General features: G+C 31.1%; 56 protein-coding genes, 3 tRNA genes and 1 pseudogene (1 of these 60 running past the window's edge). 25 read left to right on the forward strand and 35 right to left on the reverse strand.

Going from position 1 to position 57,671, the window contains the following annotated elements:
• Positions 1-151: 151 nt before the first annotated feature.
• A complete protein-coding gene (locus C8E03_RS19855) occupies positions 152-1,021 on the reverse strand; it encodes a LysR family transcriptional regulator (RefSeq protein ID WP_110291936.1) in 870 nt (289 codons plus the stop codon).
• A gap of 173 nt (positions 1,022-1,194) precedes the next feature.
• On the opposite strand from C8E03_RS19855, the gene C8E03_RS19860 reads away from it, so the two are divergent.
• Positions 1,195-1,782 (forward strand): chromate transporter, encoded by a 588-nt coding sequence (locus C8E03_RS19860; RefSeq protein WP_094377982.1) that lies wholly within the window; start codon positions 1,195-1,197, stop codon positions 1,780-1,782.
• Positions 1,779-2,333 (forward strand): chromate transporter, encoded by a 555-nt coding sequence (locus C8E03_RS19865; RefSeq protein ID WP_094377981.1) that lies wholly within the window; start codon positions 1,779-1,781, stop codon positions 2,331-2,333. The genes C8E03_RS19860 and C8E03_RS19865 overlap by 4 nt, the downstream gene beginning before the upstream one ends.
• Positions 2,334-2,434: 101 nt before the next feature.
• Here C8E03_RS19865 and C8E03_RS19870 read toward each other — a convergent pair whose 3' ends face one another.
• The 10 genes from C8E03_RS19870 to C8E03_RS19915 form a co-directional block, all read right to left on the reverse strand.
• Positions 2,435-3,229, reverse strand: a complete 795-nt coding sequence (locus C8E03_RS19870) for an alpha/beta hydrolase (RefSeq protein ID WP_110291937.1) — start codon at positions 3,227-3,229, stop codon at positions 2,435-2,437.
• A 128-nt stretch (positions 3,230-3,357) separates the two neighbouring features.
• A complete protein-coding gene (locus C8E03_RS19875; protein ID WP_094377979.1) occupies positions 3,358-4,524 on the reverse strand; it encodes a cation diffusion facilitator family transporter in 1,167 nt (388 codons plus the stop codon).
• 19 nt (positions 4,525-4,543) lie between these two features.
• Positions 4,544-5,521 (reverse strand): Gfo/Idh/MocA family protein, encoded by a 978-nt coding sequence (locus tag C8E03_RS19880; RefSeq protein WP_094377978.1) that lies wholly within the window; start codon positions 5,519-5,521, stop codon positions 4,544-4,546.
• Positions 5,522-5,623: 102 nt separating this feature from the next.
• The gene (locus C8E03_RS22290; protein WP_094377977.1) at positions 5,624-7,048 is read right to left on the reverse strand and encodes a 6-phospho-beta-glucosidase; all 1,425 of its coding nucleotides are present in this window, start codon (positions 7,046-7,048) and stop codon (positions 5,624-5,626) included.
• A gap of 12 nt (positions 7,049-7,060) precedes the next feature.
• Complete coding sequence (locus tag C8E03_RS22295; RefSeq protein WP_110291938.1) at positions 7,061-8,929, reverse strand: glucose PTS transporter subunit IIA; 1,869 nt, start codon at positions 8,927-8,929, stop codon at positions 7,061-7,063.
• 219 nt (positions 8,930-9,148) lie between these two features.
• On the reverse strand, positions 9,149-9,979 hold the full coding sequence (locus tag C8E03_RS19895; protein ID WP_094377975.1) for a PRD domain-containing protein: 831 nt from the start codon (positions 9,977-9,979) through the stop codon (positions 9,149-9,151).
• Positions 9,980-10,267: 288 nt separating this feature from the next.
• Positions 10,268-11,449: a DUF6179 domain-containing protein gene (locus tag C8E03_RS19900; RefSeq protein ID WP_110291939.1), complete on the reverse strand. Its 1,182-nt coding sequence runs from the start codon at positions 11,447-11,449 to the stop codon at positions 10,268-10,270.
• Positions 11,439-11,912 carry a DUF6323 family protein gene (locus tag C8E03_RS19905; RefSeq protein ID WP_094377973.1) on the reverse strand — a complete coding sequence of 158 codons (474 nt, stop codon included), beginning with the start codon at positions 11,910-11,912 and terminating at the stop codon, positions 11,439-11,441. Before C8E03_RS19905 ends, C8E03_RS19900 begins: the two co-directional genes overlap by 11 nt.
• 377 nt (positions 11,913-12,289) lie before the next feature.
• Positions 12,290-12,363: transfer RNA gene (locus C8E03_RS19910), tRNA-Pro, on the reverse strand.
• Positions 12,364-12,439: 76 nt separating this feature from the next.
• Positions 12,440-12,512 (reverse strand) — tRNA-Lys (locus C8E03_RS19915).
• Between the two features lie 211 nt (positions 12,513-12,723).
• On the opposite strand from C8E03_RS19915, the gene C8E03_RS19920 reads away from it, so the two are divergent.
• The gene (locus C8E03_RS19920) at positions 12,724-13,905 is read left to right on the forward strand and encodes an AI-2E family transporter (RefSeq protein WP_094377972.1); all 1,182 of its coding nucleotides are present in this window, start codon (positions 12,724-12,726) and stop codon (positions 13,903-13,905) included.
• Positions 13,906-13,986: 81 nt separating this feature from the next.
• On the opposite strand, the gene trxA is transcribed toward C8E03_RS19920, so the two are convergent.
• Genes trxA through trmB form a run of 3 tightly spaced genes read right to left on the reverse strand, consistent with a single transcriptional unit; the run spans position 13,987 to position 15,147 of the window.
• Positions 13,987-14,298, reverse strand: a complete 312-nt coding sequence (gene trxA / locus C8E03_RS19925) for a thioredoxin (protein ID WP_094377971.1) — start codon at positions 14,296-14,298, stop codon at positions 13,987-13,989.
• 22 nt (positions 14,299-14,320) lie between these two features.
• A complete protein-coding gene (locus C8E03_RS22140) occupies positions 14,321-14,482 on the reverse strand; it encodes a hypothetical protein (protein ID WP_170123080.1) in 162 nt (53 codons plus the stop codon).
• Positions 14,483-14,508: 26 nt separating this feature from the next.
• Positions 14,509-15,147: a tRNA (guanosine(46)-N7)-methyltransferase TrmB gene (gene trmB, locus C8E03_RS19930; RefSeq protein WP_110291940.1), complete on the reverse strand. Its 639-nt coding sequence runs from the start codon at positions 15,145-15,147 to the stop codon at positions 14,509-14,511.
• A gap of 297 nt (positions 15,148-15,444) precedes the next feature.
• Here trmB and C8E03_RS19935 point away from each other — a divergent pair, with 297 nt between their 5' ends.
• Genes C8E03_RS19935 through C8E03_RS19975 form a run of 9 tightly spaced genes read left to right on the forward strand, consistent with a single transcriptional unit; the run spans position 15,445 to position 23,905 of the window.
• Positions 15,445-15,756 (forward strand): hypothetical protein, encoded by a 312-nt coding sequence (locus C8E03_RS19935; protein WP_110291941.1) that lies wholly within the window; start codon positions 15,445-15,447, stop codon positions 15,754-15,756.
• A gap of 4 nt (positions 15,757-15,760) precedes the next feature.
• On the forward strand, positions 15,761-16,804 hold the full coding sequence (locus C8E03_RS19940) for a V0D/AC39 family V-type ATPase subunit (protein WP_110291942.1): 1,044 nt from the start codon (positions 15,761-15,763) through the stop codon (positions 16,802-16,804).
• A 17-nt stretch (positions 16,805-16,821) separates the two neighbouring features.
• The gene (locus C8E03_RS19945; RefSeq protein WP_094377967.1) at positions 16,822-18,753 is read left to right on the forward strand and encodes a V-type ATP synthase subunit I; all 1,932 of its coding nucleotides are present in this window, start codon (positions 16,822-16,824) and stop codon (positions 18,751-18,753) included.
• 27 nt (positions 18,754-18,780) lie between these two features.
• Positions 18,781-19,206 (forward strand): ATP synthase subunit C, encoded by a 426-nt coding sequence (locus tag C8E03_RS19950; protein ID WP_094377966.1) that lies wholly within the window; start codon positions 18,781-18,783, stop codon positions 19,204-19,206.
• A gap of 4 nt (positions 19,207-19,210) precedes the next feature.
• Positions 19,211-19,519: a V-type ATP synthase subunit F gene (locus tag C8E03_RS19955; protein WP_094377965.1), complete on the forward strand. Its 309-nt coding sequence runs from the start codon at positions 19,211-19,213 to the stop codon at positions 19,517-19,519.
• 12 nt (positions 19,520-19,531) lie between these two features.
• Positions 19,532-20,128, forward strand: coding sequence for a V-type ATP synthase subunit E (locus tag C8E03_RS19960; RefSeq protein WP_242993662.1), 597 nt, complete (start codon positions 19,532-19,534; stop codon positions 20,126-20,128).
• On the forward strand, positions 20,121-21,887 hold the full coding sequence (locus C8E03_RS19965) for a V-type ATP synthase subunit A (protein WP_094380124.1): 1,767 nt from the start codon (positions 20,121-20,123) through the stop codon (positions 21,885-21,887). The genes C8E03_RS19960 and C8E03_RS19965 overlap by 8 nt, the downstream gene beginning before the upstream one ends.
• 12 nt (positions 21,888-21,899) lie before the next feature.
• Complete coding sequence (locus C8E03_RS19970) at positions 21,900-23,276, forward strand: V-type ATP synthase subunit B (RefSeq protein WP_094380123.1); 1,377 nt, start codon at positions 21,900-21,902, stop codon at positions 23,274-23,276.
• Positions 23,277-23,287: 11 nt separating this feature from the next.
• A complete protein-coding gene (locus C8E03_RS19975) occupies positions 23,288-23,905 on the forward strand; it encodes a V-type ATP synthase subunit D (protein WP_094380121.1) in 618 nt (205 codons plus the stop codon).
• 74 nt (positions 23,906-23,979) lie between these two features.
• Here C8E03_RS19975 and C8E03_RS19980 read toward each other — a convergent pair whose 3' ends face one another.
• The 4 genes from C8E03_RS19980 to C8E03_RS19995 all read right to left on the reverse strand — a co-directional run bounded on the left by C8E03_RS19980 (position 23,980) and on the right by C8E03_RS19995 (position 27,674).
• Positions 23,980-24,789: a CheR family methyltransferase gene (locus C8E03_RS19980; RefSeq protein WP_094380119.1), complete on the reverse strand. Its 810-nt coding sequence runs from the start codon at positions 24,787-24,789 to the stop codon at positions 23,980-23,982.
• Positions 24,790-24,818: 29 nt separating this feature from the next.
• Positions 24,819-25,739, reverse strand: a complete 921-nt coding sequence (locus tag C8E03_RS19985) for an AEC family transporter (protein WP_094380118.1) — start codon at positions 25,737-25,739, stop codon at positions 24,819-24,821.
• Between the two features lie 259 nt (positions 25,740-25,998).
• Entirely contained in the window at positions 25,999-27,216 is a 1,218-nt protein-coding gene (locus C8E03_RS19990; RefSeq protein ID WP_094380116.1) for an ammonium transporter, read from the reverse strand.
• A 119-nt stretch (positions 27,217-27,335) separates the two neighbouring features.
• Positions 27,336-27,674: a P-II family nitrogen regulator gene (locus C8E03_RS19995; RefSeq protein WP_094380115.1), complete on the reverse strand. Its 339-nt coding sequence runs from the start codon at positions 27,672-27,674 to the stop codon at positions 27,336-27,338.
• 429 nt (positions 27,675-28,103) lie between these two features.
• Here C8E03_RS19995 and C8E03_RS20000 point away from each other — a divergent pair, with 429 nt between their 5' ends.
• On the forward strand, positions 28,104-29,534 hold the full coding sequence (locus C8E03_RS20000) for a D-alanyl-D-alanine carboxypeptidase family protein (protein WP_110291943.1): 1,431 nt from the start codon (positions 28,104-28,106) through the stop codon (positions 29,532-29,534).
• A gap of 108 nt (positions 29,535-29,642) precedes the next feature.
• Here C8E03_RS20000 and C8E03_RS20005 read toward each other — a convergent pair whose 3' ends face one another.
• The 9 genes from C8E03_RS20005 to C8E03_RS20045 all read right to left on the reverse strand — a co-directional run bounded on the left by C8E03_RS20005 (position 29,643) and on the right by C8E03_RS20045 (position 37,099).
• On the reverse strand, positions 29,643-30,605 hold the full coding sequence (locus C8E03_RS20005; protein WP_094380111.1) for a 3'-5' exonuclease: 963 nt from the start codon (positions 30,603-30,605) through the stop codon (positions 29,643-29,645).
• Positions 30,606-30,638: 33 nt separating this feature from the next.
• Positions 30,639-30,712 (reverse strand) — tRNA-Arg (locus tag C8E03_RS20010).
• A gap of 99 nt (positions 30,713-30,811) precedes the next feature.
• Positions 30,812-31,693: a DUF3881 family protein gene (locus C8E03_RS20015; RefSeq protein ID WP_094380109.1), complete on the reverse strand. Its 882-nt coding sequence runs from the start codon at positions 31,691-31,693 to the stop codon at positions 30,812-30,814.
• Between the two features lie 127 nt (positions 31,694-31,820).
• On the reverse strand, positions 31,821-32,879 hold the full coding sequence (locus C8E03_RS20020) for an HD-GYP domain-containing protein (protein WP_110291944.1): 1,059 nt from the start codon (positions 32,877-32,879) through the stop codon (positions 31,821-31,823).
• An 81-nt stretch (positions 32,880-32,960) separates the two neighbouring features.
• Positions 32,961-33,467, reverse strand: coding sequence for a DUF4446 family protein (locus C8E03_RS20025; RefSeq protein WP_110291945.1), 507 nt, complete (start codon positions 33,465-33,467; stop codon positions 32,961-32,963).
• Between the two features lie 68 nt (positions 33,468-33,535).
• Positions 33,536-34,432: a ParB/RepB/Spo0J family partition protein gene (locus C8E03_RS20030; RefSeq protein WP_110291946.1), complete on the reverse strand. Its 897-nt coding sequence runs from the start codon at positions 34,430-34,432 to the stop codon at positions 33,536-33,538.
• Positions 34,423-35,205: a ParA family protein gene (locus tag C8E03_RS20035; RefSeq protein WP_094379151.1), complete on the reverse strand. Its 783-nt coding sequence runs from the start codon at positions 35,203-35,205 to the stop codon at positions 34,423-34,425. The genes C8E03_RS20030 and C8E03_RS20035 overlap by 10 nt, the downstream gene beginning before the upstream one ends.
• Before the next feature lie 183 nt (positions 35,206-35,388).
• Positions 35,389-36,030, reverse strand: coding sequence for a response regulator (locus tag C8E03_RS20040; RefSeq protein WP_094379149.1), 642 nt, complete (start codon positions 36,028-36,030; stop codon positions 35,389-35,391).
• Entirely contained in the window at positions 36,020-37,099 is a 1,080-nt protein-coding gene (locus tag C8E03_RS20045) for a sensor histidine kinase (protein ID WP_094379147.1), read from the reverse strand. Before C8E03_RS20045 ends, C8E03_RS20040 begins: the two co-directional genes overlap by 11 nt.
• A gap of 211 nt (positions 37,100-37,310) precedes the next feature.
• Between C8E03_RS20045 and C8E03_RS20050 the strand changes: the two genes are divergently transcribed.
• On the forward strand, positions 37,311-38,264 hold the full coding sequence (locus C8E03_RS20050; RefSeq protein WP_094379145.1) for a hypothetical protein: 954 nt from the start codon (positions 37,311-37,313) through the stop codon (positions 38,262-38,264).
• 41 nt (positions 38,265-38,305) lie between these two features.
• Here the strand turns inward: C8E03_RS20050 and rsmG are convergent, their stop codons facing one another.
• From rsmG to rpmH, 8 genes are all read right to left on the reverse strand, one after another.
• Positions 38,306-39,031, reverse strand: a complete 726-nt coding sequence (gene rsmG, locus C8E03_RS20055) for a 16S rRNA (guanine(527)-N(7))-methyltransferase RsmG (protein WP_110291947.1) — start codon at positions 39,029-39,031, stop codon at positions 38,306-38,308.
• 10 nt (positions 39,032-39,041) lie between these two features.
• Positions 39,042-40,991 carry a tRNA uridine-5-carboxymethylaminomethyl(34) synthesis enzyme MnmG gene (mnmG, locus tag C8E03_RS20060; protein ID WP_408609931.1) on the reverse strand — a complete coding sequence of 650 codons (1,950 nt, stop codon included), beginning with the start codon at positions 40,989-40,991 and terminating at the stop codon, positions 39,042-39,044.
• Positions 40,957-42,333: a tRNA uridine-5-carboxymethylaminomethyl(34) synthesis GTPase MnmE gene (mnmE, locus tag C8E03_RS20065; RefSeq protein WP_110291949.1), complete on the reverse strand. Its 1,377-nt coding sequence runs from the start codon at positions 42,331-42,333 to the stop codon at positions 40,957-40,959. Before mnmE ends, mnmG begins: the two co-directional genes overlap by 35 nt.
• 79 nt (positions 42,334-42,412) lie before the next feature.
• The gene (gene jag / locus C8E03_RS20070) at positions 42,413-43,033 is read right to left on the reverse strand and encodes an RNA-binding cell elongation regulator Jag/EloR (protein ID WP_110291950.1); all 621 of its coding nucleotides are present in this window, start codon (positions 43,031-43,033) and stop codon (positions 42,413-42,415) included.
• Positions 43,034-43,046: 13 nt separating this feature from the next.
• Positions 43,047-44,294 carry a YidC/Oxa1 family membrane protein insertase gene (locus C8E03_RS20075; protein ID WP_110291951.1) on the reverse strand — a complete coding sequence of 416 codons (1,248 nt, stop codon included), beginning with the start codon at positions 44,292-44,294 and terminating at the stop codon, positions 43,047-43,049.
• 17 nt (positions 44,295-44,311) lie between these two features.
• Positions 44,312-44,524: a membrane protein insertion efficiency factor YidD gene (gene yidD / locus C8E03_RS20080; protein ID WP_110291952.1), complete on the reverse strand. Its 213-nt coding sequence runs from the start codon at positions 44,522-44,524 to the stop codon at positions 44,312-44,314.
• Between the two features lie 5 nt (positions 44,525-44,529).
• Entirely contained in the window at positions 44,530-44,868 is a 339-nt protein-coding gene (gene rnpA / locus C8E03_RS20085) for a ribonuclease P protein component (protein WP_094378924.1), read from the reverse strand.
• Positions 44,869-44,928: 60 nt separating this feature from the next.
• Entirely contained in the window at positions 44,929-45,063 is a 135-nt protein-coding gene (gene rpmH / locus C8E03_RS20090; RefSeq protein WP_094378920.1) for a 50S ribosomal protein L34, read from the reverse strand.
• Between the two features lie 529 nt (positions 45,064-45,592).
• On the opposite strand from rpmH, the gene dnaA reads away from it, so the two are divergent.
• From dnaA to C8E03_RS20145, 11 genes and pseudogenes are all read left to right on the forward strand, one after another.
• Complete coding sequence (dnaA, locus tag C8E03_RS20095; RefSeq protein WP_094378918.1) at positions 45,593-46,942, forward strand: chromosomal replication initiator protein DnaA; 1,350 nt, start codon at positions 45,593-45,595, stop codon at positions 46,940-46,942.
• 284 nt (positions 46,943-47,226) lie between these two features.
• Positions 47,227-48,339 carry a DNA polymerase III subunit beta gene (gene dnaN, locus C8E03_RS20100; protein ID WP_110291953.1) on the forward strand — a complete coding sequence of 371 codons (1,113 nt, stop codon included), beginning with the start codon at positions 47,227-47,229 and terminating at the stop codon, positions 48,337-48,339.
• 45 nt (positions 48,340-48,384) lie between these two features.
• Positions 48,385-48,591, forward strand: coding sequence for an RNA-binding S4 domain-containing protein (locus tag C8E03_RS20105; RefSeq protein WP_094378914.1), 207 nt, complete (start codon positions 48,385-48,387; stop codon positions 48,589-48,591).
• A 16-nt stretch (positions 48,592-48,607) separates the two neighbouring features.
• Positions 48,608-49,693 (forward strand): DNA replication/repair protein RecF, encoded by a 1,086-nt coding sequence (gene recF / locus C8E03_RS20110; RefSeq protein ID WP_094378912.1) that lies wholly within the window; start codon positions 48,608-48,610, stop codon positions 49,691-49,693.
• Positions 49,694-49,761: 68 nt separating this feature from the next.
• Complete coding sequence (gene gyrB / locus C8E03_RS20115; protein ID WP_094378910.1) at positions 49,762-51,678, forward strand: DNA topoisomerase (ATP-hydrolyzing) subunit B; 1,917 nt, start codon at positions 49,762-49,764, stop codon at positions 51,676-51,678.
• Positions 51,679-51,720: 42 nt separating this feature from the next.
• A complete protein-coding gene (gene gyrA, locus C8E03_RS20120; RefSeq protein WP_094378908.1) occupies positions 51,721-54,240 on the forward strand; it encodes a DNA gyrase subunit A in 2,520 nt (839 codons plus the stop codon).
• Between the two features lie 178 nt (positions 54,241-54,418).
• Positions 54,419-54,535: pseudogene (locus tag C8E03_RS20125) on the forward strand (MerR family DNA-binding transcriptional regulator); the annotation flags it as partial.
• 156 nt (positions 54,536-54,691) lie between these two features.
• The gene (locus C8E03_RS20130; protein WP_278321204.1) at positions 54,692-54,877 is read left to right on the forward strand and encodes a BMC domain-containing protein; all 186 of its coding nucleotides are present in this window, start codon (positions 54,692-54,694) and stop codon (positions 54,875-54,877) included.
• Between the two features lie 152 nt (positions 54,878-55,029).
• Positions 55,030-56,625 (forward strand): DUF6056 family protein, encoded by a 1,596-nt coding sequence (locus C8E03_RS20135; RefSeq protein WP_110291954.1) that lies wholly within the window; start codon positions 55,030-55,032, stop codon positions 56,623-56,625.
• A gap of 40 nt (positions 56,626-56,665) precedes the next feature.
• Entirely contained in the window at positions 56,666-57,511 is an 846-nt protein-coding gene (locus tag C8E03_RS20140) for a fumarate hydratase (protein WP_110291955.1), read from the forward strand.
• A gap of 51 nt (positions 57,512-57,562) precedes the next feature.
• Positions 57,563-57,671 carry the 5' portion of a Fe-S-containing hydro-lyase gene (locus C8E03_RS20145; RefSeq protein ID WP_110291956.1) on the forward strand. 428 nt of this gene lie beyond the right edge of the window, so the window shows 109 of its 537 coding nt (coding positions 1-109); its start codon is at positions 57,563-57,565; its stop codon lies off the right edge, out of view.

Raw genomic sequence — 57,671 nt, forward strand, 5'->3', positions numbered from 1 at the left:
AAAACATTACTCACTTTTTATGAGAATTATAAAAGGCCGTAATCCAGTAAATACAGTGGATTCCAGCCTTTTTTAACGTTACAACTGTCAAACATGAGATTATATAACAAAATAGAAAAAATGCAACAAAAATATTAAAGATTTATAACAGTTATTCTTTACACAAATCTATAAACTTTCTGATTGCATCTGTTAAAAATTTATTATTGTGCCATACAATATAGTGTTGCCGGGTAAAATCAGCATCAACGATATCTTTCGTGCTTATTATCCCATTCTCTATGTCAGCGTTTACTAACTGCTTCGGCAAGAAAGAAATCCCAATTCCATAGCTTACTGCACGTACAATCGCCTGTGTACTGGTGCTTTCCCACATAGGTGAAATCTGTAAATCCCGCATTTCAAAGTAGTTGTCTAAAAGTGCCCGACTTGTACTTCCTTTCTCTCTTAATAAAATGGGATAATCCATAATATCCTCTAACTTAATCTTCTGTTTTTCTAATAACGGATGCCTAGGTGGTGTAACTAATATAAGGTGATCCGTACCAACTTGTTCAGTATGTAACTCTTCACTCGCAACCCTGCCTTCAATCAGAGCAATGTCCAATTCATTATCTAGCAATTTTTTTTGTAAATTTACTCCATTCGTAATAATAACTTTAATACTTAGGTCTTCATACTGTTTTTGAAAACGGCTGACTAGTTGTGGAAGAAAGTAATTTCCTAAAGTAACGCTTGCACCAATACGGATAACACCAAACTTATCCCCATTTCTCATTTCCATTTCCATTGTATCAAAAACATCAATAATATGAAGTGACTTAGAATAGAATAAATGCGCACTTTCCGTTGCAAATAAACGTCGTCTAATGCGTTCAAAAAGACAAATTCCATAATAACTTTCAATTTCTTGAATTGCACGTGTTACTGCTGGCTGTGTCATATGGAGTAATTCTGCTGCTTTGGTAATATTCTGAGTACGATATACCTGTATAAAAATCTTCATATGCTTTATTGTCATAGTAATTCTCTTTCATACCAAAATTGTATTATATATATATAATAATAGCATTATATGTATATACTTTCAAGTGATACAATAAGTGAAAAGAGACCTTATAAAAAAGTTCAAATCAACAAACGTTTTTATAACGTTTTCTTTCTAGAGTGAATGAAAGGAATTGATATATAAATATGAAATCAGAAAAAAAACACAATAGTAAACTAACAACACTAACAAAATTGTTTTTAAGCACTTTGTATATTAGTGCCTTTACCTTTGGCGGTGGATTTGTCATTATCACTTTCATGAAGCGAAAATTTGTAGATGAACTGCATTGGATTGATGAGGAAGAAATGTTGAACTTAGCAGCTTTGGCACAATCTGCTCCTGGAGCAATTGCAGTGAATGCAGCTATTTTAGTAGGATGGCGTGTTGCAGGATTCTTAGGAATGATAGTTTCAATTATTGGCACTATATTACCGCCCATGATTATATTATCCGTTATTTCATTTTTCTATGCTGAATTTGCCACTAACTTATATGTCACATTTGCATTAAAAGGAATGCAGGCAGGTGTTGCAGCAGTCATTCTTGATGTTGTTTTTGGTCTTGGCTCAAATGTATTGAAAGAAAAATCTATTCTTAGTGTCACTATTTTGATTGCTGCCTTTATAGCCACTTACTTTTTGGACATCAACGTGATTTTCATTATTCTTGCCGCAATAATGGTTGGTATTATGAAAGAATTAATCTATCTTAGAAAGGAGCATACATTATGATTTATCTACAATTATTATTGAGTTTTATGCAGGTCGGACTTTTTAGTATAGGTGGTGGATATGCAGCAATACCGTTGATACAAAATCAAGTCGTTGATACGCATTCTTGGCTTACATTAAATGAATTTACCAATTTAATCACGATTGCAGAAATGACTCCAGGTCCTATCGCAGTAAATTCTGCAACCTTTGTCGGAATACGTGTCGCTGGATTTGGCGGTGCCGTTATTTCTACTTTTGGCTGTATTTTACCATCCTGTTTTATTGTTTCATTATTAGCTTTTATTTACTACAAATTTAAAGGGGTATCCACAATTCAAAGTGTACTATCCTCCCTAAGGCCTGCCGTAGTCGCATTGATAGCCGCCGCAGGACTGTCTATTCTACAATTAGTTTTGTTTAATGATGACTCAATTATGCTAAAAAACATAAACTGGATTGGGGCCGCAACGTTTTTAACTGCTTTTATAATATTAAGAAAATGGAAATGGAATCCAATTTTGGTAATGAGTCTTTGCGGAGTTTTCAGTCTGATTATTAATTTAATATAATGATTGCTGGTGCACAGGTTCCGTATCTGGATCATACGCCAATTTTATACTTTTACAGGATTGATCTCCAAACACAAGGATACGGTTAGATATTAAATATTCTAAATATTTTTTAAAATCCATTCTGCCGCCAGCCTAATCCAAGGCTGTATTTCTGTTACAACCTCACCTGTTTCCATCGTCCCCAAGGCAAGACCATGGTGTCCTTTTTCAAAAACGTGAAAAGAAAATGCTACCTTTGCTTTTCTCATTGCATTTACCAAGAGAAGTGAATTCTCAACAGGTACCGCCTGATCCTCAAAGGTATGCCATACAAATGACTTAGGCATTGTCTCATCTACCTGCTTTTCCAAAGACAGCAGCTCTCTCCAATTACAGTCTTTAACCCTATCACCAAGTAAATTTTTAAAACTGTCTTGATGGGCAAATTCCCCTGAGGTAATAACAGGATAAGATAATACCAATGCATTTGGTTTAATTTCTTCTTGATTCACTTTCAGCTCTCTTAAAACAAAATCCTTATTCCAAAAGGTTCCAAGACTGGCTGCTAGATGCCCTCCTGCCGAAAAACCAAGAACTACGATTTTTTCAGGATCAACATGCCATTTTTTTGCCGATTCCCGAACTAACTTCACACTTTTTGCTAATTGATTCAGAGAGGTTGGAAATTGAGCCGGTGCACAGCTATAATTTAATACACAGGCATGCAGACCGAAGCTGTTCATTTTCAGGGCAATTGGCTCACCTTCCTTAGATGCTGTACCAATATACCCTCCTCCTGGGCAGACAAGCACCAATGGTCTTGTTTTTTCCGGATCAATCGTATTGTCCACAATATAGGTTGTTAATTTAGCCTTAAATCCATTATCTTCTATTTCTATTGTATCATTTATCATATACTTGCTCCTTATTATATCTGCTTTCATTCGTTCGTTGATTTATCCTGCATTCTCTACCTTTATCACTTGATTCGTTTTTACATTCCTTCTATATATAACCAATATATTCCAATTAAATTAATTTACTATACGTACGATTTATCGATCTTAACAACAGGAATATAGTTTTCCCAAGAACTTATTATAATATCTTCAATCTGCTTTTTAACCTCTTCATCACTCAGTACAAATTCAAATGGTACAACCGCATCGAAAATTAAATTCGTATGAGTACTTCCCCTTACCATTCTAAAATCATGTATTGTAATATCTTCACCGATTACTCTAACTTTCTCTTCCACCGCTCTACGCATTTGAAATACCATCGTATCATCAATGGCAATCGGGTCCATGTGTATTACTGCTTCACAACCTAGTTTCCTATTAAGTTCCATTTCAATGCAGTCAATTGCATCATGCAGTTTAAAAATATCTTCATTACTTGGTACCTCACCATGCAAGGATATCATAAGACGTCCCGGACCATAATCATGAATAACTAAATCATGTATTCCTATTATCTCCTCATGTGCCAGCACCATTTCCTCTATTTGCTTTACCAGATTACAATCCGGAACCTGTCCAAGCAATGGCGAAAGTGTATCCTTAGCTGCATGATAGCCGGAATACAAAATAAATATTGCAACCAATATACCACTCCAGCCATCCATTTCAACATTGGTAAGCTTCATAACAATAACAGATAATAAAACCGCAAGAGTTGCCACAGAATCCGATAAGCTATCCGTAGCTGTTGCTTTCATCGCAGGCGAATCGATTTTATTACCTAATTTACTATTATAAAACGACATATAAAGCTTAACTACAATAGAGAATACTAATATAATAAATGTGACCGTACTTGTGTCAACCGGTGAAGGAGAAATTATTTTTGCAATAGATGATTTTGCTAATTCAAATCCAACTAGAATAATTGCCATTGATACAATAAAGCCCGACAAATACTCAATTCTTCCATGTCCAAAGGGATGCTTGGCATCTGGCTTTTTTCCTGAAAAATGAAAGCCAATTAATGTAATTACGCTAGAGCCTGCATCCGAAAGGTTATTAAAGGCATCCGCAGTAATTGCTATAGAACCGCTTATCACTCCGGCAAAATATTTCCCGATAAACAATAAAATGTTTAAAAAAATGCCTACCATGCTGCTAAGCATACCATATTCACGCCGGACTTTTGCATCTGCTATATTCTCCTTGTCCTTAATAAATATTCGAGCTAGTAATGAAATCATATAATTACTCCTTTACTGGTTACTCATCAACTGAAAATTTTAATCCCCATGAGGATCTAATACGATCCATGATATTTAGTACCTCTAAACTATCTCGATTGGTCAATACTTCGCTTTCAAGCCGGCCTTCTAGAATGCAGCGGTTTGTCTCTCTAATCTGATATTCAAACCCATTTATTTCAAATGGCATATCAATTTCATAAGATTTTCCCCCATATTGTTTGATATACATTTTTTCGGCTCTATGATAGTTTGGAAAATGAATGGAGCCTTTCGTTCCATAAATCACACTTTCTGTTGGAATTTCCATTCCTATGCAGGTGGTAATTGTTGCCGTTTTATCTCCAGGAAACTGAAAAATAACCGTACTAAATTCGTCAGTCCCATACTCATTCATAGTCACCTTTGATTCAAAGCTTTTAGGCTTTTCTTTCATTACCATCCAGACAAAGCCAATGTTGTAAATTCCTACATCCATTATAGCACCACCACCAAGTGAAAGCTCAAACTTTCTTTTTTTGCTCTTGCTAGTCATAAATCCATAATCTGCACGAATATGTTTTACTTCCCCAATCTCACCTCGTGCTACTATTTCAAGCATTTTTTTATGCAATGGCAAATGTTTAATCCAAAAAGCCTCCATAATAAATAATTTTTTCTCTTTTGCTATTTGATACAAACTTCTGGCATCTTTGGCATTTAACGTTAACGGCTTTTCACACAAGACATGCTTTCCATGATTTAAACACTGTACGCAATTTTCATAGTGCATGGAATTTGGAGTAGCGATATAGATGACATTTACTTCATTGTCCTTACAAAGCTCCTCATAGGAAGCATACCACTTAGCTGCATGAAATTTCTCAGCAAATTTTTTCGCATTTTCCTCATTTCTGGATGCAACTGCCGTTAAAACAACTTCATCTCCCATTTGAAGAAGAGTTTCTGCAAATTGATTCGCAATCGCACCCGTAGCCATAATTCCCCATTTTAGCATACACATTCTCCTATTCTATCAATCTATTAAAATATTATACATGAATATAATAAGAAAAAACAGGAAAAAAATTTTTATTTTCTTCCTGTTTTTTTCTATTATCTACAAATAGTCACCATTACTTTTTATAACCTGTTGATACCAGTAAAAGCTGTCCTTTTTCAAGCGCTTATAGCTTCCTTTTTCACTATCATCACGGTCTACGTAAATAAAGCCATATCGTTTTCTCATTTCTCCTGTAGTAAATGAAACCAAATCAATACAACCCCATACGGTATAGCCCAATAAATCCACGCCATCCTCTTCTACTGCTTTCTTCATTTCCGCAATATGCTCTTTTAAAAATTGTATACGATTGTTATCATGAACCTTGTTGCAATCCAAATTATCCTCATAGCCAAAACCATTTTCCACTATGAACAAAGGTATTTCATAACGGTCATAATACTGATTTAAAATATATCGAAGCCCCAATGGATCAATCGACCACCCCCAAGAGGTTGCAGCTAAATAAGGATTTTCAACTGCATCTGCATTTCCTGCCAAATCATTTCCCGTATGCGACATATCTGGATCTGTACTAACCGTATTACTTAAATAATAGCTAAATCCTAAATAATCCACACAGCCTTTTTCTATTATCTGTAAATCCTCTTGTGTTATGTCTAATTTGTATCCTCTTCGCTCCCAATCTTTTTGTATATAGGATGGGTAGTGTCCCCTAACCTGTACATCACTGAAATATAAATTTTTACGATCCTCTTTTTGTGCTAATAAGACATCCTCCGGGCGGCAAGAATATGCATAATTAGGTGTAGCTGCAATCATTGCACCAATTTTGAAATCTGCATTCATTTCATGCCCTTTCCTAACAGTGATTGCACTGGCAACAAATTGATAATGAGCCGCCTGATATACTGCTTTTAAACGATCTTCTCCTTCCTGAAACACAATACCTGAATTTGTATAGGCAAAAATTGTGTTGGTCAGAATCATCTGATTATTAATTTCATTAAAGGTCATCCAATATTTTACTTTATTCTTATAACGTTTCATCACTACCGTAGAAAAGTTCACAAAAAATTTAATTAATTTTCGATTTCTCCAGCCGCCATATTTCTCTACAAGATAATATGGCATTTCAAAATGCGAAAGGGTAATGATAGGTTCCATATTATACTGCTTTATTTCATCAAACAAATCATCATAGAATTTTAAACCTGCTTCATTTGGCTTTTCTTCATCTCCATTTGGAAAAATTCTACTCCAGGCTATGCTTGTTCGCAGACAACGAAATCCCATTTCAGCAAACAATTTAACATCTTCTTTATATAAATCATAAAATTTGATTCCGTCATGATTTGGATAGTACTTATCCATCTGTACACCTTTGGTAATTTCTCTTGGCTGGTCAACACTTCCATTCGTCATTACATCCGCAATACTTAACCCCTTTCCATCTGTTAAGTATGCTCCCTCTACTTGGTGAGCGGCTATTGCACCACCCCACAAAAAATTCTCTTTCATAAAATTCTCCTTTTAAACTACAACTTGATAAACTGTCTCACCTTTTGAAATCTGCTTTTTATCGTTTAAAATTATTTCATTACATTCATCTGCATTAGAAATCAGAATAGGAGAAGCTAATGAATAACCCATTTGGCCGATTCTCTCACGTTCAAAATGAATCAGCTTTTGTCCTGCTTTTACCATATCTCCAAATTGAACAAAGCATTCAAACCCATCCCCATTTAGCATCACTGTATTAATTCCAACGTGAACCAAAATATCGATTCCATCTTCCGTCGTAATTCCAACTGCATGCTTGGAATCAAATAAGGCTGTAATCTTACCGTCACACGGTGCATATACATCATCATTTTTAGGCAGAATAGCAACTCCTTTTCCAGCAACTCCACTTGAAAATACTTCATCCTTCACCTCTTTTAATGGAATAATTTCTCCATCAAAAGGAGAAATTATGTCAATCACCTTTCCGTCTATTTGTTTCAAATTTTTTTCTATAACTTCTGACTCTTCTTGATCTTCCACAACAAAATCAACCTTATCCGCTGGTGTGATTCCCCAAAAATATGTCAAAACGATACCAATTACTAACGATGCGCTAATACCAAGTAAAAATCCGCTATATGGAGAATATGTTTGCATAACAAGTGAGAATATATTATGGAATACATAGGCATCACAAGTAACATGAAGAGTACCATTAATAGCACCTCCAATACCACTAGAAAGAATAATTACCGTAATTAGTCGTTTATAATTCATAACAATACCATAAAGTATCGGTTCCGTTACTCCTGCAAATATTCCAGTTAAAATGGACGGTCCTGCAATTTTTTTAATTTTAGAATGCTTTTTACCCTTTAAATAAGCTCCTATGGCAATACCTATCTCTGCATATACTGCACATACTGCAACACCTTCAATGACATCTCCTCCATAAACACTTAGATTTTGAAGAGTAATTGGCGTAAATCCCCAATGCAAGCCTAAAATAGTCAAAAATGGATAAGTAGCACCCAAAATAAATCCTGCCACCGTATCATTGAACTGAAAAAGCCATATTACAATATTTGATACTCCATCTCCCACTACAGTGCCAAATGGTCCAAACACAAGTATGGAGAAAGGTACCATAATCATTAATGACAACATTGGAACTAAAAAAAGCTGTAATTCCTGTTTAATAATTTTCTTTAGTCCTTTTTCCAAAATTCCATATACCATCATAGCTACAAAGATAGGGAATACAGTTGCTGCGTAGTCAACCGGCGTTAGTGGTATTCCGAAAAAGTTAACCTTATCTTCCAAACCAATTAATGCAGTGAAATTAGGTTCAAGCAACGCTGCTCCAATTGCGCCTCCCACATAAGCATTTGCACCAAACTGCTTTGCTAAAGTAATTCCTAAGAAAATGGGCAAGAAGTAGAATACGGAATTGCCTGCTGCTGAAAATATTGCATAGTTTGCATCCGTTGCCTGTAACGCTCCTATTTCCGTTAAAACAGTCAACAATGCTTTAATCATACCGGCTCCTGCCAGCAATGGAATTAAAGGTGAAAAAGCTCCTGATATCACTTTCAAAATCTTTTCACCAATATTTCCTTCTGTCTTTTCAAGCACTTTTTCTTTTGTTCCAATTCCAGTAAGCTCATTAATAGTCATGTAATAATCATGCACTGCCGGTCCAATCACTACTTGATACTGCCCTCCACTAATTACAACCTGTAGGACAAAAGGCAGCTTTGATAATGCCTCTTTATCTGCTTTGCTCTTATCCTTCAAAGAAAATCTCAGCCTTGTTGCACAATGCACCAGACTAATGATATTCTTTTCACCTCCCACATAAGCAATAATTTGTTTTGATTCATCTAAATATTTCATATTTTCCTACATTCCTTTCGCTTCGCTCAAGGCACACACAAGTTATGAAAAATGTTGTGCCCCTCCTCTTTGTAAGTTCGCCTCAAAATCTACTTTATTTTTCACTCTTTTCTCCTTTTTGATAAAATAGATTTTTATTATTTTAAACAAAAAAACTCAGAACAAATTAATCTCATTTAATTAATTGTTCTGAGTTATGCCTGCCTTACAGTAACACCTCTAGTTCATATTCATTCTATTTAAATGTAATGTCAAAAATAGCATTTCTCCCTGGCTTATATCCCAATCATAGGTTTGCTTTAAAAATTGTGCTATTTTCTTTGAACATTTAAAATCCTTTTGGCATTTCTCCAATATTGTTTCTGCCAGAGAATAGTCCATATTAAGCCTATCACCTTGAATCTGCCTTTTGACAAAAAAACGTATATGTGTAATAAACCTTTTTACATCAAAATTTTCTTCACTGAATTCTTTTCCATAATATAACTTTGTAATATTTAAAATATTTTGAATTATTTTTGTACACATAATAGTTTCCTGCATCTCACTATGCTCAAAATTTGAATTGATAAAATGAAGCGCTATAAATGCAGCTTCCTGATTTGGAATTTTGTGTCCTGTCTTTTCGTTTAAATCAGCAACTACATTTTTTGCAAACTTATATTCCTCCGGATAAATCAGCTTAATATCCCACTCAAGAGGATTTGTAAAATACAAGCCTTGCTCAGCTCTTTGAAGCATCATAGACAAGTGATCTGATAAAGTGAGTAAAATGATATCATTACAATGGTATCCAAGTCTTTCTTCTCCTTTTTTAATGATATTGCTGGCCAGTTCAATATCACTAATGCTGATTCTTTTTAGCAAACTATCGAAATCCTTTTTGATACCCTCTGAATCTAATATAAATCTTTTTTCTACCAAAGAGGCATCAATTGAATTGCCTGGCTTAACATTAAATGCTACACCCTTACCCATAACAACTTGTTCTTTTTTATCGTCATTTTGTACAAATGCCACATTGTTGTTTAGTGCCTTTATCAGCTTCATTCTTTCACACCTCTTTAAAATAAAAAAACATGACTTAAAATATGTTAAAACACATATCCTCAGTCATGCCTGCTCTACCAGTAACACTCTATTGCCATGATACAACGATTTTAACAAAATGTCAATGCTATTTTATTTATTCTTCATTTTTCAAAACAATCTGTATATATTATTACGATTATTATTCACTATTTTAGTAAAATCACCCATTTAAATAGAATTTATACATTTATTTGCAGTAACATTACAGTATACTTTTTTATTGAATCTTTCTTGCTTTCATATAAACTAGATCTTATATATCAGCCTTTCTTCCCACTCATATAGTGCCTCGTCAAAATCTAGCTTTTTCTTTATCTCTTCTATCAATACATTTCTCTCTTCATCACTTAATAATGCAAATACCCTATTGCACTCCTCCTGATAAAAGCATTCCTGTAACAGCTCCTTCAAATCGGACAGGCTTTTGACCCTTTTCTTTATTAATTCTATTCTAGCCTCTAAACTTTGTTTCTTCATTACTTCTATTAATTCTCTAAGTGCTTCATCCTCCATAGAGCCGCCTTCTCTATATTTTTTCTCCTGTATGCTTTTTGGGTCCTTTACCTCTATCAATACCTGCTGTAAGCTATGCTGTTTGATACCTAGCATTAGAACATAAGCAATTTCGTTAATATCTTTTTTAAGATATTCAAATAAACAGATATCGCCTTTAAATTGTTCCATAACAAAGCTTTGAAGTGTATCATTTAATATCTGCCGGATTTTATCTTGCTCCTTATCTTGAAACAATTCCTCTATTTCAATTCTTTGCATTTCACCAATGCTTAAGCAATTCAAATCTTGCTTTGTAAGTAGGCGTCCCAAAGAATTACGAAGCACAATGCTTGCTATATTTATTATTAGACCCGAATAATCTCGGTGATAAGCTATGAGAATTTTCTCAACCTCTTCTTTCGAAAAATAGCCTAAAAATTCTTGCTCCAAAGAGGTTCTGTATAAATATTCATAGATTAGATCAATTCCTTGTATATTTTTAACCTCACAAATCAGCGGATAGTCAAGCGTTAAAAGATGATTCGTTGCATCAAAATCCACATCATAGCGTTCAAAAAATGCTTTCATCCCATCTATTATCGTTTCGCGATAGCAGTCGTTATGGTAATCCTCAAACCGGACACATAATGAAGCAAATAGCTTCTTTGCCCTCTTAATTTTATCCTTTTTCTTATTTAATCCTATCTCAAATGCCTTCATTGCAGTTAAATTGTTATTGCCCTCTGATAATTCATACGATTCCTCATAAGCCGTTGCATGAGAGACATCAAAATCTACCTCCTGTATACAATAGAGAACTGAGGACAATATTTGTCTTGCTGTTTGATAGGTAACGGAGGTACTTTCATTACTTGTGTATTTTCTAACGCGCTTTGCTACAACTTGTAACAGCTCTTCTTCACTAAATTTCATTTTCTTCCTCACCTGCTCCTATAAAACCAATTCCTTCGCTTCTGATTTTTCTGCAAAATGCATCAAGACAACTTCCTTCCAGATAATCCAAGTCACCTTGACATTTTCCGTTGAAGCATTCTTTCATATAACTAAGTAATTCATCATCCGTTACTTCATCCAATGCTTCATTCTTATAGATATAGAAAATCTCCTGAAGTCCTTCTAACGTATCCACATAATTATCCTGATAGATAAAAGGTGAGTCACAAAATTCATAAATAATTTTAGAAAGTATGCCCTCTCCAAATTCTACTCTTTCTTCTTGTCTTAGACTATTTTTTCTACTATCTAGAAGTTGTAATGCTTCTTTTGATGATAAACTTAACCCGAATTTATTGGTGTAGCTATTGCACTTGATCACTTTTTGTAATTGTTCTTTTCCATTACTCATCATTAGTTCAAATAACTGTTTTTCCTCCATAAAAGCCTCACCTTTCCTATTAGGATTTGATTGTACTCCTTCCAGTTACACCATACAAGACTTGAAAAAATCCCTTTTTTGTGTTATTATATAAGTATAAAATTCTGTCCAAAGTAGCTTCTGATATGCATTTTTCTTTTTTTTACTTTTTCTAACATTTCTTGTTTTAAATTGTTTTCATTTATTCAATTTTCTTTCATTTCCATTTGTTTTTTTTCATAAAGTTTAAAAGTTCTTTAATTTGGAAAACTGTGTCGTGAAAACGACAGAAAGATGCTTGCATTTTGCATATCAGCTTTTTACTGCACAATATAGCTTTTCGCAAGTAGATACGATTTTAAGTAATTTAACCAACCTGATTTTTTAATTGTATGCAATCGGAACGACAGGATTTGAACCTGCGACCCCTACCTCCCTAAGATAGTGCTCTACCAAGCTGAGCCACGTTCCGCCCTTGATTTATGGGTTGTTACGAAAACAAAAACACCGCCCCCGAAGCTCCAAAGTCTTCAAAAACAGTGCTCTAATGCGCCAACAGAGGCTCGAACTCTGGACACCCTGATTAAGAGTCAGGTGCTCTACCAACTGAGCTATTAGCGCTTATTTCCTACTCGCTGCTAATGCAACGCAAAAATTATTATATTACAAAACTTTGAAGATTGCAAGTACTTTCTTTTAATTTTCTTAATTATTTATTAGAATTTAATATAGCTCTTGAAACAATCTATAATAAGCCATATAATACTTTGTATACTTTGTTTTGCTATAATCAAAATACGGTAAAGATAAAGCAATTGATAAGGAGAAATTCATGAACGACATTAAAAACAATAAATTTGAATCCAATAAGAAATACTTTACCATATGTATCTATACTATATTTGTAATATTGGTAGGTTCAATTATTATCAAACTGATAATGTCATGGGAGGAAGCCGTTACCACCATAAATAAATACGCCAGCGCAGTGTCTCCATTTTTAATTGGCGCCTTTATTGCCTATTTAATTAATCCGCTAATGAAGTATTTTGATCAAAAAATATTTACTAACCTGTTAAAAATTAAATCTGCAAGAAAAAGAAAGTATTTTTCTTTAGCTCTATCCTATGCTTTAGTAATAGGATTAATTTATATTTGTTTTTATTATATTATTCCACAGCTTTTTACAAGTCTAACTGATTTGATACAATCTATTCCTTTGTTTTATGATAAAATTTATGAGTTTTTAAATAATTTAGAAACAAATTATCCAGATATTGATTTTAATTATATTAATAATTTACTTGATAAAGCTTTACCCAACATGGTAGATACACTTAAAAATTTTGTAACGAATGCCATCCCGCTTATTTATTCAACCAGTGTTTCAGTTATTAGATGGCTGCTGAATATTATAATAGCAATTATTGTATCAATTTACATGTTATCAGATAAAAACGTATTGCAAAAAAACTTCAAGCGTTTTATATATGCTTTTTTTCCAACAAATTTTACAAACAATTTTATGAAAACATTAGGAGAATGCAACAAAATATTTAGCGGGTTTATTATAGGAAAATCCATAGATTCTTTGATTATAGGTATTATCTGTTTTGTGTTAATGTCAATATTTAAGATGCCATATCCGTTAGTAATCAGTGCGATTGTTGGTGTTACAAATATGATTCCTTATTTTGGTCCATTTATAGGTGCTGTCCCAGGTACTATAATATTATTATTAATCAGTCCATTAAAATCTCTGGGATTTATAATTTTAATCCTAGTATTACAACAATTTGACGGTCTGTACCTTGGTCCCAAAATTCTTGGTAATTCTACAGGCTTAAAGCCTCTTTGGATTATATTCGCAATCACAATCGGCGGAAGTCTAGCCGGAGTGGCCGGAATGTTTTTTGGAGTTCCTTTAATGGCTGTATTTACTTATTTGGCAAACCAGATGATTGAAAAAAAATTAAAAACTAAAAATATTACGATAAATACTGACTCAGAATAGCATACTGTAATTTATAAATTATAAAAAATAAGACTTAATGAATTTGTTTCACTACCCATTAAGTCTTATTTTTAAGTAAAATTACATTACCAGTTTATTCTTTAATACATCCTTTGAAACTGCTCCTACCACAGTTTCCTCCAAAGAACCATTTTTAAATATCATAAAGGTCGGTACTGACATTACATTATATTTAGAAGCAATTACTCTGCTTTCATCCACATCAATTTTTCCTACTTTTGCAAGACCTTCTACCTCATTTGCGATTGCCTCTACAACAGGTCCCATCATCTTGCACGGTCCACACCACTCTGCATAGAAATCAACCAATACAGGAAGATTTGATTTTAGTACTTCCTCGTCAAAATTATTATCATTAATTACTATAGCCATAATTTCTCCCTTCGTTTCTTAATTACTTATCATTTTTACCGCTTATTAACTTGCTTACCTCATCAAACGATCTTTTAATTGTAACGATTTTAGAGTTCAATTCAACCTTATCATATGTATATTTACTAATTTTATTCTTGATTTTCTTACTTGCTTTCATTTTATATCCTTCTGGCTTTTTCATATCTTATGTTGTACCATAGGAATTATTTACATATTTCTATAAGCAATTAATTTATTAATTGGAACGTTCTGCTTAGAAAACTTCTCTTCATATTCTGTCATTACATTACCTTTATTTTTCTTCTCATCATTATGTAAATCATAAGTATAATCCTTTATTTTCCAACCTGCTTTCGGAATCTCTTCAATCGAAAAATCGAATAAAGGCCTGTTATCCGTTTTAAACTCAACTATACCGTCCAATTTTAATATCTGATTATATTTTTCAAAAAAAGACTGCGAAGTTAACCTCCTTTTTGCGTGCCTGTCCTTAGGCCAGGGATCTGAAAAATTTAAATAAATTTTACTCACTTCAGATGGGTTAAATACAGTAAGGATATTATCCGCATCCATTTTGATAAAACGCAGGTTATTAAATTCTAAATCACTTATTTTTTCAATGGCACGAACTAAAACACTGGTATATTTTTCGATTCCCACATAATTTATATCAGGATTCATCTGTGCCAATGTTGTAATAAATCTGCCTTTTCCCATTCCAATTTCTATATGAATTGGATTTTTATTGCCAAAAACGTTACTCCAATTTCCTTTTTCTGGTTCTTGAATTACATAATTACAGGCATCAATTATATCATTTGAACCTTTTACATTTCTTAATCTCATTTCTCAACCTCTTAACAAATTTTAAAATAATGATAAATAAATTATTAAATCATTTTCTATTGTACATTATTTTATACTATTTTTAAAGTTTATTAATTTTTTTGTCGAATTTTTTGTCATAATGACTATAGATTTTTATTTAAAAAGGAGTATTATTAAAGCAGGTATTTTCTAAAATAATTCCGGAAATACTGATATTAAAGCTTTTTACGACTTGAGCACTATAGCATACATTTTAAATTATTTTGCATATATTAATAAAATCGTCGTAAATAAATAATATATAGGAGGATAGTTATGGAAAAGGTAGTTAATAAGCTATCTGAAATTGAAGCTGCAGCTGTTACCATTATGGAAAGCGCTAATTCAAGAAAAAAAGAAATTTCTGATAGTATGGATGTAAAGATAACAGAGTTCGATAAAAAAATCGATGCTGAGACTTCCCAGACTCTTTCTGAATTGACCCAAAAGCTTCAGGCTGATACAGAGCATGAGCTTAATGAACTTAAGATAAACACACAGAAAGCGCTAGATGCTTTAGACGAAGAATATAATAAAAATCATTCCGCTATAGCAAATCAAATATTCAACACTATAATAAGGGAGTGATTTTATGTATAAACTGCTATCCTATAGTGGCGTAACCACTAAAATACGAGCAATGGAAAGTAATCTGCTTACAGAAGATGATTATAGAGAACTTGCCTCTCTTAAAAGTGTCAGTGAAGCTGCTGTTTTTTTAAGGAACAAATCTGCCTATAGAAATTTATTTGCTGATGTTGATGAAACCCGCTTACATCGTGGACAGATAGAGCGTTTATTGAAGCTTTCCCTATACAGGGATTTTACAAATATTTATAAATTTTCAAATCCTGAGCAACGTAAGTTTTTAATGTTTTATTTTATGCGATATGAAGCTTCCATATTAAAAACTTGTATGCGATCTGTTTTAAATGGAAGCTCTGATATACCTAATAAAGACATTGTCAGAGATTTTTTTGAACATTTTTCTGCCATTAATATGGATCAATTATTTGTTGTTCATACGATTGAAGAATTTGTTGCTTGTTTAAAAGGTACGAACTATTACAAGCCTTTATCAAAGCTTTTAACCTTGTCATCCCCTACTTTGTTTGATTATGAGATGACACTTGACCTATATTATTTTTCTCATCTTTGGAAACAGAGTCAAAAACTATTAAAGGGTAAAGAATTAAAAAGCTTATCAGAATCTTACGGCAGTAAAATTGAAATGCTTAATATTCAATGGATTTATCGTTCAAAAAAATATTATAACATGACAGCTGCCGATATTTATGCTTTACTAATACCAGTTTCTTACAAAATAAAAAAACAGGAGCTTATGCGACTTGTCGAATCTGCAAATATGGAGGATTTTAATTCAAATTTATCCACAACATATTATGCTAAAATTGTATTACCAGATACCTTAACAGGAGAAAAACTTGAGGATTTGTATAACAAAATACTTGATAAGATCAATATTAAAAGTGCGCGAAGAAATCCATATTCTGTAGCCAGTATGAATATGTACTTATCCAGAAAAGATCATGAGGTTTCAAGAATAACGAATGCTCTGGAATGTATTCGTTATGGCTTAGATTCTGGTGAAACTTTAAAATATTTAATAAAATAACCGGGGGGGGTGAAGCTGTGATTGTTAAAATGAAATTCTTAAGTATAACCGGACCTAAATCTGATATTGACCGTGTAGCTGAAAAATACCTTTCTAAATATGAAATTCAGTTGGAAAATACACTATCAGAGCTTAAAACCGTTCAGAACTTAAGACCTTACGTTGAAATAAATCCTTACAAAAATTTATTAGTCAAAGCTAAGGATTATTTAAATCTCATTGACCAAAAAGAGACTATTAAACCTGCATCAGTTACTTTAGAAGAGGCTGTAAAGGTGATTCAACGTCTAGACATAACAGTTAACGATTTAAAAGAGAAACGCCAGACATTAGAAAATGAGAAAGCAAAGTATTTAGATCTTTTGCATAAGATTGAACCATTTCGAGAATTAAATTATGATGTAGAAAAGATTCTTGACTTTAAATTTATTAAATATCGTTTCGGTAAAATATCCAGAGAATACTTTGCCAAATTGGAACGATATGTTTATGACAACTTAGATACTATTTTCTATAAATGTCATGTTGATGAAAACTATGTGTGGGGAGTATACTTTCTACCCGCATCACAGGAGGAGAAAATAGATGCTATATTTTCCTCTATGCATTTTGAACGACTTTTTATTCCTGCGGAATACAGCGGAACACCCGATCATGCCTTTCAAATATTGGAAGATGAGGTAAACGGTGTTAATGCTGAAATTGCCAAAATAAATCAACAGATTTCAAAGGAAATAGACTCGTCAAAAACTATCATATACACAGCAAGTGAAAAACTAGAATCTCTATCGAGAAATTTTGATGTCAGAAAGCTAGCGGCTTGCACTAAAAATGAAAATCCCGTATTTTATATCATTTGCGGTTGGATGACTGAAAGAGATGCTGATTCATTTGCAATGGACATAGAGAATGATGAAAACGTATATTGTATTATAGAGGATGACCATAATAATATATTCAGCAGCCCTCCTACTAAGCTTAATAATCCAAAGATATTTAAGCCTTTTGAGATGTTCCTTAGAATGTATGGTTTACCAGCTTATAATGAGTTTGATCCCACCATTTTTTTGGCAATCACATATACTTTTATTTTTGGTTGTATGTTTGGTGATGCCGGACAAGGATTCTTACTTTTTGCAGGAGGAGCCTTACTTTATAAGCTAAAGAAATTGGACATTGCAGCAATTGTATCAATGGCAGGTATTTTTTCAACTATATTTGGTGTTTTATACGGAAGTTTGTTTGGATTTGAGGACATAATTCCCGCCATATGGCTTCATCCTATGAAAACATACATTACACTACCTGTTATGGGTACACTAAATACGGTATTAGTATTAGCAGTCGCATTTGGTATGGGATTAATCCTTGTATCAATGATAATTAATATAATAAATGGCATTAAACAAAAAAATATAGAAAAGATATTTTTTGACACTAATGGTGTTGCTGGTCTGTTATTCTATGCGTCAATTGTTGGCTCAATCGTACTTATTATGACTGGTAATACATTGCCTGGTGGAGTTCTATTATTTATTATGTTTGGTATTCCACTAATTTTGATAGCATTTAAGGAGCCAATCACTGCTCTGATTGAAAAGAAAGCAGAAGCTATGCCTAAGGAAGTGGGAATGTACTTAGTTCAAACGATATTTGAGTTATTTGAAATTGTATTAAGCTATATGACTAACACGATTTCCTTTGTCCGTATTGGAGCCTTTGCACTCAGCCACGCCGGTATGATGGAGGTTGTAATGACTTTAGCCGGTGTAGAAAATGGAAGTTCACCTAACTGGCCAATATTTATTATTGGTAATCTGGTTGTTATGGCTATGGAAGGACTTATTGTTGGTATTCATGTATTACGTCTTGAGTACTATGAGATGTTTAGCAGATTTTTCTCTGGTAACGGTAGAGAATTTATACCGTATTCCAAACAAAAACAGTAATTTTTAGATGAAAGAGGAGGTCACATTATGTTGACAAAAATTATTTTAGTAATTGCACTAATTCTTAGTATTATCATTCCTTTTGGAGCATATTTAATTGGAGAGAAAAACAAAGGACGCTTTAAAACTTCATTAGGAGTAAATGTATTCTTTTTCTTTGGAACTTTGATTTTAGCTAATATTTTATTATTCGGAGGTAATGCACATGCTGCTGATGCTGTTGCTACAGCTTCAAGCTCTGGTTCAGGCTTAGGTTACATTGCTGCTGCTTTATCTACTGGTTTATCTTGCGTTGGTGCCGGTATCGCCGTTGCAAGTTCCGCAAGTGCTGCTCTTGGCGCAATTAGTGAAGATTCAAGTATCCTTGGTAAATCTCTTATCTTCGTTGCTCTTGCAGAGGGAGTTGCTCTTTACGGACTTATTGTTTCAATCATGATTTTAGGAAAGCTATAATGATATGAAAATGTATCTTATTAGTGATAATGTCGATACCTATACAGGAATGAGACTTGCAGGTGTGGAAGGTGCAGTAGTTCATGAAAGAAATGAACTAAAAAGTGAATTGGAAAAGGTACTGGCCGATAAATCAATTGGAATTATATTATTAACTGAGAAATTTGGCCGAGAATTTCCTGATATTATTGATGATGTTAAATTAAACAGAAAGCTTCCACTGATTGTAGAAATTCCTGATAGACACGGAACCGGTCGTAAGCCTGACTTTATCACTTCATATGTTAACGAAGCCATCGGTTTAAAGCTTTAGAAAGAAAGATAGGTGAAACTATTGACAATAGAAGAAAAACTACAACACTTCCAAGATTTTACTATGCAGGATGCCCGCGATAAAAGTAATCAGATGTTAGATGAATACAGTGCATCTCTAGACAAAATATTCGAAGAACATAGAGAAAAAAAGCTGCGCCAGGCTCAATTAGAAATTAAAACGCAAACAGAAAGCTTGAAGCATGATAGGAATAAGGAACTATCTAAGCAGCATCTTCATATCAAAAGAAATATAACGAAAAAGCAAGAAAACTTAAAAGAAAAGCTTTTTGTAGAGGTTAAAGATTTGCTTTGTAAATTTATGGAATCTGCTGAATATAATCAATTACTAATATCTCAGATCAAGGCCGCTAAAAATTTTGCCAAAGATCAGAATATAACCATATATCTTGATCCTGCCGATTCCTCAAGACGCTCTAGTCTCGAAGTATCAACCAACACAATGCTTACTGTCAGTAAATATTCCTTTATCGGAGGAATAAGGGCTATCATACCAGATAAAAATATCCTAATAGATAACTCATTTGAAACAAAGCTTTCAGAAGCAAAAGCAAATTTTACTTTTAATGGAGGTATCTCCAATGACTAAAACTGGTATTATTTATGGGGTAAACGGACCAATTGTATACCTAAGAGGAAATACAGGCTTTAAGATGGCTGAAATGGTTTACGTTGGAAAAGAACATTTAGTAGGGGAAGTGATTAATCTTACCTCAGATACAACAACTGTACAGGTTTTTGAAGAAACAACCGGTATTAAACCAGGAGAAGAAGTGACAGCTACAGGAGATGCTATTTCCGTAACTCTTGGACCTGGTATTTTAAACAATATATTTGACGGTATTGAACGTCCTCTTAGCGAAATCGCAAAGGATGGAGGCGCATACATTAACAGAGGTGTTAGTGTTGATTCTCTGGATACAAAAAAGCAATGGGATGTTCATATGACAATTACAAAAGGGCAGGAAGTACATGGAGGAACAATCATAGCAGAAGTTCCAGAAACATCTGCTATCACTCATAAATCAATGGTGCCTCCAAATGCCAATGGTCAAATTATAAGTGTTATGCCTGATGGCAAATACACCATAACAGACACCATAGCAGTTATACAATTAGATGATGGGTCAGAAATGAATCTTACACTGGCACAGAAATGGCCAATTCGTATACCAAGACCTACTCTGAAGCGTTATCCTGCCTCAAAACCACTTATAACAGGACAAAGAATACTAGATACCTTGTTTCCAATTGCTAAAGGTGGTACTGCCGCAATTCCCGGAGGATTTGGTACAGGCAAAACAATGACACAACATCAGATAGCTAAATGGTCAGACGCTGATATTATCATATATATTGGTTGTGGCGAACGTGGAAATGAGATGACTCAGGTATTGGAAGACTTCTCAAAATTAGTTGACCCAAAATCAGGAAATCCTTTGATGGATCGAACCACACTAATAGCAAATACCTCCAATATGCCAGTTGCCGCTCGTGAAGCAAGTATCTATACAGGTATCACATTAGCAGAATATTACAGAGATATGGGTTATGACGTAGCAATCATGGCAGACTCCACTTCTCGTTGGGCAGAAGCACTTCGTGAATTGTCAGGTCGTTTAGAAGAAATGCCTGCTGAGGAAGGATTTCCTGCTTACCTTGCTTCCAGATTATCAGCTTTTTATGAAAGAGCCGGTATGATGGCCAACTTAAATGGAACAGAAGGCTCCGTATCCATTATTGGCGCTGTATCTCCGCAAGGAGGAGATTTTTCTGAACCTGTAACTCAAAATACAAAACGTTTTGTAAGATGCTTCTGGGGACTTGATAAATCTCTTGCATATGCAAGACACTTTCCTGCAATTCATTGGCTTACAAGCTATAGTGAATATTTGAATGATCTAGCACCTTGGTATAAAGATAACGTTTCAACGAACTTTATCGATTATCGTAACCAATTAATTGCACTTCTCAATCAGGAAAGCAGCTTAATGGAAATTGTTAAGTTAATCGGAAGTGATGTTTTACCAGATGAGCAAAAACTTGTGCTTGAAATTGCTAAGGTAATCCGTCTTGGTTTTCTTCAACAGAATGCATTTCATGCAGAAGATACATGCGTTCCAATGATTAAACAATGTAAAATGATGGAGATTATATTATATCTTTATACAAAATCCAGAGCATTAGTTACTATGGGTATGCCTATGTCCATACTAAAAGAAGATAATATATTTGAAAGAGTTATTTCAATTAAATACGATGTTTCAAATAATGAACTTGAGAAATTAGATGCTTACAAAAAAGATATTGATGATTTCTATAATAAAGTTATAGAAAAGAATGCATAGGGAGGTTATAATATGTCAATTGAATATTTAGGACTTAATGAAATTAACGGCCCCCTTATCGTTTTAGAAGGTGTTCAGGATGCCGCATTTGAAGAAATTGTAGAACTTACCATTGAAGGTAAAGAAAAAAAAATAGGACGTATTGTGGAAATCTATGATGACAAAGCAGTAATACAGGTATTTGAAGGAACTGAAAATATGTCCCTTAAGAATACTCATACAAAACTTACTGGTCATCCTATGGAAATTTCACTTTCTACCAGCATGCTCGGCCGAACCTTTAATGGAATCGGACAGCCAATTGACCGTTTGGGACCTGTTATTTCAGATGTTAAGAAGAACATCAATGGACTACCGCTAAATCCTGTAACCCGCGAATACCCACGTAACTATATTCGTACTGGTATTTCAGCTATAGATGGACTAACAACCTTGATTCGTGGACAAAAGCTTCCTATCTTTTCAGGAAACGGACTTCCACATGATCAGTTAGCCGCACAAATTGTAAAACAGGCTTCTCTTGGAGATAATTCAGATGAAGAATTTGCAATTGTATTTGCCGCCATGGGCGTAAAATATGACGTAGCTGAATTTTTCCGCCGTACTTTTGAAGAAAGTGGTGTTTCAGACCACGTTGCCATGTTTCTTAACCTGGCAAATGACCCTGTAGTTGAAAGACTGATTACTCCCAAGGTTGCTTTAACTGTAGCAGAGTACCTTGCTTTTGAAAAGGGAATGCATATCTTGGTCATTTTAACTGATATGACTTCTTTTGCAGAAGCTATGCGTGAAGTTTCCTCCTCTAAGGGCGAAATTCCATCAAGAAAAGGATTTCCAGGATACCTTTACAGTGAATTGGCAACCATATATGAAAGGGCAGGAATTGTACAAGGTATTAATGGTTCTGTGACTCAGATTCCTATTTTAACCATGCCAAATGATGATATTACACATCCAATTCCGGACTTGACAGGATATATCACAGAAGGACAGATCGTTTTAGATCGTGTCATTCACGGACAGGCAATTTATCCGCCAATTAATGTATTACCTTCTCTATCACGTCTTATGAAAGACGGTATTGGTGAAGGATATACCAGAGCTGATCATCAAGACGTTGCGAACCAGTTATTTTCTTCCTACGCTAAGGTTGGACAGGCAAGAGCATTAGCTTCAGTTATCGGTGAAGATGAATTGTCTCCTATTGATAAGAAATATTTAAAATTTGGTACTGCTTTTGAAACAGAGTACGTGGGTCAAGGACCAAATGAGAACAGAACGATTGAACAAACCTTAGATTTAGGTTGGAAACTACTTGGTATGCTTCCTAAGGAGGAACTAGATCGTATTGATACAAAGATTCTTGAAAAATATTATAAAGCAGAGTAAGAGGTGATAGAATGGATCCAAATACATTCCCCACTAAAGGTAATTTAATATTGGCTAAAAATTCTCTTGCGCTTTCTAGACAAGGCTACGATCTTATGGATAAAAAAAGAAATATTCTTATTCGTGAGCTTATGGAATTGATTGATAAAGCAAAGGATATTCAATCAGAAATTGATATTACCTTTACCACGGCCTATAAAGCATTACAAAAAGCAAACATGGAGCTTGGTATAAACTATGTGGAAGAAATCGCTTTAACCATACCTGTAGAGGATTCTATTTCAATTAAAACCAGAAGTATTATGGGAACTGAAATTCCGTTAGTAAAATGGGAACGTTCAGATACAAAGCCAAACTATGCTTTTTACAGCACAAGAGAATCTCTAGATATAGCAAAGGCCTGCTTTGAGAAAGTAAAGCAGCTTACCATTAATCTTTCTATGATTGAAAACGCAGCATATCGTCTAGCAACCAATATTAAAAAAACTCAAAAACGTGCCAACGCTTTGAAAAATATTACTATTCCTTATTACGAAGGATTATCCACTAGTATTCAAAACTCATTGGAAGAAAAAGAGCGTGAAGAATTTACACGATTGAAAGTAATTAAAAGAACACATTCCAGATAATATAAGGAGCTATTAAAAATGGATGAATAAATACTAAAACACAGTATCTATTCATCCATTTTTAATTGGTTCTTTTATAACTTTCTATAAACAGACGGTTGTATATATTTTAATTTAGTAGAATTAATATCTAATATTTCTGTTAATCCAATAAACAGATATCCACCTTCTTCTAAAAAATCTGCCACTTTATCCACAATCTTATTTACTATTCCAATATCAAAATAGATAAGAACATTTCTTAAAAAAATAACATGAAAATTTTTGTCAAAAAAAATAGGTTCAATTAAGTTCTGCTTCTTAAAAACTATATTTGCTTTCACATAATCATTAATTTTGTAATCACCATTGATTTTTCTTATAAAATACTTACTTTTCCACTTATCAGGAACTGTTTCCATTTCTTCTTTTGTGTAATCACCTGCAATCGCCTTATCTAACATCGTCTGCGAAATATCAGTACCTACTACTTTCATCGTCCAAGCCTTTGCTTCCTCTCCAAAATAATCTTGTAAAATCATATTAATTGTATAGGCCTCCTGCCCAGAAGAGGTAGCAGCTGACCAAATCCGTATACCTTCCTGTTGATTGATGCATTTTTTTAATTTAGGCAATATAATCTGATTTAATATATCAAAATGCGATGATTCTCTCATAAAAAAAGTATGATTTGTAAGCATTTCACTGATTAATATATTATCTAATAGTTCATATTCTTCCTTTTCAATCAAATCCATAAATTCATCTGTACTACTGCATTGAGTCTTCGTCAAAACATTATCTAATCTTTTTTCTACTAGAGCTCTTTTTCCAATTAGACTAATTCCATATTTTTTGTTTATATAATTAATAATTCGAAAAAATTCTTTATCCGTTGTTTTCAAAGATTATCATACCCCTCCCAAATCTTACTCTATCTCAAAAACAATATATATATTACTGGTATTGATATTAATGATAAAATTGTTGTTAAAAACACCCCAACTGATGCCGTTTTAATTTGCCCCTTATGCTCAACACAAAGCATTACACACATAGAAGCTGCTGGCATTCCCATAGACAAGGTCGCTACTCCTATAATAACCGAATCTGTAAATATCTGTTTGGCGATAAAAAAGGTAATAATAGGTATAACAATTAGTTTAATAATTGATACGATGTATAATTTTCTTTCAGAAAAAAGCTCTCGTATTGGATAATCTCCGAGAACACTACCCAATATCAGCATCGATAACGGTGTTGTAATACTTCCTAAAAAGGAACATGTTGCACTAATAAAAGATGGCACATTGATTTCAGTAAAATATATTATAATAGCGATAATAGCAGATACAACCCCTGGTGTAAATATGTCTTTTGGCCTAATCTTAATATTTCCTTCACCCTTAGATAACAAATATTCTCCATATGTAAATATTAAAATATTAAATGGCATATGTAATAAAGTATTGTAGAAAATTGCAGTATCACCATATAACGCTTGTACAATAGGATAACTCATAAATGATACATTAGAAAATACAATTAATAATTGATAAATACCTTCCTTACTTTTTGTAATCTTTAATATTTTGGTAATACAATAAGCTAATATTGGCAGTAATACGTAAATAATAATACCAACACCTACTATTTTAAGCACCTCACCCTTATTCGATGGCTGAGGGGTACATACAGAACTAATAATAAGCGCTGGCGCTGTAAATTTAACAATCATATTTGATAAACTGACATTTGTATCGGAATTAATATATGATTTCTTATTTAAATAATATCCTAGTATAAGTAATGCCAAAAGTTTAAACATTGTGTCGATAATTGCTGAGTAATTCATGATTCAATTCCCCTGTCTGTTATTTCATATAAATTTATCATTTGTACTGATTTTACATGCTATTATTGATTATAACACGTTCCAATTGACATACAATACAAATACTTTTATTTCTAAATCTTTGTTTGTATTCTCTAATTTTTTAAAATTGTATAAAAATTTTTTTATATACTTGAACAATACATAACATTATTAAAAGCCCAGTTTTAATATCCTGGGCTTTTAATATATAGTTAAAGAATATAATTAATATTATAGATTATCGGTCATCATGTAATCTAAAGTTAGCATATGCACTTGACCCATGTTCATGAACATCAAGACCATCCTCTTCCTCTATAGAACTTACACGCAATCCGATTGTCTTATCTATTATTGTAAAGATTAAAAATGCCATTATTAATACGTAAGCTAATACAGAAAATACTCCAATTAGCTGCGTTGATAAGGAGCAACCTGTTCCAAACAAACCTGTTAAAACTGTTCCTAAAAATCCACAAAAACCATGAACTCCAATTGCACCAACCGGGTCGTCAACCTTTAGCTTCCTATCCACAAATTCAATTGCTAATACTATAAATAAACCTGCTATTGCTCCAATTAAAATTGCTTCATAATTTGATACGACATCACAACCTGCTGTAATAGCTACCAAACCAGCAAGAGAACCATTTAATGTCATTGATACATCTGGCTTACCATATTTCATCCAGGTAAATATTAAAGTTACCATAGTTGATGCTGCCGCTGCAAGATTTGTTGTCATTGCAATATCGCCAAGTGTAGTTGTAGCTGCCACAGTAGAACCACAATTAAATCCAAACCAGCAGAACCACAAAATAAATACTCCTAATGCGCCAATTGGTATATTATGACCCGGAAAAGCATTTGGCTTACCGTTTTTATCATATTTACCAATTCTTGGTCCTAATATCTTAGCTCCAACCAAAGCACAAGTACCACCAACCATATGAACTGCAGTAGATCCGGCAAAATCATGGAATCCAAGAGAATACAACCAACCTCCTCCCCATATCCAATGACCTGAAACAGGATAAATAAATACACTAATACAAGCACTATAAATTAAATAAGCTAAAAATTTTGTTCTTTCAGCCATTGCTCCTGATACAATGGTTGCCGAGGTAGCACAAAATACTGTTTGAAAAATCATAAATACACCAATTGGTAAACCATTGAATAATCCATTTGCATCTGCAAGGCTAGTTGGATTGAAAAAACCAGATGTTCCAAGAAAACCTCCTGCCGATGCACCAAACATAATTGAAAAACCAATCACAAAGTAAAATAATGTTCCAATAACAAAATCCATCATATTCTTCATAATGATGTTTCCAGCATTTTTAGCTCTGGTAAAGCCTGCTTCTACCATTGCAAATCCTGCCTGCATAAAATAAACCAAAAAAGCTGCAATAAGTGTCCATACGACATTTAATAACAATTGCATATCTTCCATAATATTTCCTCCTCATAAAAAGAGGATAATTATTTAGACTAGAAAGTCCTAATAATTATCCTCTTCGATAATATTTCATATTTTATATTTTTTTAAAAAATAATTTAAAGTGCTTCATACTACAATGCATCGTAGCCACGTTCTCCTGTACGAATTCTAACAGCATCCTCTACGTCATGAATAAAAATCTTACCATCACCATAGTTTCCTGTATTGATTTCCTCCACAATTCTATTAATAATTTTTTCTGATAAATTGGTAGGTACAACAGTTTCGACTTTAATCTTAGGAAGTAAATTAACATTATATTCAGTACCTCTGTAGATTTGTTTATAACCCTTTTGATTACCATATCCCATAATATTAGTAATCATAATACCATTTGCATTACTCTCATCCAATATGCTTTTAAGATCATCGAGTTTTTCGGGCTTAATAATTATTTCCAATTTTTTCATATTAATACCTCCTTATATTTTTCTAACAAGCTACTTGAATAAAATAACTTTGTTATGTTTTCTTAACCAAAAAACAAAGTACCTATGACACATTAACTCTATCCCTTATTCAAGAAAGATACCTGTACTTTACGCACCAGTTGAAGTCACGCAGTGATCTTTCTTTTCCGCGATATGCGCATTTTGGCACGTTATGCCTTTTATTTAATATAGATGTTAGTAGAACTTTCCTATTAAATAAAAAAACGCTTCCTAATGCAATGTACATTAAGAAACGCCCTTGTTCTTTGATAGTTAAATTATACACGATTTAAATTATTTGTCAAATACTTTTTAGAATTTTTTGTGAATATTTTTATTTATAATTGCGAACTGTACAAAAATACAATATAATAGAAGTTATGAAAATAAAATTCGAGGAGTTCAACCATGACGAAACTAAAGATATATTTATGTAATATACTTATTGTCTTAACTTTTTTTTTCAATATATTATCTGTTAACGCAGCTTCTAATACCAATTTGGAGGAATTAGCAACATCTGATGCATCCTCTTGTGAAAATACAGATTTATGGCCCACTGGGCCTGATATTGAGTCTGAATCAGCTATACTTATGGATATGAATACAGGTACAGTTCTATATTCTAAAAATATGAATGAAGAGCTATATCCAGCTAGTACTACTAAGATAATGACTACACTACTTGCTTTAGAGCATTGCAACTTAGATGAGGTTGTAACATTCTCTCATAATGCAGTTTTTTCCATTGAAGCAGGAAGCAGTCATATAGGTATCACAGAAGGTGAACAGCTTACCATGGAGCAATGCTTATATGGCATTATGCTAGAGAGCGCAAACGAGGTTTCTAATGCAGTCGCTGAGCATGTTGCAGGAAGTATTGAAGAATTTGCTAATATGATGAATGAAAAAGCCACTGAGCTTGGATGTCAAAATACTCATTTTAATAATGCTAATGGTCTTCCTGATGAAAATCATTATAGCTCTGCATATGATCTTGCTTTAATTGGTCGTGCTGCAATGCAAAATGAAACGTTTCGAAAAATAACATCAACAACTACTTATACAATTCCTCCTACTAATTTGCAAGAGGAGTCAAGACCTTTATCGAATCATCATAAAATGCTGCCAAAACGTTTATATGCATATGCTGACTGTATAGGCGGTAAAACCGGTTATACTACTGTTGCTCGACAAACTCTTGTCACCTTTGCCAAACGTGGTGATTTGGAGCTTGTCTGTGTTGTAATGAAAGTAGAATCACCCAACCAATATAAGGACACTGCGGCACTTTTTGATTGGGGTTTTGATAATTTTCAAATACTGAATATAGCAGATAATGAAAAAAAATATAATATTGAAAATGATAGTTTTTATGATACAGATACAAGTATTTTTGGAAATACCAAATCTATTGTCGAAATAAATAAAAATGGAGAAATTATTCTTCCTAATACTGCCTCATTTTCTGATGCACAATCAAAACTTGATTACACAAACAATGATAGTAATTCATTTGCAACACTCTCTTATACTTATGGAGATAGAAATATAGGTTCTACAACAATTGATTTATCAAATATTAATTTATCAGAATTTAATTTTAGTTCTTCTAATTCTACATCAAATAATAATTCTACCATGTCTACGAATAGCATGAAGAAAAGCATAAATTCACGTAATATTATTTTGATTGTTATATTAGTAGTTATGATTATAGTCATTATAGGGGCAGGATCTTTGTTTTTATTTAAAAATTATCACTTTTTCAAACGAAAACGTATTCGTAAACACAGAAAAATGAATAGACATTTTGATGATTTTAATTTTAAGGAATAATTATTTATTTCATAGGAATCAATATTTTTATACGTTAACAACAAGGTCTTTCCTATGAAAATACAATAATTAAAAGGAATTATCCATAAATATACTGGAAAATTCCTTTTAATTATTGTACTTCTTTGACTTTCTTTTTATTTTTCTTTTTTTCCTTAATTCATCTCTCCTTGCTTGAATCTGAAATCCTTCTTCTTCACTAATTCCCTTTATTGTTTTAATTACAAAATATTTGTCCGATTCACTTTTCTTCATTCTTATCTTACACTTAATAAATCCATGTTCATTACAATAACATAATGCATAATATACCTTAGCATTAATCGAGAACCATTTAATCCTTCTCTTTACATTTTTATTACAGTAATTGCATTTTGTGCTAATCACTTCCTTATCAAGCATAGCCTCTTCCTTTGAATTAAACTGTCTTGATATATACTTACTATATTCATTATATTTTAAATAGATTTCATCTTTCTTTTCCTTTGGTGGATTAAAATAATCGACTGAAATATTATTCAATAAATAATTTTCATCTAATAATTTTAAGATTAGTCCTGTATATTCGGCGTCATAAATTGCCTTATGAAATTCGTGATCTATGCTAATATTAAGAAATGAAACTGCATATTCAAGAGTTCTTCTTACTTTAATTGCCTCAAAAAACATACTAAATATTTTTTGAACATCGTAATATTTTAAAGGATAATCAAACTGATATTCAATACCAAAGTATTTCATATTCCTCTGCAATTCCATCAAATCCATATTTCCCCAAGTAGCAAAAATATAATCTTTTCCACACCAATCTAGAAAATGAGAGCAAACCTGTGAAAAGGTACAGCATTTGTTTAATTCTTCCATACTAATTTTAATAACTTCCCTTGTCTTATAATGAATTGCATTATAAACACAAGGTTTAATCAATTCACTGAATTCTCCAATTTTATTATAATTAGAATCCAACTTAACAGCGCCAATTTCTATAATTTCAAAAGGGAGCTCTTTATTTTCTTTTACTTTTCCGTCTGGACATTGATTCCATTCCAAATCCAGTACTATATAATTCATAAATTCACCACCTATATAATGGTAAAACAAAAATGCACTTAACTGGATTCGAACCAGCGGCCTACCGCTTAGGAGGCGGTCGCTCTATCCTACTGAGCTATAAGTGCATAAGTATATTGCTGCTACATACAGCAACATACATTATTTTATATGCATTAGGACATAAAGTCAATCATTTAATTATAAAATGTTTTCAATTTAATTAATTATTGAGGAAAATTAATTTTTCCTTGCATCCAAATAATTCCTTTAAAACGTCTTCCAACCGAAGGTTCACCAATTAAATCTTTTTTATTAATGCAAACATCAAAAGTTAAAGAATTTGTGTTTATAGTCATAATATATAATTCCTCTTTCGTATAACTATTAATTTCTGATTCAAAATCAATAATTTCACCCAGTATAGAATATTGATCACATTCAATTCCATATGGCATAAAATATGAATCTACAATAGTAAATACATCCTCATTTAAAATACGTTTTGATATCATTGTATAGGTATCAATATCTTCTAATGTCAAGCTCTCAATTGCATCCTCATCCCCATTACGAGCAGCAGCGATTAATATATTTCGATTCATGGAAGCTTCCTTTGTATTTTTGATTTGCTTCTCATTTTTACCAATAGGTAATATAATATTGCCATTTGTTGATAATGCTGATAAGGTTATCGAGATATTTTGTTTAGACAAAGCACCTATTCTTTTTTCATTCATATAATCTGTTATGTTTTGTAAATAGAATATTAGGGAAACTCCAACCTTTACATCATCGACAATACCTGCATAAGATTCTTTTTCAGCATGTTTTTCTACAGATACATCTTCATTTGAAGTAATTCCTTTTCCCTTTAAATAAGGATAATAATAATTGATGCTAAATTCATTTTCTTCATTATATTCACCGCGAATATTAATTCCAACACTTTTTGAGAACTCCTTATATATCTCAGTAAATAAGCTTTCTTCTTCTATTTCTGCCATATCCTTTTTATCAGAATTATGAATGACATACTTAATTAATGAATCTAAATCCTTCTTTTTCTTAATATTGCTAAAACCTATCGCTCTTAAGTAGCTATGCACTAAACTCACCCCATTTCTATAATACTATCCCAAAAATAGCTCATATCTATTTTTACTTTCTTTTATATCATAGTATAAAATTTTTTTATAGTAAAGATTATTTCTAAAATAACCAATTTTTTAATAACTAATCAATTACACTTTCTATAAATACATTAAGATACTTCATTAGATCTTTTTCCTTGTTAATATTGTTTCCATATTTATCCTTAATAATACTTATAATAGGTCTTTCCTTAAATGATGAATTTTGTTTTACTACTACTCCTATTTCACCTTCGTTTGTTAACACCTTGGTTCCATTTGGATAAAGTGCTATGAATTCCAAAAATATTTCTAAATATTCTTTATCAAATGTAATACCATTTTTTGCCTTTAAATTTTCAATTATTTGATAAGTTTTCATTGATTTACAACATATTCCGCACAATAATGAGTCATATTCATCACATATTGAAACTATTTTTGTAGCCTTATTTATTTCTTTCTTTTTAAGTGGATAACCACTTCCATCTATTCTCTCATGATGAGATAAAATAATATCTTTACTTTCATTTGTTAACCAATCTTCGTATTCTATTGCCATATAACCATAGATTGTATGTTTCCTATACTCGTTAAGTTCCTTTCTAGAAAGTTCTTCCATAATTTTTCCAGTAAAGGATATAGGTATATATCTAAATCCAATATCATGTAATATACTGCCTACAGCGATTGAATTAATTGTCTCCATATCCAAATTAGATTTTACTGCCAATAAAACAGATAATGCACAAACATTTACCGAGTGCTCATAAATATCAGCTTCATGCTCTTTCAGATTTTCAATTTCTTCAACTATTTTGTCCTCATTCATTATATTAATAATAATTTGCTGTGCTATTTCCTTTAATTCTGCTAATTCTGATCTACTACTGTAAATATGTCGTTCCAGTAAATTTTTTATTTTTACTCTATAATCTTCAATTATATGATCCTTCACAGCATAACTATTTTCTTCAATCTCATTTAATTCATTATTATTATCTCTAATATATACATACTGAACCCCTAATTCCTTTAATTTTTTAATGTACTCTTCCTTTAAACAGGTTCCTTCGTATATTAAAATGATATCACTTCCGATACAAACTGGTTTAGCCAAATACTCTCCGCCTAATAAATCATTAACATTTTTTAACTTCATATTTTTATACTCCGTCTTTATGTTGTGTTATGTAAACCACAGTATTAAAAAGCAATCACAAGTATCCTATTTTTTATCTATTTATACTTTACCAATAGCCTCATCTAGAGCTTGTCTCTCTTCATCTCCAAGTATAATATATGACTGTCCATTGATAATTTCTTTAATATAAGTATAACATCCTTCCCTGCTATGCATTGCATTAATTATAAACCCGTCATTTTTTTTGTTAAGTAATGCCACAGCAAAACTAAGCTTTCCACCCATTTCATTGAAAGCATCATATTTGATAATTCCGACTTTCTTAAAGGTTAATAACAAAGTTTCATTTATTTTCAAAATATCCTCTTTATTTTTCCTATCTGAAACTTTTAAAGTTTCAATTTCATCTAATTTTTCTAATATGATTTTTTCCAGCGATTTTGCATCCTCGCCTTTCATAAATATATTATATCTATTTTTAAGACCTCTTAACTTACACATTAAAATAATAGCTATAATAAATATAATAATATCAAAAACTGCAAATCCAATTAATAAGTATAATGGTTCTAAATATATACTATAATCTAAAACTTGTAAATTCATTTTTTCCTCCACCTATGTACTTTTCAACAGAAATATAATAATATAATTTAATTACATAGTAATTGATACTAATTTTCTATAGATTGCAAAAGTTCAAATATTCTTTCTAATTCATCATTAGAATAATATTCTATTTCAATTTTTCCTTTATTATTTTTCTTTTGATTAATAGTAACTCTACTACCTACTATTGAAGTAATTCTTTCTTCTATATTTTTATATATAAAGTCATTTTCTACAACTTTTTTTTCTTTTATTTCTTCCTTTTGAGTAGAAATATTTTTAATTAACTTTTCAGTTTCTCTTACACTTAATTTTTCATCAAAAATGCGATTTGCTAAATTATACTGTATATCATTATCTTCTATTACAATTAATGTTCTGGCATGACCCGTGGATATTTTATCATCAATAACCATCTGTTGTACTCTTTCATCGAGCTTTAATAATCTTAAAGAGTTAGTTACTGCTGTTCTACTTTTTGAAACTCTTTCCGCAACCTCATCTTGCTTTAAATCAAATTCACTAATTAATTTTTTAAATGCAAAAGCTTCTTCAATTGGATTTAAATTTTCTCTTTGTATATTTTCTATAAGAGATATTTCTACAATTTCTTGTGCACTATACTTTTTTATAATTACAGGAACTTCCTTTAATCCTGCTATTTTAGCAGCTCTCCATCTTCTTTCCCCTGCTATTATTTCGTAATATTCATCTCTTTCCTGAACCACTAATGGCTGAATAATTCCAAATTGTTTAATTGACTCTGCCAACTCTAATAAAGAATCCTCTTCAAAATTCTTTCTTGGCTGTTCTCTGTTGGGTTCAATCTTAGATAATTTAATCTTTATCTCTACCGGTTTTTCAACTACTCTTTCAATAATTTTAGTTTTTTCTTCTTTGAAAGCTGTATCCGGTATTAATAAATCCAATCCTTTTCCTAATCCTCTTGTTTTTATCGCCATTCGTCATCCTCCTCTCCGCGATGAATTACTTCCTCAGCCAATAATCTGTAACTTTCTGCTCCTGCTGACTTTGCATCATATAGATTAATTGGAAGTCCGTGACTCGGTGCTTCAGCTAATCTAATATTTCTAGGTATAATTGTTTTATAAATAGCCTGTTTAAGATTTGCCTTTACATTTTCAACCACCTGTAATGATAAGTTAGTTCTTGCATCATACATAGTAAATACTACACCTTCAATTTCCAAATCAGAATTAAGTCTATTTTTAACAAGATTAATTGTCCTGATTAGCTGTGATAATCCTTCTAAAGCATAATATTCACATTGTATTGGAACTAATACTGTATCAGCAGTAGTCATTGCATTCACTGTCAGCATATTTAAGGAAGGTGGACAATCGATTAGAATATAGTCAAAATCATCTTTTACTTTATCTACTGCTTTTTTCATTATATATTCTTTTTCACTAATACCTATTAATTCTATTTCAGCAGCTGATAAATCTACATTTGATGCAATGACTTTAAGTCCATCCATAATACTATTTTGCATACAATCATTAATATCACATTGCCCCAATATTAATTCATAGACTGTATTCTCTATTGTATTCTTATCCAATCCTAATCCACTTGTAGTATTTCCTTGGGGATCAATATCTATAGTTAATACTTTTTGACCAAGTTCTGCTAAGTATGCTGATAAATTTATTGTAGTTGTTGTTTTTCCAACTCCGCCTTTTTGATTTGCTACTGCAATAATTCTTCCCATTTCAATCCCCTTTCTTTAGATTAATGATCACTTTTTTCATTATATCACTTTTCTATTTTATAATCTATAAAAAAATAAATGTTTCACGTGAAACATTTATTTTTCAATTAAATATATTTAGAATATATTTTTTTAATAACATATAATATGTATATATGTTTCACGTGAAACATATTATTTTAATTATACAATAATTAAATTATTTCTAATTGCAAAAACTGCAGCTTGAGTTCTATCTGCTACTGTGATTTTTTTGAAAATATTTGAAACATGATTTTTGACCGTTCTCTCACTAATATCCAAACGTGAAGCAATTTCTTTATTAAACATTCCTTCTGCCAACAATCTTAACACCTCAATTTCCCGCTTAGTTAAATTATTTATTTTTTTCTGATCTTCATTTCGATTTAATAATTTTGAATTTAATAATGGTGATAACTTCGGCTGTATGTATATTTCTCCTGCTCTTACTGAATAGATAGCTTTCTTTAATTCATTTGAGCCTGAATCCTTAAGCATATATCCATTAATACCTATATCAACAGCCTTTAACAAATACTCAACTTCATTATGTATTGTTAAAACAATAACCTTAGTATTATCATTTCTTTCTCTCATTATCTTTAAAACTTCTAATCCATTCATTACTGGCATGTTAATATCCAATAACATTACATCAACATTTACTTTTTTTAAAAGATCCAAGCACTGTACACCATCACCAGCCTGTCCAACTACTTTTATGTCCCCATCCAACTCTAATAATTGAATAAGACCTTCTCTAACCATGATATGATCATCCACTATCGCAATATTAATTGGCATTTTTTACTTCCTCCCTAAAACTCTTTGGAACCTTAAAGCATATTTGAGTTCCTTCATTTGCACTTGATTTAAAATTAATTTTTCCTGATAATAAATAAACTCTTTCTCTCATCATTGACAATCCAAATCCTGATTTTGATTCATATACAATTCCACAATTATTAGAAATTTCAAAGCCAACACCATTATCTTTAATTATAACTTCAATACTATTTTTAGTATATAAAATTTTAACACATAATACAGTACATTTTGAATGCTTTAACACATTATTACATGCTTCTTGTATAATTCTAATCAGTGTTAATGATACTACTTGATCAATATTTCCATATTCACCTTCTACTTCATATTTCACATCTATACCATTTTCTTTAAGTTTTGATAACTCTCTTTCTATAATTACATCAATTCCAATATCGTCAAAAGCCATAGGCCGTAAATTATAAATGATGTCTCTCATTTCATCTATTACATCTCTTAAATTATTAGATATCGTCATTAATTCAAGTTTTGCTCGAATAGAATCAATATCCATTACTTTTAAAGTAAACTCTGATTTATGAATTAAATTAGTTAATTTTTGAATCACAGTATCATGAATATCTCTTGCAATCCTTTTTCTCTCCAATTCCTGACTTCTTAAAATTTCTATTTTAAATTTTCCATTATCTTTACAATTACTTAAATATTCTTGATAACTTTTATTTTTTATTTTATTAATAATAACATCCATTTCACTACTGTTTTTATTAATAGTATCTATTTTTTTTTGTATCTTATTATTAAGTTCAATAATTCGTGTTTTTTCGCTAATCAAATAATTTAAATTAATTTCTTTCTCTTTATTTGAATAGCAAGGATTAAAAATATTTTGATCGCAAGAGATATCATTTTGTAAAGATAATATTTTTGATTCTATTTCATTAATTGTTTTACTATTTTTATTATAACTTAACAATAATTCATCTTTTTCAATTAGCGTTTCATTACATATTTTATTAATAAAATCATTTAATTCTTTAAAACATTCTAATTCACTATTTTCTTCTTTAATATTTTTAATCATTTTATCTCCTATACTGTACTTTAATCAATTACATACTCCCTTTTATTCTACTTCATTTATTATAAATTTAAAACAATTATATTATTTGATACATATATTAATATCTTTTAATACTCAAAAAATGTATTTGTATATCATACAATTTTAGACTATAATATAATTGATATTATTATTTTGTTACATTTTAATTTTAAGAAGGGACTTATTCATTATGAAAATAAAAAATAAATTAAAATATACTTTTCTTTTTAGCGCCTTAATTGCTTTTACTATATCTATTATAAATAGGCTAATATATATTTCGGCAATTATTAAGAATAATCTTACACCAATTAAGGGTAAATACTATAATTGGAGATTTGGTAAAATATTTTATACGAAACAAGGCTTTGGAAATCCAATCCTTCTTATTCATGATTTAGATGTTTGTTCCTCCTCATTAGAATGGAAAGAAATAATTAAAAAATTATCTGCAGACCATATGGTATATACAATCGACTTATTAGGATGTGGCTTATCTGATAAACCATACTTAACCTACACTAATTTCCTGTATGTCCAATTAATATCTGATTTTATTAATAATGTAATATGTCACAAAACAAATGTTATTGCAAGTGGTTCTTCTTCTTCGTTTACCATTATGGCTTGTCATAACGATTCAAATCTTTTTAATAAAATTATGATTATTAATCCTGATGATTTATACCAGTCTAACTTTGTTCCTAGAAAAAACAGTATATCTCTCAAAATATTATTTGATACACCTATTATAGGAACTTTGGTATACAACATTATTTTTTCTAAAAATCATATAAAAAATATGTTATCTCATCAAGTCTATATATTTAATGATAAACTGTTAATAACTGTTAATGAAAATTATGAAGCATCTCACATTCAAAACTGTAAAGGAAAATATTTATTTGCAAGCATTAAAGGTTCTTATACAAACGTTAATGTAATACATGCCCTAAAAGAAATTAATAATAGTATTTATATTATAGGTGGACATTATAAGGAAAATATAAATACTATTATTGAAAATTATATGTATTATAATTCATCTATGGAATGCTTTATTATTGAAAATACGAAACATTTTCCTCACATTGAAGCACCTAATACTTTTTTTGAACAAATTAAAGTTTTTTTTGATAATTAATTATATAATAAAAATAGAAAGGATAAACCTTTCTATTTTTATTATATAATCGGATTTTTTGTCGGCATTCCTGCTTTCCTCGGATATAGATTAGGTGTTGTCTTATACTTATTAATAATAACAAATGCTCTTTCTATATCTGTATCTGGCAATTGAAACATAACCTGTTCCTCTATTTTACCACCTAATATCTGTACTGCCTTATTAGATGCTTTTAGCTCCTCTTCAATCTTTCCCGATTTATATGAAATAAATTTTCCGTTTATTTTAATATAAGGAATACAATATTCCGATAATGAAGAAAGATTAGCTACTGCCCTAGAAACACATAAATCAAATTTCTCCCTATAATTACTATCTCGTGAAAAATCCTCAGCTCTTCCATGTATCGTATATATTTTATTAAGTTTAAGTTTTTCTATTACTTCATTTAAAAAATTAACTCTTTTTTTTAATGAATCTAATAGAACAATTTCTAATTTTGGAAATGCTATTTTTAAAGGAATTCCTGGAAACCCAGCACCTGTACCTATATCAATTATTTTGATTGATTCATTCATATTCATAGCCTTAACAATGGATAAACTATCAATAAAATGCTTCCTGATAACTTCATTAAATTCAGTTATTGTAGTAAGATTCATAACCTTATTCCACTCTATCAGCATCTCATAATACGTAATAAATTGACTAATTTGTTCCTCTGATAAGGATATTTTTAAATTACTCAAACCTTCTCTAAACAGTTCTATATTATAATTTTCCATTTAATCCTCTCTAATTTCGATATTTAAGCTGTTCTAAATACACAAGCAATACAGATATATCTGCTGGAGTAACCCCCGATATACGAGAGGCTTGGCCAATTGAAACTGGCTTAAATAAATCTAATTTTTGCTTTGCTTCTATTCTTAAACCATTTATTTCTTTAAAATCAAAACCATCTGGTATCTTTTTATTTTCTATCTTTTTAAATTGTTCCACCTGCTTTAACTGCCTTTTAATATACCCATCATATTTAATAATTATGTTAACCTGTTCAGTAACTTTTTCATCTAATAAAACTCTGCTTTTATCAATGGGAGCTATTAAGTCATAAGACAATTCAGGTCTTTTTACTAATTCAGCCAAATCAACGCCGGAATTTATTAATGTACTTTGATATTTTTCTAATAAATCCTGTACTTCTTTAGTTGTACCTACAAAAGTATTTTCAAGTCTTTTAATTTCCATCTCAATTTCATGTTCCAAATCCAAAACTCGGTTAAACTGCTCATCACTAATTAAACCAACTCTATGTCCTATCTCAGATAACCGAAAAATAGCATTATCCTGCCTTAATAAAAGCCTATATTCTGCCCGTGAAGTCATCATACGATAAGGTTCTTTATTTTCCTTTGTCACAAGATCATCTATCAATACACCAATATATGCCTGTGAACGGTCTAACACCAGCATTTCTCTTTTAAGAAGCTTACAAGCTGCATTAATGCCTGCTACTAAACCTTGAGCTGCCGCCTCTTCATATCCTGAGCTTCCATTAAACTGTCCCCCACTGAATAAGCCTTCTATATTTTTAAATTCCAAAGTAGGATTTAGCTGTCTTGGATTAATACAATCATACTCAATAGCATATGCATTTTTAACAATTTTAGCATTTTCTAATCCCGGTACACTATGATACATGTTATGCTGGACATCTTCCGGAAGCGAACTTGACATACCACCTACGTACATTTCATTCGTATAAAGTCCTTCCGGTTCCAGAAATACCTGATGTCGATTCTTATCTGCAAACTTAACAACCTTATCTTCAATCGATGGACAATACCTTGGTCCTGTGCCTTCTATTACACCTGCATACAAAGGAGAACGATTTAAATTTTTTCTAATAATGTTATGTGTTTCCTCATTTGTATAAGTCAGCCAACAAGATTCCTGCTTAATTTGTACATCATCTGGATTGGTAGTAAAAGAAAAAGGAATAACTCTCTCATCTCCATATTGCTCCTGCATTTTACTAAAATCAATAGAACGTTTATCAATTCTTGCAGGTGTACCAGTCTTAAAACGAAACATTTCAATACCATTTTTTTTCAGAGATTCTGATAAATAATTTGCAGCTTGTAATCCATTTGGTCCTGTATAATTTATTACCTCACCATATAAACATCTAGACCTTAAATATGTTCCCGTACACAAAATAGCCGCTTTACATTGATATAATGCTCCCGAAAAAGTTTTAACTCCTGTAATCTTGTTATCTTGTACAACAATCTCTGTTACTTCTGCCTGCTTAATTGTTAAATGATTAGTATTTTCAAGTACCTGTCTCATTCTTCTGCTATATTGTGCTTTATCAGCCTGAGCACGAAGAGAATGAACTGCCGGGCCTTTAGATTTATTCAACATTTTAGACTGTATAAAAGTTTTATCTATATTCTTTCCCATTTCACCGCCTAAGGCGTCAATTTCTCTAACCAAATGACCTTTTGAGCTTCCTCCAATATTTGGATTACATGGCATAAGCGCAATACTTTCAACACTGACTGTAAATATAATTGTTTCAAGACCTAATCTTGCACTAGCCAATGCTGCCTCACAGCCTGCATGTCCTGCTCCAATGACTGCAACATCATAATTTTCTATTAATGCTGACATTTTAATTTCTCCTTCTTCCTTTGCAGGTACATTATTTTCCCATACAAAACTTACTGAATATCTGATTTACTAAATCATCTTCCATCGACTCTCCAATAACCTGACCTAATTTATCATATGCATCCATTAAATCAATGGAATAAAAATCCTCCGGCATATTTTCATTAATACTATTTTTTACTAATTTTAAGCTCTCAAAAGCTTCTGATATTAACGATTTTTGACGAATATTTGTAATATAGATTTCATCATTATATTCTATATTACCCTTCATAAACATTTTTTTAATGCTGGCTTGTAATAATTCAACACCGTTTTTTTCCTTTATTGAAACTGGTATTACAATACAATCCGTTTTTTTTCTAATTATTTCTTCTGAAGTAACAATATTTAAATCTGTTTTATTTAAAAGTATGATTGCTTTTTTATCCTTTAACAATTCTAATATTTGTTCATCATTTTCATCAAGTTTAGTAGAAGAATCTACAATATATATAATTAAATCAGCATCACTTGCATTTTGGATTGCTTTTTCCACTCCTATTTTTTCAACAATATCTTCTGTTTTTCTAATTCCTGCTGTATCAATAATATTTAAACTTAATCCATTTAAATTTATGTTTTCTTCAATTATATCTCTTGTCGTTCCTGCAATATTAGTAACAATTGCCTTTTCTTCTCCAACTAAATAATTTAATAGTGATGATTTTCCTACATTTGGTTTACCAATAATTACTGTTTTAATGCCTTCTTTTAATATTTTACCATCATCTGCTTTTACTAATATAATTTCTAAATTGGATATAATTTCATTAACCGTCTTAATAAGCTGCTCATTATAACCTTCTAAACTGATATGTTCAGGATCATCCAACGCAGCTTCAATAAATGCTATATGATAAATTAATTTTTCTCTGATATCTTTAATTTTATCATGTATAACACCTTTTAATTGGCTGAGAGAATTTTTTAAGGCAAAATTATTTTTCGAATTAATAATATCAATTACCGCCTCAGCCTGGGATAAATCAATTCTTCCATTTAAAAAAGCTCTTTTCGTAAATTCACCAGGCTCTGCACATCTTGCTCCATTTTTTATCACAATTTCTAAAACTCTTTGCACTACTAAAATACCGCCATGACAGTCTATTTCAACACTATCTTCTTTTGTATAACTATTTGGTCCCTTCATAATCAATACCATTACTTCATCTATTAATTCATTATGATCATAGATGTATCCATAATGAATTGTATGTGAATCAACATAAGCTAATTTTTTATTCTCTTTTTTTGATTTATATACTTTATCAACGATAGAAATTGCATCCTCTCCGCTAATTCGCACAATTCCTATACCAGAATTACTCATTGCGGTTGCAATTGCAGCAATTGTATCCTGCTTCATATGATTGCCTCCATTTAAGATTTTAACTTTCCAAACATACTAATAGGAACAGTCAATTGACTGTCCCCATTTTCATTAATTATTTTAATGTAACCACTACTCGTCTATAAGGTTCCTCACCTTCACTATGCGTAACAACATATTTATCATTTTGTAAAGCTGAATGAATGACTCTTCTTTCATAAGGATTCATTGGCTCTAATGAAACCGGACGTTTTGTTCGTTTGACCTTATAAGATATATTATGAGCCAAATTTTCTAAAGTTTCTTTTCTTCTTTTTCTATAATTTTCTGTATCTAATTTAACTCTTAAATAATTATCACTATTTTTATTAGCTACTAAACTTATTAAATATTGAAGTGAATCGAGAGTTTGTCCTCTTTTACCAATTAGAACACCCATTTCTTCACCCTTTAATTCAATATCCAAATTATTATTCACTTCATCAAGATTAGTTATTATTTCCACACTTATATTCATTGCATCAAAAACATTATTTAAAAATTCTCTTACGTGATCTTCCATTGTAAATTTTTTTCTTGCCTTTATCACAGCTGGTTTACTATTAAAGCCTAAAAATCCTGAACTACCTTTTTCAATCACTTCATATTCTATCATATCACTAGTAGACTCAAGTTTAATTAATGCTTCTGTAATTGCATCTTCAACTGTTTTAGCGGAAATCTTGATGTAATCCATTTTAATTACCCCCTTATTTCGTATTTTTCTCATTGAACTGTTTTACCATATTGGCCTTTTCTCTAATACTTCCCGGTTTTCTTTTACCCTTCCCCTTATTATAATATTCATTAGAAGCCTTTATTTCTGCCTGCTTAACTTCTTCTTTTTTAATCAGCTTATTTTTAACAGGTGCTTCTATATTCTTAACATTTGTTTTAGCAGAGGCTGAAATCTGAGGAAGCCCCTGCTTATCTCTTTTTTTATTAGCTTTTTCAAGATTTTTTTTAATCAAATCATCAATATCAACTTTATCCATATATTTATTAATGGTAACCTGCTGAATACATCTAAATACTGCACCTGCAATCCAGTATAGACCCAAACCAATAGGCAATGTAACAGCCATTACAGCGGACATAATTGGCATCATAAGATTCATTGTTTTCATAGAATTTGCCATTGGATTTTCTTCTGCATTTACTGCCTGTTCTGGCTGCGGCATAAGCTTAACATTAAGCCATTGCGTTAATCCTGACAAAATAGGAACTAAAATTGCAATTGACATTATATTAGTAATTGGTGCATCCGAAATATTAATTCCACCCAAAAAACTGTTCATATGAGACATTTTATCTGCTGTTTCAGTTATAACTGATGATAGATTTGGAAATTTTTCAATTAAATTATTCCAATCAGATGTATTAAATTTATATAAAACATCTATAAGTGTATTTACTTGGGTATAATCATATTTATCAGGACTGATTTGCTTGCCTGTACCAATCGATTCCATAATTGCCTGATAACCTGATGTAGACATAATTCCTGTTACAAGTGCGTCATAAGTACTCTTAACACTACTAACATATGCCGGAATATTATAAATTACACGATACAATGCAAACAAAATAGGCATTTGAATGATTAATTGTAAACACCCACCCGTAGGAGATGTTCCATATTTTTGGTGAACGGCCTTTGTTTCCTCATTCATTGCCATCATTGACTGTTGGTCTTGTTTACCCTTATACTTCTTTTGAATTGCTTGAATTTCTGGATTCATTTTTGCAGAAAGTTTAGAAAACTTTTGCTGCTTTATTGTTAGTGGAATCATTAATGTATATACAATAAATGTAAAAAGTATAATACATAAACCTATATTTTCAATATGAAACGTATTACTTAAAAAAACAAATATAGCATTCATGAGCCATCCAAGTGCTCTAGCTACATCACCTATAATAGGTGTACTACTTTGAGTTGCCAATATACCAATCACTTAATATCCTCCTTATACTATGGGACAGGATCATAACCGCCTTTTGCAAACGGATTACATCTTAATATTCTTTTGCATGTTAAAAAAGTCCCCTTTAACGCACCATACTTTTCAATTGCTTCTATTCCATATTGGGAACATGTTGGAGTATAGATACAATGATTATACATTTGTAATGGTGACAAATATTTCTTATACAATTTTATTAATCCAATTAATATTTTTTTCATTCTAATCATCTCTTTACAATATTGTGAAGCTTACCCAAATGTAATAAAGAACTTTGCATGTCTCTAAAAGTTTTATCTTTTGCTGCTACCCTAACTACAATTACTATATCAAATCCCGAATTAAAATCTTCTTCCTTTAATCTGTAGCTCTCTCTTACTAACCTTGCTAACCTGTGTCTTACTACACTATTGCCTACTTTTTTGCTAGCTGATATACCAATTCTATTCTTGTCCATATTATTATTTAAAATATACATAACCAAATGTTTGTTAGCATATGAATTTCCATTTTTATATACTAACTGAAAATCTTTATTACTTTTTAAGCTTTCAGAAAATTTCATTCTTTTCTCAATCCAATCCATAGATATTACAGATAGAAGAAAAGGCCACATATATGCGGCCTACGCTGATAATTTTTTTCTTCCTTTTGCACGTCTTGCTGCTAATACTTTTCTTCCGCCTGGAGTACTCATTCTAGCTCTAAAACCATGAACTTTAGATCTTTGTCTTTTTTTAGGTTGGAATGTCATCTTCATATCTAAGGCACCTCCTTCGATTAATAACCTATATCTATAGTTTATAGAAATAAAATTTCTATAATCAATTTTGAAATTCATTGATCAAAAATGAACTTCTTTATAATATAAGGTATACATAATTGTATTCATGTTAAAAAACATCATTCTAATTATATGCAATAAAGACTTCTGCGTCAAGTAATTAGTAATATTTTTTAATATTTTTTTCTAAATACTATTTTACACATACCACTTTTTGCACATATGATTTACATAATATTTATCCACATAATGTGTATAACCTGTGGATAACTTTTTCTTATTTTGTGAATAACTTGTCTTAAATATAAATTTTTGTTGATTTTATGCATGTTGACAATGTTGATTAACTTATCCATATTTAAACATAAATCCCATTTTTGATGTTAAAAACATGTTTACCAAATGTGAATTAATGTTACTTATATTTTTTTGGATTGATAAATTGTTTATTTTAGTTTAAGATAGAGTAGAGATATTTTACTTCACAAGGTTAGGGAGATTAGAAATGGATTTAATAGTTGAAAAATGGGAAGATATTTTAAATCAAGTACGTCAAGAGCACGAACTTACCGACATTTCATTTAAAACATGGCTTTTGCCATTACGTGTACATGCTGTTATGAACAATACAGTTGTTATTGTTGTGCCATTAGAAAATGCTGCTCTTTCCTATATTAATAACAAATATTCATTGCCACTCAAAGTAGCAATTGCTGAAATTACAGGTTTTGAGTATGAAATAGAATTTATATTGGAAAAAAATATTGAAAAGAGTGAACCAAAGTCACACATAGTTCCTACAATCAATCAAAATATTGAAAAGGCTAATCTTAACCCTCGATATACATTTGACACATTTGTTGTTGGTGGTAACAACAGTTTTGCTCATGCTGCTTCATTAGCAGTTGCCGAATCTCCGGGAGAAGTATATAATCCACTCTTTTTATATGGAGGAGTTGGACTAGGTAAAACTCATTTAATGCATTCTATTGCACATTTTGTATTAAATCAAAAGCCAGAAACAAAAGTATTGTATGTAACAAGTGAATTTTTTACAAATGAACTAATTGAAGCAATACGTAATGGAAATAATACTGCAATGAGTAAATTCAGAGAAAAATACAGAAGCATTGATGTTCTTCTAATTGATGACGTTCAATTTATTATTGGTAAGGAAAGTACACAGGAAGAATTTTTCCATACGTTCAATGATTTACACGGTGCTAAAAAACAAATTATTCTCTCTAGTGATAAACCTCCTAAGGATATGGAAACTCTTGAAGCCAGACTTCGTTCACGATTTGAATGGGGTCTTATTGCTGATATATCATCTCCAGATTATGAAACACGTATGGCTATTCTTAGAAAAAAAGAAGAACTTGATGGCTATAATATTGATGATGAAGTAATAAAATATATTGCTAATAACATCAAATCAAATATTAGAGAGCTTGAAGGAGCATTAAATAAATTAATCGCATGTGCTAAATTAGAAAAAAAGGAAATTAATTTAGACCTTGCGGAAAAGGCTCTACAAGACATAATCTCACCAGATGCCCCAAAAGAAATAACACCTCAATTAATTATTAGCACAGTTGCAGAACATTATAATATATCTTCAACTGATCTATCATCTACAAAACGTAATGCTGAAATTGTATTACCAAGACAGGTAGCAATGTACCTTTGCCGAGAAATGACAAGTACTCCATTAAAGGCAATTGGAGGTTACCTTGGTAAAAAGGATCATACTACAGTTATTCACGGCGCAGATAAAATTTCTAATGAAATCAAAACAAATGAAGCACTTAGCAATGTCATTGACATAATTAAGAAAAAAATTAACCCTAATTGAATTTTTAAAGATCATTATAAACAATTTAAAAGAGTTATTCACATTTTTTGTTTATAACCTGTTAAATATGTGTTTATATTTATATATATTTTAAATCACTGTTAATACTATTCTTTTTATACCTTTTATATTATATCGTTTTAAACATAGTTATTAAGTATCTGACCTTATGATTAATCTTAACACTTTAATGGTTATTCACTTATTAACACCCCCTATTATTAAGACTACTAATTTACTTATTAATTATTTAATACAAAATCCAGAGAGGAGTTATTCACACAATGAAAATAGTATGTACCAAATCAGATTTATTACATGGTGTAAATATTGTATCAAAGGCAGTACCTTCTAAAACTACAATGGCAATACTCGAATGCATTCTAATAGATTCTTCAACAAATGAAATTAAGCTTACAGCAAATGATATGGAATTAGGAATTGAAACAAAAATTAGTGGCGATATTAAAGAAAAAGGTATCATTGCACTTGATGCCAAAATATTTACTGAAATAGTAAGAAAACTTCCTGATAGTGATGTAACAATAGAAACTGATTCATCATTAAAAACTATTATTACATGTGAAAAAGCTAAATTTAATATTATAGGTAAATCAGGAGAAGATTTTTCATATTTACCTTATATAGAGAAAGATTATTTTATTTCAATATCTCAATTTACTTTAAAAGAAATTATACGACAAACCATATTTTCTATTGCAGATAATGACAATAATAAATTAATGACTGGAGAACTTATTGATGTACAGGGAGAAGAATTTAAAGTAGTATCCTTGGATGGTCATAGAATATCAATTCGAAATATTAAACTAAAAGATATTTATGATAATAAAAAAGTAATTGTCCCTGGTAAAACTTTAATAGAAATCAGTAAAATATTAAATGGAGATTTAAATACAGAGGTAAAATTATTCTTTACAGATAAGCACATTGTATTTGAATTTGAAGCTTCAACAGTTGTATCCAGACTAATAGAAGGTGAATATTTTAAAATTGAACAAATGCTAACCAATGATTATGAAACTAAGGTACGAATCAATAAAAAAGAACTATTAAACTCCATCGACAGAGCAACTCTTCTTGTGAAAGAAGGTGACAAAAAACCTATTATTATAAATATAACAGATGGAAGAATGGAGCTGAAAATTAATTCTTTTATTGGTTCTATGAATGAAGATATTAATATTACGAAGGAAGGAAAAGATATATTAATCGGATTTAATCCTAAATTTTTAATTGATGCATTAAGGGTAATTGATGATGAAGATATTGATATTTACTTTGTAAATCCAAAAGCACCTTGTTTTATTAAGGACACTGAAGAAAAGTATACATATTTAATTTTACCTGTAAATTTTAATTCAGTAACAAATTAAAAATTATTTTAAATAGTTATGTTAACATAACTAGAAGGTGGTATTATGGAAATTGTATTGAGAGATGAATATATTAAACTTGGTCAAGCTTTAAAAGCTGCCGGACTTGTAGAATCCGGATTTATGGCAAAAGACGTAATTGCGGACGGTCTTGTTAAAGTTAATGGCAATGTAGAATATCAAAGAGGTAAGAAGCTTCGTGAAGGAGATGTTGTTATCTATGCCGGAGAAGAGATAACAATTAAAGCTTAAATTAAGTTGGTGTAAAATGATTATTCAATCAATAAAACTTGAGAATTTTCGAAATTATAATGAGTTAGATATTTGTTTTAGTGATGGAACAAATATAATCTATGGTGACAATGCACAGGGAAAAACAAATATTTTAGAGGCTGTTTATTTATGTGGTACAACAAAGTCACATAAAGGAAGTAAGGATAGAGAAATTATTAAGTTTCATAATGATGAATCTCACATTAGGACAATTATTTCTAAAAATAGTATTGAATATAAAATTGATATGCATCTCAGAAAAAATAAAACAAAAGGTATCGCAATCAATGGAATACCAATAAAGAAAGCGAGCGATCTTTTTGGTATTGTTAATTTTGTATTTTTTTCACCGGAGGACTTAAATATAATAAAAAATGGTCCGTCTGAAAGAAGAAGATTTATTGATTTAGAGTTATGTCAACTAGATAAGGTATATCTATATAACTTGACGAATTATAATAAAATAATTAATCAAAGAAATAAACTACTAAGAGATTTACCATATCAAAGTGAACTAAAGGATACTCTTTCTGTTTGGAATTTACAATTAGTTAATTATGGAGTTAAAATAATAGAAAGACGTAGATTATTTATTGAGCAAATCAATCAAATTATCTTTAAAATTCATAGTAATTTGACAGGTGGAAGTGAAGAACTTTTTATTAAATATGAGCAAAATGTCAGTGCTGAATTTTTTTTGAATAAACTGGAACAAAATATTTCAAAAGATATTAAATTAAAGACCACTACGGTTGGTCCTCATAGAGATGATTTGAATTTTTTAGTAAAAGATATTGATATTAGAAAATATGGTTCACAGGGTCAGCAAAGAACAGCAGCATTATCATTAAAGCTGTCAGAAATAGAACTTGTAAAGAATTTAATTGATGATAAACCAATTTTATTATTAGACGACGTTTTGTCTGAACTTGATTCTAATAGGCAAAACTATTTATTAAACAGTATTTATGATATACAGACATTAATAACCTGTACCGGTTTAGAGGAGTTTATTAATAATCGCTTTAGCATTGATAAAATATATAAAGTTAATGATGGTACAGTCATAATAGAAAATTAGTATTTTGAATAAATATTAAATATTATTTATTCAATTGGCGTTTTATAGCGCTAGGAAAGGAGTTTAGCATGAGTGCTGAGTACGGAGCAGATCAAATACAGATATTAGAGGGGCTTGAAGCCGTAAGGAAAAGACCGGGAATGTATATTGGCAGTACATCAACAAGAGGACTTCATCATTTAGTTTATGAAATTGTAGATAATGCAGTAGATGAAGCACTTGCAGGTTTTTGTAATACAATTGATGTGGCAATCAATAAAGATAATTCCATTACAGTTATTGATAATGGTCGTGGTATTCCTGTTGGAATTAATCATAAAGCTGGTATTCCTGCTGTTGAAGTTGTTTTTACAATACTTCATGCTGGCGGAAAATTCGGTGGTGGAGGCTATAAGGTATCTGGTGGACTTCATGGAGTTGGTGCATCAGTAGTTAATGCTCTTTCAGAGTGGCTCGAAGTAACCATCTATAGTGATGGTAAAATATATAAACAAAGATATGAACGTGGTCATGTTAAGAACAAGTTAGAAGTAATTGGTGAATGTGAGTCAGAAAAAACAGGTACTATGGTTATTTTTCTACCAGATAAAGAGATTTTTGAAGAAACTGTTTATGATTTTGAAATTCTTAAAACCAGACTTCGAGAAATGGCGTTTTTAACTAAAAATTTAAAAATTATATTGAGAGACGATAGAGAAGAACCGCAAAAAGTAAAAGAATTTCATTACGAAGGCGGAATTAAAGAATTTGTTTCATACTTAAATAAAAGTAAAACAGAGCTATACCCCGATATTATTTACTGTGAAGGAACGAAAGATAATGTATATGTTGAAGTAGCAATGCAGCATAATGATTCTTATACAGAAAGTGCATACAGCTTTGTTAATAATATCAATACACCGGAAGGCGGAACTCATTTAGCAGGTTTTAGAAATGCTTTGACTAAAACCTTTAATGATTATGCAAGAAGTGCAAAGTTATTAAAAGATAATGAATCAAATTTATCTGGTGAGGATATTAGAGAAGGTTTAACAGCAATTGTAAGTATTAAAGTTGAAAACCCTCAGTTTGAAGGTCAAACAAAGCAAAAGCTTGGTAATAGTGAAGCGCGTGGGGCAGTGGATGGTATTGTAAGTGAGCAGCTTACTTACTTTTTAGAGCAAAATCCTCAAATTGCCAAAATAATTCTTGAAAAATCTATTTTAGCTCAAAGAGCCAGAGATGCTGCAAGAAAAGCCAGAGATTTGACAAGAAGAAAAACTGCATTGGAAGGAATGGCATTACCTGGTAAACTTGCAGATTGTTCTGATAAGGATCCTAAAAACTGCGAAATTTATATCGTTGAGGGAGATTCCGCCGGAGGTTCCGCAAAAACTGCACGTTCTAGAAATACACAGGCAATTCTTCCATTAAGAGGTAAAATTCTTAATGTAGAAAAAGCACGACTTGATAAAATTTATTCCAATGCAGAAATTAAAGCCATGATTACTGCATTTGGTACTGGCATTCATGATGATTTCGATATTTCAAAGCTTAGATATCATAAAATAATTATTATGACTGATGCCGACGTAGATGGAGCACATATCAGTACTTTATTATTAACCTTTTTATATCGTTTTATGCCTGATTTAATTAAAGATGGTCATGTATATTTAGCACAGCCTCCTTTATATAAAGTAGAGAAAAGTAAGAAAATTTGGTATGCTTATAGTGACGATGAATTAAATAAAATTTTATTGGAAATAGGCAGAGATAATAATAATAAAATCCAGCGTTATAAAGGTCTTGGAGAAATGGATGCAGAACAGTTGTGGGAAACTACTATGGATCCTGAAAGAAGAGTACTTTTAAGGGTAACTTTGGATGAAGAAGAATCTTCAGAAATTGATTTAACCTTTACTACATTAATGGGTGATAAGGTAGAACCAAGACGTGAGTTTATTGAAGCAAATGCAAAATATGTTAAAAATCTGGATATTTAATTAGAAATTTTTCATGTTTTATATAAGACGGAGGAAACATAAATGGATGACAATATTTTTGATAAGATTCATGAAGTGGATTTAAAGAAAACCATGGAAAATTCTTACATTGATTATGCGATGAGTGTTATAGCGGCTCGTGCATTACCAGATGTAAGAGATGGTTTGAAGCCAGTTCAAAGAAGAGTTTTATATTCAATGATAGAACTAAACAATGGACCAGACAAGCCTCACAGAAAATGTGCGCGTATTGTCGGAGATACAATGGGTAAATATCATCCTCATGGAGATAGTTCTATTTACGGTGCTTTAGTTAATATGGCACAGGAATGGTCTACCAGATATCCATTAGTAGATGGACATGGAAATTTTGGTTCTGTAGATGGTGACGGAGCTGCCGCAATGCGTTATACAGAAGCACGTTTAAGTAAAATTTCTATGGAAATGACTGCTGATATTAATAAAGATACCGTAGATTTTATTCCTAACTTTGATGAGACTGAGAGAGAGCCGGTAGTTTTACCATCCAGATATCCTAATTTATTGGTAAATGGAACTACTGGTATTGCAGTTGGAATGGCAACAAACATACCACCTCATAATATAAAAGAAGTAATTCAAGCTGTTGTTAAGCTTATCGATAATCAGGTAATAGAGAATAGAGAGACAGATATTGATGAATTAATCGAAATTATAAAAGGACCAGATTTTCCTACCGGTGCCACTATTCTTGGTAGAAATGGAATTGAAGAAGCTTATAGAACCGGCAGAGGAAAAATTAGAGTTAGAGCAGTTACCAATATAGAGCCAATGCAAAATGGTAAAAACAGAATTGTTGTAACTGAATTACCTTACATGGTTAATAAAGCAAGGTTAATAGAAAAAATAGCTGAGCTTGTTAGAGATAAAAAAATTGACGGAATTACAGATTTACGTGATGAATCTGACCGAACAGGTATGAGAATTTGTATTGAATTAAGAAGAGATGTCAATGCAAATGTAATATTGAATCAATTATATAAGCATACACAGCTTCAGGATACATTTGGTGTTATTATGATTGCTCTTGTTGATAATCAGCCAAGGGTATTGAATCTTTTTGAAATGCTCAATTATTATTTACTACATCAAAAAGAAGTAGTAACAAGAAGAACAAAATATGAATTGAATAAGGCACAAGAACGTGCTCACATTTTAGAAGGTTTATTAATTGCATTAGATAATATAGATGAAGTGATTCATATCATACGTTCTTCAAAAAATGTTTCAGATGCAAAAGAAAAATTAATTGAACGCTTTGGATTAACGGATGTTCAGTCACAAGCTATCGTTGATATGCGATTACGTGCATTAACAGGCTTGGAAAGAGAAAAGCTTGAAGCAGAATATAAAGAATTAATGCAAAAAATTGCAGAATTACAAGCAATTCTTGCAGATGAAAATAAGCTTTTAGGCGTTATAAGAGAAGAAATTCTAATCATTGCAGAAAAATATGGTGATGAAAGAAGAACAGCGATTGGCTATGATGAAAGTGAAATTTTAATGGAAGATTTAATTCCGATTGAAAATACAGTAATAGCAATGACAAGCCTTGGATATATAAAGAGGATGACGGTTAATAATTTTAAGAGTCAGCATCGTGGTGGTAAAGGTATAAAAGGTATGCAGACGATTGATGAAGATTTTATTGAAGATTTATTAATGACGACAACACATCACTTCATTATGTTCTTTACAAATAAAGGAAAAGTATATCGTTTGAAGGCCTATGAAATACCAGAGTCAAGCAGAACGGCAAGAGGAACCGCAATTATTAATCTACTTCAGATAACACCAGGTGAAAAAATAACTGCTGTGATTCCAATTAAGGAATACAAAAAAGGCCGTTATTTATTTATGGCAACTAAGAATGGTATTGTTAAGAAAACAGATATAACAGAATATCAAAATGTTAGAAAAACAGGTTTACAGGCAATTAACTTACGAGAAGATGATGATTTAATTGAAGTAAAATCTACAAATAAGGAAAAGGATATTATACTTGTTACAAAACATGGTCAATGTATTCGATTTAGCGAAAATGATGTAAGAACTACTGGTAGAAATTCTATGGGAGTTATTGGAATGAATCTTTCAGATGGTGATGAAGTAATAGGAATGCAGTTGAATACACAAGGTGATTCTTTATTGATTGTTTCAGAGTTTGGATTAGGTAAACGTACTTATTTAGATGAATTTACAGTTCAATATAGAGGTGGTAAGGGAGTTAAGTGCTATAAAATTACCGAAAAAACAGGAAATGTAATAGGTGTAAAGGCAGTTAGCGATAATAATGAGATTATGATGATCACAACGGAAGGTATTATTATACAATTGATGGTTTCTGATATTTCTGTTTTAGGAAGAATTACTTCAGGGGTTAAATTAATTAATATGGATGATAATATTACCGTTGCTAGTATTGCAAAGGTAAGGGAAAATTTAAATATTACCGAAGATGATGTAATTAAACAGTTGGAAGAAGAATTAAATCAAGAAATGAACGAAGAAAAAAATAATTAAAATTAAAAAAATAAAATGGTTCACGCATAAAAAGCGGGAACCATTTTTTTATAGTGAATCAATATTTTACAATAAAAATCAATATTGACCTTCCCCTATACAGGAAGGTTTATACTTAATATAATTGAAAAAAGAATAAGATGACATGTAAATCGAGTAACACATTGGGGAGGTTTGTATGGAGGATAGGCTATATTCAATAGGAGAAGTTAGTAAAAATTGTAATATTTCAACAAAAGCGTTACGTTTTTATGACAAATTAGGAGTTATATCTCCAGACTTGATTTGTAAGGAAATTTTGAGGATAAAATGCTATGAAAATGTAATCAAGTAAGAATTATGCAACAAGCTATTTATTCATGCGAAGGACCCAAGAATACCAAAAGCAGAGGATATTGAGGCTCTCTATCGTAAATTATATAGGAAAATCATATTATAGGAGGAAAAGAAAATGAAATTTGATGCGTTAGGAATGATTGAAACAAAAGGGTTAGTTGGATCTATTGAGGCAGCGGATGCTATGGTAAAAGCGGCAAACGTTACTTTAATTGGTAAAGAATTTGTTGGTGGAGGTCAGCCAATTGAGATACCTTTTATATATATAACTTTTCTATTACAGCTTAAGTCAATCATCTGATTTGCAGGACAAACACACGTTTAAACTTAACCTTTCATCTCATGAGATAATTTACTGCACGATAAAGCACTTCATTTAGCAATTAAACATTGATAAAATAATCTATTTATTATATGATAAGAATTGTGAAATAACGAGATTTGGAGGAATTTATGAAGAATTATTTTAAAGAGAATATAGTAAAATATATCTCAATCGTTTCGTTTCTTATATTTTTTATATTAATCTTAATTCAGTATTTAAATGTGTTTGTTTGCTATGATGATTATGGTTTTGCATCTTTAAGTTATAGTAACAGTATTGAGGGGGTTCGCGGCCTTCATTATAATTTACGACAATTGATAAAATTTTTATATCTTTATTATATAGATTGGGGTGGAAGAGTAATAAGTTTTGGTACGGAAGCCTTATTACTAAAAAATGGTGTTATAGTGATGCAGATAGCTATGGCTCTAACAGTAACCTTAATTATGTACTTTTTATATAAAATAATTACTATTTATCCTGTTAAAAACAAATGGTTTACAGCCATAGCAGTATGTAGTTTATACGGATTAATTCATATTGGTATGTTGAGAGATTCCTTTTATTGGTATACCTCAGCTGTTATTTATGTTATGCCATTTATGCCTTATTTAATCGGAGTTTATTTTTATGCTAATACAGTAAATAGACAAATAGTAAGTGATAATAATTTTAAACCTGAGAAAAATTTAATGTTTTATATTAAAAATATTTTAATTGCATTTATATTATTTATTGCCGCATTTTCTCAAGAACAGGTAGCAATTTCATTAAGTTTTATGATAGCTTCTCTTATGATATATAAATATCTGATTCTAAAAAAATTAAATTTATGGGATTATATCAATACTGCCTCAACAATACTTGGAACTCTATTAGTAGTGTTTGCACCAGGTAATAGCAAAAGGATGGATGAACAAATTAATTTTTACAATTCACCTCTTATAGCAAGAACATTGACTAATGTTGACAGTATTTTTAAAGAAGTATTCGGTTATAAATTTATTTATATTATGACAGCTTATATCATGGCATTAGCATTGATTAGCATGATTATGATAATAAAAAATTACGGAAGTAAAATATTAAATATATTATTTTTATTAATTAACATGATAATTTTATGTTTATCTTTATTTTTAAAAATGCCATTATACGCTGCTTTAGAAAATCAATTAAATAAAAATTTGGTTATGTTACTTATTTTTACTTATATTTCTTTCATAATAGTTCAGCTTACTATTTACTATTTAAGTGTTAAGAAGCAAATTATGCTGATATTATTTTGGGCATCAATGTGTACCATAGCTTCTATGGCATTTATACCATGTATTACAATAAGGTGCTACGTTCCGTTTGTTATACTGAGTTTTGGTATTATTACAGATTTAGCAACCACTTTTATAGAGAATATTAAGTATGGTATAGTATTTGGAATGATTATGTTATTGCTGATTGTACCTTTTTCCTATAAGAACTATTCTGTTATTTTAGATGGTTATCAAATCAACCGTTCTTATCATATTAATAATGATACAGAATTAAAAAATACTGCTAAAAAAATTAAAAATGGAGTAAAAGTTAAAAGTGTAACGCTTCAAAAACTAAATAATACAATATGCTCTAATATTATGCAATATGAAGATGGTTTTGAATTTGTGAAAATATGGATGTGTGAATATTATGATATTCCTCAAAATATAGAATTTAATTGGGTTGAATAAAAATATATTGATATAGAATATAATAAAGCTGGAGGAAAAAATGATTAGAACAATAAATGTGAGTGAAATAACAAATATTATAAAAGAAATGTGTATAAAAGCGAATCATTTTCTTTCGCAGGATATGGATGAGATAATGAAAGCCGCAGTAGACGAAGAAGAATCCATTATAGGAAAGCAAATTTTAAATCAGCTTCAGGAAAATCTAAAAATAGCGGGAGAAGAGATGATTCCAATTTGTCAGGATACCGGTATGGCAGTTATATTTATAGAGGTAGGACAAGAGGTTCATTTTGAAGGCGGAAATATTAACGATGCTATCAATGAAGGCGTAAGAAGAGGTTATAAGGAAGGATATTTAAGGAAATCTGTTGTAAAGGATCCCATTGAAAGAGAGAATACAAATGATAATACACCTGCTGTTATCTACTATAATATAGTAGATGGAGATAAAGTAAAAATTACAGTTGCACCAAAAGGTTTTGGAAGTGAAAATATGAGTCGAGTGTTTATGCTTAAACCTTCAGATGGGATAGAAGGAGTAAAAAGTGCAGTTTTAACTGCAGTAAAGGATGCAGGACCAAATGCATGTCCACCAATGGTAGTTGGTGTGGGAATCGGTGGAACTTTTGAAAAATGTGCATTATTGGCAAAGCAAGCACTGACTAGGGAAGCAAATAAGCATTCTGATATAGAGTATGTAAAAGATTTAGAAAAAGAATTATTAGTCAAAATAAATCAATTAGGTATCGGACCTGGTGGATTAGGCGGAAAGGTAACTGCATTGGCCGTTAATATTAATACATATCCAACACACATTGCAGGACTTCCGGTAGCAATCAATATATGCTGTCATGTTAACAGACATATTATAGAAGAAATTTAATAAAAGAAATATAATTTTGATCTTTACAATATTTTATAAATGGAGGAAATTATGAATAAATATATAAAGGCACCGATTAGTGATATAGATGCAAAGAATTTAAGAGCTGGTGATTGCGTATATATCACAGGTAAGATATATACGGCGCGAGATGCTGCAC

It is taken from the genome of Lachnotalea glycerini, assembly GCF_003201285.1.
Classification (GTDB): Bacteria; Bacillota; Clostridia; order Lachnospirales; family Lachnospiraceae; genus Lachnotalea; species Lachnotalea glycerini.

Excerpts from the sequence above, each read along its gene's own strand:
- C8E03_RS19855 (WP_110291936.1), bottom strand. The coding sequence starts at position 1,021 with ATGACAATAAAGCATATGAAGATTTTTATACAGGTATATCGTACTCAG.
- C8E03_RS19860 (WP_094377982.1), top strand. The coding sequence starts at position 1,195 with ATGAAATCAGAAAAAAAACACAATAGTAAACTAACAACACTAACAAAA.
- C8E03_RS19865 (WP_094377981.1), top strand. The coding sequence starts at position 1,779 with ATGATTTATCTACAATTATTATTGAGTTTTATGCAGGTCGGACTTTTT.
- C8E03_RS19870 (WP_110291937.1), bottom strand. The coding sequence starts at position 3,229 with ATGATAAATGATACAATAGAAATAGAAGATAATGGATTTAAGGCTAAA.
- C8E03_RS19875 (WP_094377979.1), bottom strand. The coding sequence starts at position 4,524 with ATGATTTCATTACTAGCTCGAATATTTATTAAGGACAAGGAGAATATA.
- C8E03_RS19880 (WP_094377978.1), bottom strand. The coding sequence starts at position 5,521 with ATGCTAAAATGGGGAATTATGGCTACGGGTGCGATTGCGAATCAATTT.
- C8E03_RS22290 (WP_094377977.1), bottom strand. The coding sequence starts at position 7,048 with ATGAAAGAGAATTTTTTGTGGGGTGGTGCAATAGCCGCTCACCAAGTA.
- C8E03_RS22295 (WP_110291938.1), bottom strand. The coding sequence starts at position 8,929 with ATGAAATATTTAGATGAATCAAAACAAATTATTGCTTATGTGGGAGGT.
- C8E03_RS19895 (WP_094377975.1), bottom strand. The coding sequence starts at position 9,979 with ATGAAGCTGATAAAGGCACTAAACAACAATGTGGCATTTGTACAAAAT.
- C8E03_RS19900 (WP_110291939.1), bottom strand. The coding sequence starts at position 11,449 with ATGAAATTTAGTGAAGAAGAGCTGTTACAAGTTGTAGCAAAGCGCGTT.
- C8E03_RS19905 (WP_094377973.1), bottom strand. The coding sequence starts at position 11,912 with ATGGAGGAAAAACAGTTATTTGAACTAATGATGAGTAATGGAAAAGAA.
- C8E03_RS19920 (WP_094377972.1), top strand. The coding sequence starts at position 12,724 with ATGAACGACATTAAAAACAATAAATTTGAATCCAATAAGAAATACTTT.
- trxA (WP_094377971.1), bottom strand. The coding sequence starts at position 14,298 with ATGGCTATAGTAATTAATGATAATAATTTTGACGAGGAAGTACTAAAA.
- C8E03_RS22140 (WP_170123080.1), bottom strand. The coding sequence starts at position 14,482 with ATGAAAAAGCCAGAAGGATATAAAATGAAAGCAAGTAAGAAAATCAAG.
- trmB (WP_110291940.1), bottom strand. The coding sequence starts at position 15,147 with ATGAGATTAAGAAATGTAAAAGGTTCAAATGATATAATTGATGCCTGT.
- C8E03_RS19935 (WP_110291941.1), top strand. The coding sequence starts at position 15,445 with ATGGAAAAGGTAGTTAATAAGCTATCTGAAATTGAAGCTGCAGCTGTT.
- C8E03_RS19940 (WP_110291942.1), top strand. The coding sequence starts at position 15,761 with ATGTATAAACTGCTATCCTATAGTGGCGTAACCACTAAAATACGAGCA.
- C8E03_RS19950 (WP_094377966.1), top strand. The coding sequence starts at position 18,781 with ATGTTGACAAAAATTATTTTAGTAATTGCACTAATTCTTAGTATTATC.
- C8E03_RS19955 (WP_094377965.1), top strand. The coding sequence starts at position 19,211 with ATGAAAATGTATCTTATTAGTGATAATGTCGATACCTATACAGGAATG.
- C8E03_RS19965 (WP_094380124.1), top strand. The coding sequence starts at position 20,121 with ATGACTAAAACTGGTATTATTTATGGGGTAAACGGACCAATTGTATAC.
- C8E03_RS19970 (WP_094380123.1), top strand. The coding sequence starts at position 21,900 with ATGTCAATTGAATATTTAGGACTTAATGAAATTAACGGCCCCCTTATC.
- C8E03_RS19975 (WP_094380121.1), top strand. The coding sequence starts at position 23,288 with ATGGATCCAAATACATTCCCCACTAAAGGTAATTTAATATTGGCTAAA.
- C8E03_RS19985 (WP_094380118.1), bottom strand. The coding sequence starts at position 25,739 with ATGAATTACTCAGCAATTATCGACACAATGTTTAAACTTTTGGCATTA.
- C8E03_RS19990 (WP_094380116.1), bottom strand. The coding sequence starts at position 27,216 with ATGGAAGATATGCAATTGTTATTAAATGTCGTATGGACACTTATTGCA.
- C8E03_RS19995 (WP_094380115.1), bottom strand. The coding sequence starts at position 27,674 with ATGAAAAAATTGGAAATAATTATTAAGCCCGAAAAACTCGATGATCTT.
- C8E03_RS20000 (WP_110291943.1), top strand. The coding sequence starts at position 28,104 with ATGACGAAACTAAAGATATATTTATGTAATATACTTATTGTCTTAACT.
- C8E03_RS20005 (WP_094380111.1), bottom strand. The coding sequence starts at position 30,605 with ATGAATTATATAGTACTGGATTTGGAATGGAATCAATGTCCAGACGGA.
- C8E03_RS20020 (WP_110291944.1), bottom strand. The coding sequence starts at position 32,879 with ATGAAGTTAAAAAATGTTAATGATTTATTAGGCGGAGAGTATTTGGCT.
- C8E03_RS20025 (WP_110291945.1), bottom strand. The coding sequence starts at position 33,467 with ATGAATTTACAAGTTTTAGATTATAGTATATATTTAGAACCATTATAC.
- C8E03_RS20030 (WP_110291946.1), bottom strand. The coding sequence starts at position 34,432 with ATGGCGATAAAAACAAGAGGATTAGGAAAAGGATTGGATTTATTAATA.
- C8E03_RS20035 (WP_094379151.1), bottom strand. The coding sequence starts at position 35,205 with ATGGGAAGAATTATTGCAGTAGCAAATCAAAAAGGCGGAGTTGGAAAA.
- C8E03_RS20040 (WP_094379149.1), bottom strand. The coding sequence starts at position 36,030 with ATGCCAATTAATATTGCGATAGTGGATGATCATATCATGGTTAGAGAA.
- C8E03_RS20045 (WP_094379147.1), bottom strand. The coding sequence starts at position 37,099 with ATGATTAAAAATATTAAAGAAGAAAATAGTGAATTAGAATGTTTTAAA.
- C8E03_RS20050 (WP_094379145.1), top strand. The coding sequence starts at position 37,311 with ATGAAAATAAAAAATAAATTAAAATATACTTTTCTTTTTAGCGCCTTA.
- rsmG (WP_110291947.1), bottom strand. The coding sequence starts at position 39,031 with ATGGAAAATTATAATATAGAACTGTTTAGAGAAGGTTTGAGTAATTTA.
- mnmE (WP_110291949.1), bottom strand. The coding sequence starts at position 42,333 with ATGAAGCAGGATACAATTGCTGCAATTGCAACCGCAATGAGTAATTCT.
- jag (WP_110291950.1), bottom strand. The coding sequence starts at position 43,033 with ATGGATTACATCAAGATTTCCGCTAAAACAGTTGAAGATGCAATTACA.
- yidD (WP_110291952.1), bottom strand. The coding sequence starts at position 44,524 with ATGAAAAAAATATTAATTGGATTAATAAAATTGTATAAGAAATATTTG.
- rnpA (WP_094378924.1), bottom strand. The coding sequence starts at position 44,868 with ATGAAATTTTCTGAAAGCTTAAAAAGTAATAAAGATTTTCAGTTAGTA.
- rpmH (WP_094378920.1), bottom strand. The coding sequence starts at position 45,063 with ATGAAGATGACATTCCAACCTAAAAAAAGACAAAGATCTAAAGTTCAT.
- dnaA (WP_094378918.1), top strand. The coding sequence starts at position 45,593 with ATGGATTTAATAGTTGAAAAATGGGAAGATATTTTAAATCAAGTACGT.
- dnaN (WP_110291953.1), top strand. The coding sequence starts at position 47,227 with ATGAAAATAGTATGTACCAAATCAGATTTATTACATGGTGTAAATATT.
- C8E03_RS20105 (WP_094378914.1), top strand. The coding sequence starts at position 48,385 with ATGGAAATTGTATTGAGAGATGAATATATTAAACTTGGTCAAGCTTTA.
- recF (WP_094378912.1), top strand. The coding sequence starts at position 48,608 with ATGATTATTCAATCAATAAAACTTGAGAATTTTCGAAATTATAATGAG.
- gyrB (WP_094378910.1), top strand. The coding sequence starts at position 49,762 with ATGAGTGCTGAGTACGGAGCAGATCAAATACAGATATTAGAGGGGCTT.
- gyrA (WP_094378908.1), top strand. The coding sequence starts at position 51,721 with ATGGATGACAATATTTTTGATAAGATTCATGAAGTGGATTTAAAGAAA.
- C8E03_RS20130 (WP_278321204.1), top strand. The coding sequence starts at position 54,692 with ATGAAATTTGATGCGTTAGGAATGATTGAAACAAAAGGGTTAGTTGGA.
- C8E03_RS20135 (WP_110291954.1), top strand. The coding sequence starts at position 55,030 with ATGAAGAATTATTTTAAAGAGAATATAGTAAAATATATCTCAATCGTT.
- C8E03_RS20140 (WP_110291955.1), top strand. The coding sequence starts at position 56,666 with ATGATTAGAACAATAAATGTGAGTGAAATAACAAATATTATAAAAGAA.